Raw genomic sequence first — 57,443 nt, 5'->3', positions numbered from 1 at the left:
CAAGCGCACCGTCGGCTGGCAGCACCCGGGCCTGATCCTCTCGCTGCTCGCCAACCGCGGCGCCGGCCGTGACGCCTACGTCAGCTCCAGCGAGGCCCTGTGGAAGATGATCGGCTCCCCCGCCTACCCGCAGACCGACGAGCGTGTCACGGCGCGGGCCGAGGAGACCTTCGACCGCGGTGTGAGCGCCAGCGGGGTCATGCGCCAGATGCTCGCGGTCCTCACCCAGCCCAACCGCGGCCCACGCCTGCACAGCCTGCCGATGCCGGCCCTGGTCGTGCACGGGCTCGCCGACAAGATGGTCCACGTCTCCGGCGGTCGAGCCACCGCGGCGGCCATCCCCGGCGCCGAGCTGCTGCTGATCGACGGCATGGGCCACGACGTGCCGCCCGACCTGTTCGAGACCTTCGTCAGCGCGATCCGTCGTACGGCGGACCGCGCCCGCTGAGCCGGGGTCACTCGCTGAGGCGCGCCCCCGTGTCGGTGTCGAAGACGTGCACGTTCTGCGGGTCGGTCGTGACATAGATGGTCTCGCCCTTGTGCACCGTGTCACGACCCGCGACCCGCACGATGATGTGGTTGGGCGTGCCCTCGACGTCGGAGGTGCCGTAGACGAAGCCGTCGGAACCCAGCTCCTCGACGACCGTCACCTTGACCGGGAGGCCACCGTCCTCGGCGCTGACGATGCGCCAGGACTCGGGCCGGACACCGACAGTGATGTTGCCTTCCATCCGCTTCGCCGCGGTCGGGTCGACCGGCACCTGGTAGTGGCCGATCTGCGCCTGGCCGTTGTTGGCCGTCGCCTTGATGAGGTTCATCTGCGGAGAGCCGATGAAGCCGGCCACGAAGAGGTTGACGGGCTTGTCGTAGAGGTTGAGCGGGGTGTCGACCTGCTGGAGGTCGCCGTCCTTCATGACCGCGACGCGGTCGCCCATCGTCATCGCCTCGACCTGGTCGTGGGTGACGTAGACGGTCGTGACGCCGAGGTCCGCCTGGAGCTTGGCGATGTCCGTGCGGGTGTGCACGCGCATCTTGGCGTCGAGGTTGGACAGCGGCTCGTCCATGCAGAAGACCTGCGGGCTGCGCACGATGGCGCGACCCATGGCGACGCGTTGACGCTGCCCACCCGAGAGCGCCTTGGGCTTGCGGTCGAGGAACTCGGTCAGACCGAGGATCTCGGCCGCCTCGGCGACGCGCCTCTTGCGCTCCTCCGGGGAGACCTTCGCCATCTTGAGCGCGAAGCCCATGTTGTCGGCGACGCTCATGTGCGGGTAGAGCGCGTAGTTCTGGAACACCATCGCGATGTCGCGGTCCTTGGGCGGCAGGTCGGTGACGTCCTTGTCACCGATGAAGATCTTGCCCTCGTTGACCTCCTCGAGCCCGGCCAGCATCCGCAGCGTCGTGGACTTGCCACAGCCGGAGGGGCCGACGAGGACCATGAGCTCCCCGTCGCGGATCTCGAGGTCGATGCCGGGCACCGTGGGCTTGTCCGCTCCGGGGAACCAGCGTTGAGCCTTCTTGAACGTGACTGTTGCCATTTTCTGCTCCTTCACCGGCAGGTACGTGCCGGACGATCCGTTGTGAAGTGACGCAGGTCACTCTAGTGGAGACCGGCTGACGGGGCACTGGTGGTTACGTGCTCTACCCCCCTGGTAGGACTAGACCTGTGACTCAGGCCACTCTCAGACCTGGGTCGCGCCGATGCGGAAGGGACGTCATGACGCCACCCCCGACACGCTCTCCGAGGCGGGGCGCCAGATCCCGCCCAGCACGACGACGATCCCGTGGGGTCGCCGCGGTGGCCGTCGCGACGCTCACCTGCGGCCTCCTGGCCGCGTGCTCCAACGGCTCGGACAAGCCGACGCTCAACTGGTACATCAACCCCGACGGACAGGCCACGCTCACCGAGCTGGCCGCCGCGTGCAGCACCGACGACTACGACATCGAGATCCAGCTGCTGCCGACCGGTGCCACCGACCAGCGCACCCAGCTGGCCCGTCGGCTCGCCGCCTCGGACTCCGAGACCAACCTGATGAGCCTCGACCCGGTCTTCGTGCCGGAGTTCGCCAACGCCGGCTGGATCGCGCAATGGCCCGAGGACCTCGCTGCCGAGGTCCTCGACGACGACGTGCTCTCCGGGCCGGCCGAGACCGTCCGCTGGGACGACGGCGTCTACGCCGCACCGCAGTGGGCCAACACCCAGGTGCTCTGGTACCGCAAATCGCTGGCCGAGGCTGCCGGTCTCGACATGAGCCAGCCGGTCACGTGGTCGCAGGTCATCGATGCCGCTGCGAGCCAGGGCGGCACCGTGGGCGTGCAGGCCGACCGCTACGAGGCCTACATGGTCTGGATCAACTCGCTCGTCGCCGGCGCTGGAGGCGAGATCGTCTCCGCCACCGAGACCGGGAGCGACGCCGAGGTCGAGATCGACTCGGAGGCGGGCCGTGCGGCCGCCACCGTCGTCCAGGAGCTCGCCGACTCGGGCGCAGCGCAGCCCGACCTGTCGGTCTCGCGCGAGGGCACCAGCCTTCCCTTCATGTTCGAGGGACCGGGTGAGTTCATGACCAACTGGACCTTCGTCTACAAGAACTACGAGCCCACCGACGGCGGTGCGTTCACCCAGGAGCAGTTCGATGACCTGGGCTGGGCCCGCTACCCGCAGACCGTCGAGGGCGAGGAGTCGCGGCCGCCCGTGGGCGGCATCGACATCGCGGTCGGCGAGTTCACCGACAACAAAGATTTCGCCTTCGAGGCCGCACGGTGCGTGTCGTCGCCGGAGGCCCAGAAGCAGCTCGCCGTCAACGACGGCCTGATGCCCTCGCGCCAGTCCGTCTACGACGACCAGGAGCTCATCGACGCCTTCGACCCCAGCCTGCTGACGCTCTTCCAGGAGAGCCTCGAGTCGGGCGCCCCGCGACCCAAGAGCGCCTACTACAACCTGATCTCGGGAGCGATCCAGGCCTCGTGGCACTCCCCGACCGAGGTCGACCCCGACTCGACGCCCGCTGACTCGGCCGACTACCTGCGTGCGGTCCTGCGCTCCGAGGCCCTCCTGTGAGCGCCGTGGCGCCCCCCGTGCGCGACGACCAGCAGCGGGAGAAGCCCTCCCCGGGCAAGGCCGACCGGCCGGAGGTCTCCGACCGGGCCCGTCAGGAGCAGCGGCTGGCGCAGCGGCTGGTCGCGCCCGCCGTGGTGATCATGCTGCTGGTCACGGCGTTCCCCATCCTGCGCGCGCTCTACCTGTCGTTCTACACCTACTCGCTGACCTCCCCCGAGGACCGCGCGTTCATCGGCATCGACAACTACGTCACGGCACTGACCGACGGCCTCTTCTGGCGCGACATCGGCGTCACCGTGCTCTACATGGTCGTCACGGTCGGCATCGAGCTGGTCATCGGCTTCGCTTTCGCGATGGTGATGCACCGCGTGGTCTTCGCCCGGGGCCTCATCCGGACCTCGATCCTGATCCCCTACGGCATCATCACCGTGGTCTCCGGCTTCGCCTGGCAGTTCGCGTTCACCTACCAGAACGGCTTCATCAACGGCTGGTTGCCGGGCATCGGCGACTCGTTCAACTGGTTCGGCGAGACCACGCCGGCCGTCATCGCCATCATGGTCTCGGAGATCTGGAAGACCACGCCGTTCATGTCGTTGCTGCTGCTCGCGGGCCTGGCCCAGGTGAGCGACGACATGATCGAGGCCGCCAAGGTCGACGGCGCCACGTGGTGGCAGCGGCTGTGGCGGGTGATCCTGCCCAACATGCGCGCGGCGATCATGGTCGCGGTGCTCTTCCGCGCCCTCGACGCCTACCGGATCTTCGACAACATCTTCGTGATGACCAGCGGGGCCGTGGGCACCGAGTCGATCTCGTTCCTCGTCTACCGCCAGACCATCGAGCAGTTCCAGCTGGGCATGGGCTCGGCCCTCTCGGTCCTGCTGTTCCTCTCGGTGCTGCTGGTGGCGTTCCTGATCGTCAAGCTGTTCCGGGTCGACCTGGCCAAGGCACGAGGAGAGGAGTGAACGCCATGAAGCAGAGGGTCGGACTCGTGGTCGGCGTCGGCCTGATCCTCGTGTGGTGCCTGCTGCCGGTGGTGTGGATCGTCTCGCTGTCCTTGAAGGACGCGGTCGCGGTCACCAACGGCAGCCCGGGCTTCTTCCCCGCAGACGGGGCCTTCGCCGGCTTCGACAACTACCGCGACGCCTGGGGCAACGACCAGTTCCGTCGGGCGATCATCAACTCGCTGGGCATCAGCCTGATCTCGACCACGCTGTCGGTGATCCTCGCGACCCTGGCGGCGTACGCCATCGCCCGCCTGGAGTTCCGTGGCAAGAAGCTCGTGCTGACGACGGCGCTGGCGATCGCGATGTTCCCGGTGGTCGCGCTGGTCAGCCCGCTGTTCGACATGTGGCGCGCCGTCGGCCTCTACGACACCTGGCCGGGTCTCATCATCCCCTACATGTCCTTCACGTTGCCGCTGGCGATCTGGACCCTGGCCGCCTTCTTCCGCGAGATCCCCTGGGAGCTCGAGCAGGCGGCCCAGGTCGACGGCGCCACGTCGTGGCAGGCCTTCCGCAAGGTGATCGTGCCGCTCGCGGCACCCGGGGTCTTTACCGCGGCGATCCTCACGTTCTTCTTCGCGTGGAACGACTTCGTCTTCGGCATCACCCTGACCTCGACCGAGGCGGCCAGGCCCATCCCGGCGTCGTTGTCGTTCTTCGTCGGCGCGGACCCGTTCAACCGGCCGGCCTCGCTGCTGGCCGCGGGAGCCGTCATCGCGACGATCCCGATCGTCATCATCGTCCTGATTTTCCAGCGCAAGATCGTGGCCGGGCTGACGTCCGGCGCGGTGAAGGGGTGACCTCGTGGCTTCCATCCAGATGAAGAACATCGTCAAGAAGTACGGCGACGGCTTTCCCGCCGTCAACGACATCAGCATCGACGTGGCCGACGGGGAGTTCGTGATCCTCGTCGGGCCGTCGGGGTGCGGGAAGTCGACGCTGCTGCGGATGATCGTGGGGCTCGAGGACATCACCTCGGGCGACATGATGATCGGAGACAGGCGGGTCAACGACCTCGCGCCCCGGGAGCGCAACCTGGCGATGGTCTTCCAGAACTATGCGCTCTACCCCCACCTCACCGTCTACGAGAACATCGCGTTCCCGCTGCGACTGGCCAAGGCCGACGACGCCACTGTCGATGAGAAGGTGCGTGCGGCCTCGAAGACCCTCGAGCTCGACGAGCACCTCGACCGCAAGCCGGCCAACCTCTCCGGAGGCCAGCGCCAGCGGGTCGCGATGGGCCGCGCGATCGTGCGCGACGCCGACGCGTTCCTCTTCGACGAGCCGCTGTCCAACCTGGACGCCAAGCTGCGCGGCCAGATGCGCAGCGAGATCTCGCGGCTGCAGAAGAAGCTCGGCATCACCACCGTCTACGTCACGCACGACCAGACCGAGGCGATGACGCTGGGCGACCGCGTGGCGGTGCTCAAGCGCGGCATCCTGCAGCAGCTGGCGACGCCACGCGAGCTCTACTCCAACCCGGGCAACCTCTTCGTCGCCGGCTTCATCGGCTCCCCGCCGATGAACTTCCTGCCGGCCACCGTCGAGGGCACGTCGGTGGAGCTGCCCTTCGGCAGCGTCGAGATCCCGGCGGACAAGGCCGAGAAGGCTGCCGGTCGCGGACTGCTCATCGCCGGCATCCGCCCCGAGGCGTTCGAGGACGCCTCGGTCGTCGAGGAGTCCAAGAGGGCGTCCGGGTCCACGTTCAAGGCCACGGTCGAGGTGGTGGAGTGGCTGGGCAGCGAGGCCTTCGGCTACATCCCCTTCGAGGCACCGCCCGAGGTCCAGGAGCAGCTCCAGCAGCTCGAGCGAGACCTCGACGGCGAGACGCTGCGCACGCAGCTGGTGATCTCGCTGGACGCCGCGAGCAAGGTGAGCGAGGGCGACGAGGCCGAGATCTGGGTCGACACCGCCACCATGCACCTCTTCGACCCCAGCACCGGGGAGAACCTCACGATCGACCGCGAGAACGCGGGTCGCGTGCTCACCCTGCAGGAAGAGGCTGCGGCGCAACCCGCCTGAGCGGCCCGCTCACAGCATCGAGCACGGCTGGTCCGGTCTCCGGGTCAGCCGTGCTTGCGCTCCACCGAGACTCCGCCCCAGATCGCGACCCCGCGGACCCGCACGGTCGGTGAGGTGTCGTCGAGCTCGGCGGCCACCAGCCCTGACGGGCCGGAGTAGTCGCCCATGATGCCGGTGCCCTCGAGAATCACCCGCGTGTGCGGGCCGACCACGATCGAGGCGCCGCCCATGATCGCGTTGACGGTGATGACCACCTCGTCGGCGGCGTACGTCGCCTGGCGCAGGTCCAGGTCGGCCCCGCCCATCACGCACAGCACGGTCAGGTGCTCGGGCACCGTCCAGGTGCCCGAGCGTTTGAAGCCGCTCATGATCGCCACCCGGCGCTCGGTGGAGCGGGCCGGTTGCGGCGACCTGATGGCCGGCGCGGACGGAGCGGGAGCGACGACCGGCGTGAGGTCGCTGGTGATCGGCGCCAGCTCGGCGTAGGTCTTGGCGGCGAAGGTCGCCTCGAGTCGTTCGTCGAGCTCGCCGAGGTCGATGCGCCCGTCGCCGGCGGCCTCCCGCAGGATCTCCGCCACCTCGTGCCGCTGGGCGTCGGAGACACGCATCCGTGCCGGGTCGGGCTCGAGCTCGCCACTCATGCCGGGCAGCCTACGTCGGCCCCGCAGCCCGGCTCTGCGTGGCTCAGGCGCCGACGACCAGCACCGGCGACGGGGTGATCCGCAGGCGCACCCGACCGCCGACGACCAGGCCGCCTGCCGCCGCGCTGGCGAGCTGGGCCATGACCAGGGTGCCGTCGTCCAGCGTGAGGGTCGCGCGCGAGACCGGCCCGAGGAACGCGACAGACACGACCGTCGCGTGGCCGTGCTCGTCGGGCTCGACCGACACCGACTCGGGCCGCACCAGGGCCAGACCGGCGCCGGCGGCCGACCCCGGCAGGACCGGGAGCCGGGCGTCGAGCACGACAGCCGTCTCGCCGTCGACCTGCGCGGGGATCCGGTTGCTCAGCCCGACGAACTCACCGACGAACCTCGTGGCGGGGCTGGAGTAGAGCTCGGCGGGCGGCGCGATCTGGTCGAGGCGTCCGGAGTTCATCACACCGACGCGGTCGGCGATCGCGAGCGCCTCTTCCTGGTCGTGGGTCACGAAGAGCGTGGTGGTGCCCACGTCGCTCTGGACCCGACGGATCTCGTCGCGCAGCTGAACGCGCACCTTGGCGTCGAGGGCCGAGAGCGGCTCGTCGAGCAGCAGCACCGCGGGCTCGATCGCCAGGGCACGGGCGAGCGCCACGCGCTGCTGCTGCCCGCCGGAGAGCTGGTGGGCGTAGCGCGCCTTCTGCTCCCCCAGGCCGACGAGGTCGAGCATGTCGCCGGCGCGCTGACGACGGTCCTTGCGGGAGCGTCCGCGGAGCTTGAGTCCGAAGGCGACGTTGTCGAGCACGGTGAGGTGCGGGAAGAGGCTGTAGGCCTGAAAGACCATGCCCATGTCGCGCTTGTTGGCGGGCACGTGCGTCAGGTCGCGGCCACCGACGCTGATCGTGCCGGCGTCCTGACGCTCCAGGCCGGCGAGGATCCGCAGGGCAGTGGTCTTGCCGCAGCCTGAGGGACCGAGCAGGACCACCATCTCGCCCGGGTCGAGGTGCAGGTCGAGACCGTCGAGCGCGTTGACGGTGCCGTAGGTGCGCCGCAGCGCCGTCATCTCGACGGCGAGGCCGGGCGAGACGGTGCTGGGCGCGCTGTGGGACGAGCTCTGGGTCACGGACATCTACTTTCTGACCGTAGTGCGCCGACGGCGGTCGAGGAACGACAGCACCACCAGCAGGGCGGCGGCGAACAGAATCGAGGCGAGCGAGGCCGCCATCGACTGGGGCGCGTCGCTCTTGGAGAGCAGCACGATGACGACGGGCAGGGTCTCGTAGTTGAGCAGGGACGAGACGGTGTACTCACCCAGGACGAGCGCCACCGAGATGAACGCTCCACCCAGGACCCCCGGCCAGATGTTGGGCGTGATCACCCGGGTGATCACGGTGAACCAGCCGGCCCCGAGCGAGCGCGCGGCCTCCGAGAGGGTCCCGGCATCGATGGAGGAGAGGGCCGCGTCGATGGACCGGTAGGCGTAGGGCAGCACCAGGACGACGTAGATGAAGGTGAGCGTCAGCGCGGAGTCACCGATCAGGTAGGTGACCCAGGCATAGACGTTCTTGATGCCGACGACGACCACCAGGGCCGGGATCGTCAGGGGCAGCAGGCAGAGGAACTCCACCAGCCGCGAGGCGCGCGGCACCCGCAGCTTGACCCAGATCATCGTCGGGACGAGCAGCACGACCATGCCGATGACGGTGAACAGAGCCAGCAGCAGCGAGGTCTTGATCGCCTGGGTCATCTGTGGGTCCTCGAGCAGGCTCTGCCAGGCGGCGCCCGTGCGCTCGCCGGTGCGCGGGATCGTCGTGCTGAAGTCGAGCAGGGCCACCAGGGGCAGCAGGAAGAACGCCGCGAACGCCAGCAGCAGCAGCCACCGGCTCACGCGCCACACCCAGGCGCCGATCACCCGAGCCACCTCGACGTACGACGCAGCAGCCAGGCGTAGAGCCCCATCACGATCGCGACCACGACGATCATCTCGAGCGCGAGTGCGAAGCCGAAGTTGGCCTGGCCGAGCACGATCTCGCTGGTGAGCGCGGAGCGGATCAGCAGCGGGGTGATCGGCGCTCCCTGGCTGACCAGAGCGGCGGCCGTGGCGTAGGCGGCGAACGCGTTGGCGAAGAGCAGCAGCGCAGAGCCGAGGAAGGCCGGCCGGAGCAGGGGGAAGGCGACCTGCAGCCAGTACTGACGGGTCGTCGCGCCGAGGTTGACCGCCGCCTCGCGCCACTGGGGGCGCAGGCCCTCGAGGGCCGGGAGGAAGACGATCACCATCAGCGGGATCTGGAAGTAGGAGTAGACCAGGATCAGGCCCGGCAGCTCGTAGAGCCAGCTCGAGCCGTTGGGGTCGGTGCCGAACGTGTCGGCCATCAGGTCGGTCAGCAGGCCGGAGAAGCCCAGGGTGGCGATCCACGCGAAGGCGAGCGTGACCCCGCCGAACTGGGCGAGCACGCCGCAGATGGAGGTGACGGCCCGCCGCAGGATGCTGGTGGGGGGCGCGGTCACGACCAGGTAGGCCAGCAGCGCGCCGAGCACGGCGCCGACGAGGGCCGAGGTGAAGGAGAGCACGAGGCTCTCGCGCAGCGCTCTCAGCGGGGTCTCCTCGCCGAGTGCGCGGACCTTCTCGAGGGAGAACCCACCGGCCTCGCTCTGGAAGGCCCCGACGATGACGGTGACCGTCGGGATCACCAGGAAGATCCCGATGAAGACCAGGAACGGCAACAGCCCCAGGGAGGGGCCGACGCTCAGGCGCCGGCCCCTCCCGGGGTCGCTGTCCGGTGCCGCTGCTGCCAGCGGCGCGGTGATGGTCATGGGCTCGTCAGCACGTGGTCATGCTCAGGAGATGGCCTTCGCCCAGTTGTCGGCGAGGTAGGCCGCCATCGCCTCGGTCTGCTCGTTGCTCGGGATGATCGGCTCGCCCGCGACCTCCGGGAGGGCGTCGTAGAGCTCCTGGTCCAGCGTGCCGGCCTCGGCCATCGCGTCGGCACGCACGGGGCGCGCACCGCCGGCGAGCCACAGGTTCTGACCCTCGTCGCTGTAGAGGAACTCCTGCCACAGGCGCGCGGCGGCCGGGTGCGGCGCGTCAACGTTGATGGCCTGGAAGTAGTAGCCCGCGATCGGGGCCTCCTCCGGGACATAGCTCGTCCAGCCCTCGACCTTGCTGGCCTCGGCGGCGTTGAGGTAGTCCCAGTCGATGACGACCGGGGTCTGGCCGGACTCGATCGTCGCGGCGGTGGGGTCGACGGGCAGGAAGTTGCCCGCGGCCTTCAGCTTCTGGAAGAACTCCACGCCGGGGGCGATGTCGTCGGCGGAGCCGCCGTTGGCGACCGAGGCCATGACGACGCCGCTGAACGCGGCACCGGCCTGGGTCGGGTCGCCGTTGAGAGCGACCTTGCCCTTGAACTCCGGGCCCAGCAGGTCCTCGAGGGAGTCGATCTCGGGGACGACCGTCGAGTCGTAGCCGATCGACATGAAGCCGCCGTAGTCGTTGACGAAGGTGCCGTCGGCGTCCTTGAACTCCTCGGGGATGGAGTCGAAGGTCTCGACCTTGTAGGGCGCGAACAGGTCGGTGTTGGCGAGCGCCACCGACTGGCCGAGGTCGAAGACGTCCGGGGCGCGGTCGGTGCCCTTGAGCTGCTCGGCCGCGTTGATCTCGTCCTGGCTGGCCGCGTCGGGCTGGGCCGAGTTCACCTTGATGTCATATTTTTCCGCGAAGGTCGAGATGATCTCGGCGTAGTTGGCCCAGTCGGGCGGCAGGGCGATCACGTTGAGCTCGCCCTCCTCCTGCGCAGCGGAGATCAGGTCGTCCATGGTCCCGAAGTCGGCGACCGACGTGGCCGCGGCAGCGTCGGCGCTGGCGGCCGAGCCGGTGTCGTCGTCCTCCGGCGGGGCACACCCGGCGAGAGCTGCGGTCGAGATCAGTGCCACCAGGGTCACCAACGAGGTGATCGGCTTCATGAGTCCTCCTCAAGACGGGCGCGTGGTCGCGCCTGCGGACCCTCGCGGGACCGTATGTCCGGACGCTACTCCGTCCCGACCCTCCGCCGTCCGCAGGATGAATGCTGAGGGTCTCGTGCCGGGGCCGCGGCAGCACAGGAATACCCTTGATCCTCGTGAGCACTGGCCCTGAGTTCCGTTACTCCGACCTCCTCCCCATCGGCCCGGAGCCGGTGGGGGCAGAGACGCCCTACCGACTGATCACCACGGAGGGGGTGTCGACGTTCGAGGCGGACGGGCGGAGCTTCCTCAGGGTGGATCCCGCGGCGATCCAGCGCCTGACGTCGGAGGCCATGCACGACATCAGCCACTACCTGCGCCCGGCCCACCTCGCGCAGCTGCGCAAGATCATCGACGACCCCGAGTCGTCGGGCAACGACCGTTTCGTGGCGCTCGACCTGCTCAAGAACGTCAACATCTCCGCCGGCGGTGTGCTGCCGATGTGCCAGGACACCGGCACCGCGATCGTGATGGGCAAGAAGTCCGAGGGTGTGCTCACCGGCGTCGACGACGGCGAGGCGATCAGCCGGGGCGTCTTCGACGCCTACACCTTGCTGAACCTGCGCTACTCCCAGCTCGCGCCGCTCACGACGTGGGAGGAGCAGAACACCGGCACCAACCTGCCCGCGCAGATCGAGCTCTACTCGACGCCGGCCACGGCCGGCCCTGACGGCAAGCAGAGCCCGGAGTACAAGTTCCTCTTCATGGCCAAGGGCGGTGGCTCGGCCAACAAGTCCTTCCTGTTCCAGGAGACCAAGGCCGTCCTCAACCCGAAACGGATGCTGGAGTTCCTCGACGAGAAGATTCGCTCGCTCGGCACCGCCGCCTGCCCGCCGTACCACCTGGCGATCGTCATCGGCGGCACGTCGGCGGAGTTCGCGCTCAAGACCGCGAAGTACGCCTCGGCCCACTACCTCGACAACCTCCCGACGACCGGCTCGATGGACGCCCACGGATTCCGTGACCTGGAGCTGGAGGAGGAGGTCTTCAAGCTGACCCAGTCGTTCGGGATCGGCGCGCAGTTCGGCGGCAAGTACTTCTGCCACGACGTCCGCGTCGTCCGACTCCCCCGCCACGGCGCCTCGTGCCCCGTCGCGATCGCCGTCTCCTGCTCGGCCGACCGCCAGGCGCTGGGCAAGATCACCGCCGAGGGTGTCTTCCTCGAGCAGCTCGAGACCGACCCGGCGCACTACATGCCCGACGCCGGGGTGGCCGACGACATCGCCGGCGGCGAGGTCGTCCCGATCGACCTCAACCAGCCGATGGAATCGATCCTGGCCGAGCTGTCGCGGCACCCGGTCAAGACCCGCCTCTCGCTCACCGGCCCGCTGGTCGTGGCGCGCGACATCGCGCACGCCAAGATCAAGGAGCGCCTCGACGCCGGTGAGGAGATGCCGCAGTACCTCAAGGACCACCCGGTCTACTACGCCGGACCGGCCAAGACCCCCGACGGCATGGCCTCCGGCTCGTTCGGCCCGACGACGGCCGGCCGCATGGACTCCTACGTCGAGCAGCTCCAGGCGGCCGGTGGCTCCATGGTGATGCTGGCCAAGGGCAACCGGTCCAAGGTCGTCACCGACGCCTGCGCCACCCACGGCGGCTTCTACCTCGGCTCGATCGGCGGCCCCGCCGCCCGCCTGGCGCAGGACTGCATCCGGTCGGTGTCGGTGCTCGAGTACGAAGAGCTCGGCATGGAGGCGGTCTGGAAGATCGAGGTCGAGGACTTCCCGGCCTTCATCGTCGTCGACGACAAGGGCAACGACTTCTTCACCGACCCCTCCGGCACCGTCACCGTGCCGATCTCCGGCATCCGGGTGCGCTCCGCGGAGTAGCCCGCTCCCCGGGTCGGCTGGATCGGCGGCTGGCCCTGGCCGCGCTGCCAGGCGGGGTCAGCCGTGCGGCTCGCGGTCGTGATCAGGCGCGGAGCCGGGACCGGTGGGGCCTTCGTCGGGGCGTCCGCTCTCGTCGCTCGGCGAGCCGGCGACCGACTGGTCGTCGGAGATCGGCGTGTCTGCGTCGGCCGGATCCATCGCACCGACCTCGGAAACCTGCCCACCACCCTGCTCGGCCCCGTCGGCCTGCTCGTCGTTCCGGTCCTGTGGCTGCTCGGTCGAGGTCATGGGCGCTCCTGGGATCGGCGTCGTGTCGTGCGGTCCATCGTGACGGTACCCAGCGAGGGGGAACGACCACGGGTCGCGAGGCGTTCGTCCTGGTGACGACAGGAGAACCACCATGCAGTGCCCCACCGACCAGGCGACGCTCGTCATGAGCGAGCGCAGTGGCATCGAGATCGACTACTGCCCGACCTGCCGCGGAGTGTGGCTCGACCGCGGCGAGCTCGACAAGATCATCGACCGATCACTCAGCGTGCAGCCACCGCCTCCCGCGCCCGCCGCCGTGCCCCCGCAGCAGTCCTTCGACCGCGACGACCGCAGGAGTGACGACCGCAGCCGCGACCGCTACGACACCTACGAGCAGCCGCGTCAGGACCGCGATCAGGACCGGGACCGCAGCCAGGACCGGGGCTACGCCCAGCAGGGTCACTACAAGAAGAAGCGCAAGGAGAGCTGGCTCAGCGAGATCTTCGACTGAGCCCCCGCTCCACCCTCCTCGGCCCAAGGGTGAGACTGGCCCCATGGACACCAGGCCCCTGGACTACGTCGAGATCGCGCGGGCCGAGTCCGAGCGCGGCGTGCTGGTCCTGCGCGAGCGCCGAGCGGCGGGCGGACCGGCGGCGCTGGAGCTGCGGGCCAACGGCGCGTTCGTGATGGACACCGTCGAGGTGAGCACCGAGCGAGCGCTCGCGAGCGCTGCGCTGGCCCTCGTCGAGCACCCGCGGGCGGTCGTGGTCGGCGGGCTCGGCCTGGGCTTCACGATGCACGAGGTGCTCGCCGACCCGCGCGTGGAGCTCTGTGTCGTGGTCGAGGTCGAGGAGGCGCTGGTCGGCTGGATGCGCGACGGCACCATCCGGCACGGTCCGGGCCTGCTGGCCGACCAGCGGGTGCACGTCGTCATCGCCGACGTGGCGGTCGCGCTGGCCGAGGCCCGCCCGGCGACGTACGACCTGGTGCTCCTCGACGTCGACAACGGCCCGGGCTACCTGGTCCACGAGTCCAACGTCGCGCTCTACGAACCCTCGGCGCTCGGCGCCGCCCGAGCCGTGCTTCGACCCGGTGGGGCACTGGCGATCTGGTCGGCCGACGAGGCACCCGACCTCGCGGCCGCGCTGGACACCGTCTTCGGCGCCGGCTCCGCCGAGGCGCTCCCGCTGGAGGTGCTGCTGCAGGGCCGTGAGGAGCGCTACTGGCTCTACGTGGCGCGGGTCCGCGACTGAACTCCGCGAGGTGGAGCGGCGCCCGGCGACGAGGCGGTCGAGATAGGTGTCCCAACCGTGGCCGACGCTCCCCGCCATCGTCGAGAGCGCGACTGGGTAGCGTGACTCAGGTGAGCGACTCAACGGACGACGTCAGGATCGAGCACGACTCCATGGGTGAGGTGCGGGTGCCCCGGGACGCGCTGTGGCGGGCCCAGACCCAACGCGCCGTCGAGAACTTCCCGATCAGCGGCACCCGCCTCGAGCGGCGGATGATCGAGGCGCTGGCCCTGGTCAAGGCGGCGGCCGCGGCGACCAACGAGCGCCTGGACGTCCTCACGGCCGAGCAGGCCGGCGCGATCCGGGCGGCCGCTGCGGAGGTCGCCGACGGCGAGCACGACGAGCACTTCCCGATCGACGTCTTCCAGACCGGTTCGGGCACCAGCTCCAACATGAACGCCAACGAGGTCATCGCCTCACTGGCGGCCCGCGCCGGCGTCGAGGTCCATCCCAACGACCACGTCAACGCCAGCCAGTCCAGCAACGACACCTTCCCCACCGCCATCCACGTCGCAGTCACCCGGGCCGTGGTGGGCGACCTGCTGCCGGCACTCGGCGTGCTCGAAGGGAGCCTCGACGCCAAGGCCGAGGAGTTCGCCGGCCTGGTGAAGTCCGGGCGCACGCACCTGATGGATGCCACACCGGTGATGCTCGGCCAGGAGATGGGCGGCTACGCCGCGACCGTCCGCTACGGCACCGAGCGCCTCGAGTCGGTGCTGCCGCGCGTCCGTGAGCTGCCGCTCGGCGGCACCGCCGTCGGCACGGGGATCAACACCCCCGCCGGCTTCGCCGCGGGAGCGATCGGCGAGCTCAACGAGCTGACCGGCGAGACCTTCACCGAGGCCCGCGACCACTTCGAGGCGCAAGGCACCCGCGACTCGCTGGTCGAGCTCAGCGGCGTCCTGCGCACGATCGCGGTCGGCCTGACCAAGATCTGCAACGACCTGCGCTGGATGTCCTCGGGCCCGACCACCGGCCTCGCGGAGATCCACCTGCCCGACCTCCAGCCGGGATCGAGCATCATGCCCGGCAAGGTCAACCCGGTGCTGCCCGAGGCGACGCTGATGGTGTGCGCCCAGGTCATCGGCAACGACACGGTGCTGACCATCGCCGGCGCGAGCGGCAGCTTCGAGCTCAATGTCGCGATGCCGGTGATGGCCCGCAACCTGTTGGAGTCGATCCGGATCCTGTCGACCTCGATGACGCTGCTGGCCCAGCGCTGCGTCGACGGCATCACCGCCGACGCGGAGCGCATGCGCCGCTACGCCGCCTCGTCGCCGTCGGTGGTCACGCCGCTCAACAAGTACGTCGGCTACGAGGCCGCCGCCGCCATCGCCAAGGTGGCGCTGGCCGAGGGCGCGACGATCCGCGAGACCGTGATAGCCCTGGGACACGTCGAGCGCGGCGACCTCACCGAGGCCCAGCTCGATGCCGCACTCGACCTCGCGGGGATGACCCACCCGTGACGAGCCACGAGATCCACGACCCCACGACCGTCCGTCGCCAGTACGCCGACGAGGGCAACCTGCAGACCCGGCTGTCGGTCTGGCAGCCGGCCGCGGATGGTCGCGACCCGTCCACCGTCGCCCTCGAGGCGATCGTCGCGGCCGCGCCCTCGCGCGCCCTCGAGGTCGGCTGCGGGACCGGTGCGTTCGCCGAGCGCGTCGCAGCCCGGATCCCCGGCCTCGACCTGGTGGCCATCGACCAGTCGGAGCGTCTGGTGGAGCTGACCGCTGCACGAGGAGTCACCGCACACGTCGCCGACACCCAGTCGCTGCCCTTCCCCGATGACTCCTTCGACGTGGTCGCGGCGATGTGGATGCTCTACCACGTGCCCGACCTGCACCAGGGCCTCGCCGAGGTCCGCCGCGTCCTGCGACCGGGCGGCACGTTCGTGGCGGTCACCAACGGCGACGAGCACGTCGGTGAGCTCCGCCGGTCCGCCGGTGGGCCGCCGGCCATCACCCACTTCAGCAGCGAGAACGGTGCGGACGCGCTCTCCCGCCACTTCGGCGACCTGCGACGCGACGACCTGCGCACCCGGGCGGTCTTCCCCGACCACGCCGCCGCCGTGGCCTACCTGCACTCCTCGCAGGAACCGGTCGACTGGGACCTCCCACCGTTCGACGGCTCCCGCGAGTACGCCGGCCACGTCACCGTCTTCGTCGCCCGGTGAGCGCCGCAGAGGAGGCCCGCGCGTTCTGGGACGCCGAGGCTGCCTGCTTCGACCAGGAGCCCGACCACGGGCTGGCCGACCCCGTCACGCGAGAGGCCTGGCGAGACCTCATGCGCGAGCACCTCCCCGCGAGGCCGAGCGACGTCGTCGACCTCGGCTGCGGCACCGGCACGCTGTCGGCGCTGCTCGCGCAGGACCACCACCGGGTCCGCGGGCTCGACTACTCCCCCGCGATGGTCGAGGCCGCCCGCGCCAAGCACGCCGCGGCGGGGCTCGACGTGGAGGTCGTCGTCGCCGACGCCGGGGACCCGCCGTACGCCGACGCGTCGGCCGACGTGGTGCTCGTGCGCCACGTCCTGTGGGCGATGCCCGACCCGGCCGAGGCCCTACGCCGCTGGATCGCCCTGCTGCGACCGGGAGGCCGCTTGGTGCTCGTCGAAGGACGGTGGCACACCGGGGGCGGCATCAGCGCCGACGACTGTGCTGCGCTCGTGGGCGCCCAGCGCGATCATGTCGAGGTGCGGCTGCTGCCCGAGGCCGTCTTCTGGGGCAGGCCGATCACCGACGAGCGCTACCTGCTCGTGAGCCGCTGGGCGCCGGGCTGATCAGCGCAGGGTGCAGAACCGCTCGACCTTGTCGGTCGGGCCGGAGACGATGAGCTGGTCGTGGCGCTCCACCCGGGTCTCGGGGCGGGCGTAGGTGAAGTCCTCGCCGAGTCGCTTGGTGCCGACGATCGTGACGCCGTGACGGCTGCGGAGTGCCGACTCCGCGAGCGTCTTGTCCCACGTCTCCGCAGGCGCGTGCGCGCGAGCGATGGAGAACGCGTCGTCGAACTCGATGTAGTCGATCATCCCGCCGGTGAGCATGTGGGCCACCCGCTCTCCCATGGAGCGCTCGGGGTAGACGACGTGGTGTGCTCCGACGCGCTCGAGGATCTGGCCGTGCTTGCGGGTGATGGCCTTGGCCCAGATGTCCGGGACACCGGCCTCGGCGAGGGCCAGGACGGTCAGGACGCTGGCCTCGATGTCGGACCCGATCGCGACGACCGCGCGGTCGAAGTGCGCGACGCCGAGCTGACGCAGCGCCTCGTCGTCCGTGGTGTCGGCCTGGACCACGTGCGTGAGCTCGTCGGCCCATCGTTCGACGAGCTCGGCGTCCTCATCGATGGCCAGGACCTCCTGGCCCAGGTTGACCAACGACTCGGCAACCGCGGCACCGAACCGCCCGAGTCCGATGACGACCACCGACACGGTGTCGGACTTCCTTCTAGCCAACAATGGGGCGCTCCTCGGGTAGGTGGTAATGGCGGCGGCGGGACTTGAAGGCGAGCGCGGTGCCGACCGTGATGGTGCCGACGCGGCCGACGAACATCAAGGCCATGAGGGTGAGCTCTGCCGCCGGCGGCAGGTCGGGCGTGATGCCGGTCGAGAGACCGACGGTAGCGAAGGCCGAGATCGTCTCGAAGAGGACGATGTCGAGGGCGTAGTCGGTGGCGAGCAGGATGGTCATCGTGCCCATCCCGATGGCAGCGATGGCGAGCAGGACCACGGTCAGGGCCTGGCGCAGGGTGGAGCCGGCGATGCGGCGGTGGCTGATGTTGGTGTCGCGCTCGCCCCGGATCTCGGACCAGATCACGTAGGCGAGCAGGAAGAACGTGGTGACCTTGATGCCACCCGCGGTGCCGGCCGACCCGCCGCCGATGAACATGAGGACGTAGGTGATCGCCATGGTCTCGGGCGTGATCTGCCCGTAGTCGATGCTGTTGAACCCCGCGGTGCGGGGCACCACTCCGCCCGTGACACCCGACACGACCTTGCCCCACGTCCCGAGGGGGCCGATGGTCGCGTCGTTGGACCACTCCAGGGCGAGGAACCCGAGGATGCCGACCAGCAGCAGGAGCAGTGACCCATAGACGGTGAGGCGGGTGTGGACCGACCAGGTGCTGGGGGTGCGCCAGCGGCGCCGCACCTCGAAGAGGACCGGGAACCCGATGCCACCCGCGATGATCGCGACGCAGATCGGGAACATGATCCAGGCGTCATCGACGAAACCGATCAGGTTGTCGCTGTAGAGGGCGAACCCGGCGTTGTTGAAGGCCGAGACCGAGTGGAACGTGCCGTGCCACAGGGCCTGCCCCCACGACTCGTCATAGGCGATCCGGAAGCGGATCGTGAGGACGGCCGCGAACACGGTCTCGAACGCCAGGACGGTGATGGCCACGCGCCGGATGACGTGGCGCACGTCGCCGATGTTGAGGGTGTGTGTCTCCGCCTGGGCGATGAGCGAGGACTTGAGGCGCAGCTTGCCCCCCACCAGCATCCCGAGCAGCGTCGCGAGCGTCATGATGCCGAATCCGCCGACCTGGATCAGGCCCATGATGACGGCCTGCCCGAACGGCGACCAGTACGTCGCAGTGTCGACGTTGGTGAGTCCGGTGACGCAGACCGCGGAGACCGTCGTGAACGCCGCCGTCAGCACGGGTGGACGGGTCGGGCCGGGCGTCGAGTAGGGCAGTGAGAGCAGGACGGTGCCCACCACGACGGCCACGAAGAACGCAGCAGGGACGATGCGGGCAGGGTGCATGATCGCGTCCCAGATCCGCCCCACGTCCCAGGCTCCTCCCTGCTCGTCGCCCCTCGGGGCAGCGCCCACTGCAACCGTTGACGATGGCCGGCGCGGGAGACCCCCGCGGGGGGTCAGTACCAGCCGACGGACTCGCTGTGCGCCCAGGCGCCGCACGGGCTGCCGTAGCGATCGTCAATGTAGCCCAGGCCCCACTGGATCTGCGTGACCGGGTTGGTCGCCCAGTCGGCGCCCGCGGAAGCCATCTTGGAGCCCGGCAGCGACTGCGGGATGCCGTAGGCCGACGAGCTCGGGTTGTCGGCGTAGACGTTCCAGCCGGACTCGCGCGTCCACAGCGAGTCGAGGCAGCCGAACTGGTCGGAGGAGAAGCCGAACTCCGCGAGCAGGGCGCGACCGATGTCACGCGGGTCGTTGTCGGAGAGGTCCTCGGTGCGGGTGAGCGTGGTGCCCTCGGACTGGAGGAGCGCGGCTTGCTTGGCGGGGTCGAGCTCCCGACGCCGGTCGGAGCGCGAGACCTCGGCACTGCGCTGCTCGAGGCTCTCCTCGCTCAGCGAGCTCAGCGAGCTCTGCGTGGTGTCGCGCGTCGCCTCCTGGGTCGCGGAGGCTGCGGAGACCGCAGCGGCAGCGAGGTCGGCCGACAGGTCGTCAGCGCCGGCGGAGACGGCCGGCGACTGGGTCAGCAGGCCCGTCGAGACGGTCGCGCCGGTGGCCGCGACGGCCACCGAGGACAAGATCAGCGTGGTGCGCAGCGCCTTGCGAGGCGCTCGCGCGACGGCCGCGCCGGGTCGCTCGACGCGAGCGCGGTGCTGGGGGACGTGCTTGACGTGCTTCGGCACAGAGGATGAGTCCAGAGGTAGACGACACGGGCAGGTCATGCAGGAGTGCTGGCGGTGACACGGGCGATCGACGCGCCCAGAAGGTCACGGAAAGATCTCGCTCTACCCTGCATGAACACTGGGGGACGTGCAAACCAAACCACGGAACCAGGGGACAAATCTGTGGAGAGTCGGGCCACACCGTGCCCCACGGGTCACAACGGACCCACGGGGCACGGTGGACACCAGTCAGACCGTGACGTTCTCCAACATCTCGGTGACCAGCGCGGCGATCGGCGAGCGCTCGGAGCGGGTCAGGGTCACGTGGGCGAAGAGGGGGTGGCCCTTGAGCTTCTCGATCACCGCGACCACGCCGTCGTGACGGCCGACCCGCAGGTTGTCTCGCTGGGCGACGTCGTGGGTCAGGACCACCTTGGAGTTGGCCCCGATGCGCGAGAGCACGGTGAGCAGCACGTTGCGCTCCAGCGACTGGGCCTCATCGACGATCACGAACGCGTCGTGCAGCGAGCGACCGCGGATGTGGGTCAGCGGGAGCACCTCGAGCATGCCGCGGTCGAGGATCTCCTCGATCACGTCCTTGGAGGTCATGGCACCCAGGGTGTCGAAGACCGCCTGGCCCCACGGCGACATCTTCTCCGACTCCGAGCCGGGCAGGTAGCCGAGCTCCTGGCCGCCGACCGCGAAGAGCGGGCGGAACACCACGACCTTCTTGTGGTGGCCACGCTCGAGCACCGCCTCGAGGCCCGCGCACAGCGCCATGGCCGACTTGCCGGTGCCGGCGCGTCCGCCGAGGGACACGATGCCGACCTCGGGGTCGAGCAGCATCTCCAGCGCGATCCGCTGCTCGGCGCTGCGGCCGTGGATGCCGAAGACCTCACGGTCGCCACGCACGAGGTGCACCTGCTTGTCGGGACCGACCCGACCCAGCGCCGTGCCCCGGTCGGAGAGCAGCACCAACCCCTGGTGGCACGGCAGGCTGCGGGCGGCCTCGATGTCGAGGACCCCGTCGTCGTAGAGCTCGTCGAGCTCGGCGGCCGCGACCTCGAGCTCGGCCATCCCGGAGTAGCCGGTGTCGGAGTCGTTGATCGCCTCCCCGCGGTACTCCTGGGCGTCGAGGCCCACGGCGGAGGCCTTGATCCGCATCGGCAGGTCCTTGGAGACCAGCGTGACGTCGTGGCCCTCATTGGCCAGGTTGCGGGCCACGGCCAGGATGCGGGTGTCGTTGTCGCCGAGGCGGAAGCCCGAGGGGAGTGCGTTGGGGTCGGTGTGGTTGAGCTCGACCCGCAGGGTCCCACCCATCTCCCCCACCGGCACCGGCTCGTCGAGGCGGCCGTGCTTGACCCGCATGTCGTCGAGCGCCCGCAGCGCCGCCCGGGCGAAGAATCCGAGCTCGGGGTGGTGACGCTTCCCCTCCAGCTCGGTGATCACCACGACGGGGAGCACGACCTCGTGCTCCTCGAACCTGCGCAGCGCCGCCGGGTCGGCCAGCAGCACGCTGGTGTCCAGGACGTAGGTGCGGTTGAGCGGAGCAGCCACCTTGCCCTTGCGGGCCTTCTGCTCGGAACTCTTGGGCGTTGATGCCACGGGACACCCCTCAGGGGACCGCACGCGCACTCGACGCCCGGCCCTAGTCGACGCAGATGGACCGGAGAGTCGCCCGAACACCGGAGTGCCGGCATCCGTCCGGCCGGGACGACATGCAGGCTCGCACCTGCAGTCTCATCCCAGCGAGCTGGTCGTGAGCGATCACGAACGGGCCTCCGATGTGGCGAGCTTCCCCACTCGCCATTGAGCCGAAAGTACGCCCGCCAGGAGCCGATCTGCGACGACACGCCCGAACGCAGGGTGAAGGCTGGGTGACGTCGTGTTGCGTGCCGCGTCCAGGGTCGGGCCGGCTACGACCCGTGACGTCGTTCGCGGTTGGCGTAGGCCCGGATCGCGCGCAGGAAGTCGACGCGCCGGAAGTCGGGCCAGTAGGCCTCGCAGAAGTAGAACTCCGACTTGGCGCTCTGCCACAGCAGGAACCCGCCCAGCCGCTGCTCGCCCGACGTACGGATCACGAGATCGGGGTCGGGCTGGCCCTTGGTGTAGAGGTGGTCGGAGATGTCCTCGACGTCCAAGATGGCGGCCAGCTCCTCCAGGGAGGTGCCTTTGGCGGCGTGTTCGTGGAGCAGGGAGCGGACGGCGTCGGCGATCTCGCGTCGCCCGCCGTAGCCGACCGCGATGTTGACGAGCATCCCGTCGACGTCGCGCGTGGCCTCGGCGGCGGCCTTGAGCCGCGCGGAGGTCGCGGCGGGCAGCAGGTCGAGCGCCCCCACGGGGTGCAGCCGCCACTTGCGCTGGTCGGCCAGCGAGTCGACGGCCTCCTCGATGATCTCCAGCAGCGGCGTGAGCTCGGCCTCGGGGCGGTTGAGGTTGTCGGTCGAGAGCAGCCACAGCGTGACGACCTCGATGCCGACCTCGTCGCACCAGCCGAGGAGCGGCTCGATGTTGGCGGCTCCGGCGCGGTGCCCGTGAGCGGTGTCGCGACCCACCTCCTTGGCCCAGCGGCGGTTGCCGTCGAGCATCACCCCGACGTGCTGGGGCAGGTTGTCCGGCATCCGGCGCAGGATCCGGGACTCGTAGGCGGGGTAGAGCACGCTCCTGAGCCCACGCTTCCAGTCCGCCATGTCCTGATCGTAGGGGCTCGGGACATCGCGGGGATCGTGACCTGTTCGGCGCCGATCCGTGGCAGCTCACGCGTAGTGGGTACCTTGGAGTCATGGACTCGACCCGACGCCACGCCAACGAAGCGGTTCGCGCCGGGCTCGACCATCTCGGCGACGTCGTCAGCGAGACCCTCGCCGAGGTCAAGCCCCGGCTGCGTGGGTGGCTGCACCTCGCCCTGACCCCGTTGGCCCTCGCCGGCGGGATCGTGCTGATCGTGCTCTCCCCCGACACCACCACCCGCTGGGGCTCCGCTGTCTTCGCCGCCAGCGCCCTGCTGCTCTTCGGTGTGTCGGCGATCTATCACACGGGGTCCTGGTCGCCACGGACCTGGCAGACGCTGCGACGCTTCGACCACGCCAACATCTTCGTGCTCATCGCCGGCTCCTACACCCCCCTCACGCTGATGCTGCTCGAGGGCACGCAGCGGGTCGTGCTGCTGACCACCGTCTGGGCCTGCGCCATCCTCGGGGTCCTCTTCCGGGTGTTCTGGACCGATGCCCCGCGCTGGCTCTACACCCCGATCTACATCGGCATGGGCTGGGCCGCGGTCTTCTTCATCCCCGGTTTCATCGACGGGGCCTCCTCACGCCTCGGCAACGGCCCCGGCACGGCGGTGCTCATCCTGATCGCCGTCGGTGGGCTCTTCTACACCGCCGGCGGCATCGTCTACGGCTTCAAGAAGCCCAATCCGTGGCCGCAGTGGTTCGGCTTCCACGAGGTCTTCCACACCTTCACGATCCTGGCGTTCGTGAGCCACTACGTCGGCGTCTCGCTGGCCACCTACACCCTGCGCTGAGCCACCGCCCAACCGCCGCCGACGTGACGGGCCTGGGGTGTCGTCGTACGGTGGAGACATGGCCACCATCGAGCTGACCAACGACAACTTCACGTCTCACGTCGAGAGCGACGACATCCTGCTCGTCGACTTCTGGGCAAGCTGGTGCGGTCCGTGCCAGCAGTTCGCCCCGACCTACGAGGCCGCCTCCGAGGTGCACACCGACGTGACGTTCGGGTCGATCAACACCGAGGAACAGCACGAGCTCTCCGCCGCAGCCGGGATCCAGTCGATCCCCACGCTGATGGCCTTCCGCGAGGGGATCCTGGTCTTCGCCCAGCCCGGCGCGCTCCCACCCGCCGGCCTCGAGCAGGTCATCGCCGGGATCAAGGGGCTCGACATGATCGACGTACGACGCCAGATCGCTGCCGCCGAGGGCGAGGAGCAGGACGGCGCGACGGGCTGAGCCTGCGCTCAGTCCTTCGGGATCGTCGTGCCGCGACCGTGCAGCATCGTCATGATCGTGGCGAGCTGCTGGTCGGCCTTCGCCGTGCGCCCGAACGACGTGAGCGCCATGGCCGGCTTGAAGCGCTGACGCGCGATCGCCTTGGCGTAGGTGAACTCACGCAGGCCGTCGGGGCCGTGGATGCGCCCGAAGCCGGAGTCGCCCACCCCACCGAAGGGCAGCGACGGGATCGCGGCGAAGCTGATGATGCCGTTGATCGCGGTCATGCCCGACCGGATCCGCTCGGCGATCTCCATGCCGCGGGACTTGGAGAACACCGTCGAGCCGAGGCCGTACCGGGTCGCGTTGGTGCGCGCGATCGCCTCCTCCATGTCGCGCACGCGCGCCACCGTGACGGTGGGGCCGAAGGTCTCCTCCTGCACGGCGAGCGAGTCCTCCGGCACGTCGACGAGGATCGTCGGCTGCACGAACCGCTCCCCCACGGCGTCGAGGCCGCCGACGACCGCACGGCCACCCCGGTCGAGCGCGTCCTGGATGTGGCTGCGGATCACGTCCATCTGCCGGGGCATCGTGATCGGGCCCATCTGCGAGCCGGGGCTCGCGTCGGCGTGCAGGTCGCGCGCCTTCTCGGTGAGCACGGACATGAACTGGTCGTAGACCCGGTCGTGGACGTAGACCCGCTCCACCCCCGCGCAGGTCTGGCCGGCGTTGGAGCAGGCGCCCCACAGCGTCGCGTCCGCCGCGGCCTCGAGGTCGGCGTCGGCGTCGACGATCACGGCGTCCTTGCCGCCCGCCTCGATGATCACCGGCACGAGGTTCTCCGCGCAGGCCGCCATGACCCGCTTGCCGGTCGCGGTGGAGCCGGTGAAGGCCACCTTGTCGACACCGGCGCGACACAGCGCGGCGCCTGTGTCGCCGAAACCGGTGACGACCTGGAGGACCGGCCGGCCGACGGTCTCCTGGAACGTGCGGGCCAGCCACTCGCCGACGCCGGGGGTGTACTCGCTGGGCTTGAAGACGACCGCGTTGCCGGCGGCCAGGGCGTAGCCGATCGAGCCCATCGGCGTGAAGACCGGGTAGTTCCACGGGCCGATGACCCCGACGACCCCGAGCGGGCGGTACTCCACGGACGCGGCCTGGTTGGCCATCAGCAGCCCGGACGGCACGCGCCGCCGCTTGAGGACCTTCTCGGCGTGCCCGCCGGCCCAGGCCAGGTGGTCGATCGCCAGCGCGGCCTCGAGCATCGCGTCGCCGTGGGGCTTGCCGGTCTCCTGGTGCATCAGGTCGGCCAGCTGCGCGAGACGTCGCGTGATGACCCCCTTCCACGTGCTCAGGTGCGTCGCCCGTGCGTCGTAGGACAGACCCGCCCACCAGGTCGCGGCGTCGCGGGCGCGAGCCACCGCGGCCTCGACCTCCTCGGCGGTGTGGACCGGGTGGATGCCGACCACGTCGCCGGTGATCGGGCTGAGCGACTCGAACGTCGCCGTGGCGAGGGGGGCTGCGGGACGGTCCTGGATCTCGGTCATCGGTTCTTCCTGATCTCGTCGGCGGCCTTCTCGGCCACCATCACGGTGGGGGCGTTGGTGTTGCCTCGCGGCACGGCGGGCATGACGGAGGCGTCCACGACGCGCAGTCCCTCGACGCCGCGGACCTTGAGCCGGGCGTCGACGACGGCGTCCTCGCCGTTGCCCATCGCGCAGGTGGCGACCGGGTGGTAGAGCGTCTGCGTCCAGGTGCGAATGTGCTCGAGGAGGTCCTCGTCGGTCGGGTGGTGGGGCAGGTTCCACGGTCGGTCGATGTAGTTGCTCAGGGCACCCTGCGTCACGATCTCGAAGGTGCGACGGGCTCCCGCGAGGAGGGCGTCGAGGTCCGTCTGGTCCTCGAGGTAGGCCGCGTCGATGGCGGGGTGCCACGACGGGTCCGCCGAACGCAGCCGGATCGATCCACGGCTCTGCACGGAGACCAACGTCGGGGCGGCGGTGAACATGCGGCTCGTGGGCTCGCGCAGGCCGTTGTCGTAGAAGCCGGCCGGAGCCGCGTGGATCTGGATGTCCGGTGCGCTGAGCCCCTCGCGACTGGCGAAGAACGCACCGGCCTCGCCGACGTTGGAGGCCAACGGGCCGGTGCCGCGCGCCTTCCAGCGGATGAAGTTGGTGAGGTTGTTGAGCTGGCCCAGGTCGGTCGTTCCGCGGGTGTACCAGAGCAGCGGGGTCACCGGGTGGTCCTGCAGGTTGGCGCCCACTCCGCTGAGCTCGACCTTGGTCTCGATGCCGACCTCGGCGAGGTGGGTCGCCGGGCCGATGCCGGAGAGCATCAGCAGCTGCGGGCTGTTGACGGCGCCGCCGCAGAGCAGCACCTCGCGGGAGGCGTGGACGGTGTGCTCGGCGCCGGACTGGCGGAAGGTCACGCCGGTGGCGCGCTCGCCGGAGATCTCCAGCCGCGAGGCGAGGGCGCCCGTCGTGACCGTCAGGTTGGGACGCGTGCGGGCAGGACGGAGGTAGCCCTCGTTGGTCGACCAGCGCCGACCCTGCTTGCAGGTGACCTGGAAGAGCCCGGCACCCTCCTGCTCGGCGCCGTTGAAGTCGTCGGTCGGCTTGTGCCCGGCGCTCACCGCGCTCTGCACGAAGAGGTGGCTCAGCTCGTGGCTGTAGGTGCGGTCCTCCACGTGCAGCGGGCCGTCCTGCCCGTGCAGCGGCCCGCCGAGGCGGGTGTTGCCCTCCGAGCGCACGAAGTAGGGCAGGACGTCGTCGAAGCCCCACCCCTCGGCGCCGTACTGGTCACGCCAGGAGTCGTAGTCGGCGCGGTTGCCGCGGATGTAGATCATCGCGTTCATCGACGAGCAGCCACCGAGGGCCTTCATCCGCGGCCAGTAGGCACGACGTCCGTGGAGCTGCTTCTGCTCGGTCGTGGAGTAGTTCCAGTCCCACTTGGTCTTGAACATCGTGGGGAACGCGGCGGGGATCATCACCTCGTCGGCGTCGGCCTCACCTCCCGCCTCGAGGAGGAGCACGGTGGTGCCCGGGTCCTCCGTGAGTCGCGCGGCGAGCACGGCGCCCGCGCTCCCGGCTCCGACGATGACGTAGTCGTACGTGTCCTGCGGCATGTGTGACGCCCTTCACCTTGAGGTCCTGGGGCAGAACCTACCCGCGCGTAGGTTGCGCCGACAGACCGATCTCAGCGGTCGTCCCGCGCACCACCAGCTCGGTGGGGAGCACGACGTGCTCGGGCTCCTCGACCGTCGCCACGCCGAGGCAGCGCAGGATGTGCCGGCCGGCCACCGCCCCCTGCTCGCTGACCGGCTGGCGGACCGTGGTGAGGTCGAAGTAAGGAGCCATCTCGTGGTCGTCGATCCCGATGACCGACCAGTCCTCGGGCACCCTCACCCCGCGCTCGCGGCTGGCGCGCAGCACCCCGATCGCCATCTCGTCGGAGGCGCAGAAGACCGCGGTCGGGCGCTGCGGGAGGTCCAGCAGCGCGTTGCCTGCCTGGCGACCCCCGACGAGGGTGAAGTGCCCCTCGGTCTCCAGCGCGGGGTCGTGCTCGATCGCGTGCTCGGCCAGCATCTCCCGGTAGGCGCGTCGCCGCGCCCTCGGTGTCGCGAAGTCGAGGCCCTCGTCGACCAGGCTGCCGACGTAGGCGATGCGACGGTGCCCCAGCTCGATCAGGTGCCCCACGGCGGTGCGGGACACCGCCACGTCGTCGATCCGCACGCTGGGCCACTGCGGCACCTCGGCGCCGAGGATCACCACCGGGCAGGCCTGCTGGGTGAGCCACGCGACCTCCTCCGCGGTGGGGCCCAGGCCGAGGACGAGGATCGCGTCGACCCGCTTGGTCAGGACATGGGTCTGGAGAACCCGGTGGCGCGTGCCGACGTCGCCGGCGAGGTTGTAGAGCAGCACGTCGAAACCCTGGGCGCGCAGCACCTGCTCGGCGCCGTCGACCACCATCGCGAAGAACCACCGGGTCACGAACGGCACCACGATCGCGATGGTGCCGGTGCGCCCGCTGGCCAGGCTGGCCGCGTGCGGGGACGGGACGTAGCCCAACCGCCGCGCGGTCTCGATCACCCGGTCGCGGGTCTCCTGCGAGACCCGGGGCAGGCCGCGCAGCGCGCGGGAGACCGTCGCGGTGCTCATGCCGACCTCGCGGGCGACGTCGTCGATGCTGGTCATCGTCGCGGGCCTCCTCTCTGGTCCGGCGAGGAGAATACGGTGGCCTCATGACCCACGTCGCACCCTCGCGCCTCCCGGACGGATCGACCCTCGAGCTCGGGACGGCGACCGCGTCCTACCAGATCGAGGGCGCGACGACGGAGGACGGCCGGGGGGCGTCGATCTGGGACACCTTCACCCAGCGGCCGGGAGCGGTCCGCGACGGCAGCGACGGAGCGGTGGCCTGCGACTCCTACCACCGCTCCGAGGAGGACGCCGACCTGGTGGCCGGCCTCGGCGTGGACTGGTATCGATTCTCGGTCGCCTGGCCGCGCATCGTGCCCCGCGGCACCGGACAGGTGGAGAGCCGCGGGCTGGACTACTACGACCGCCTGGTCGACAGCCTGCTCGCGCGGGGCGTGAAGCCGACCGCGACGCTCTACCACTGGGACCTCCCCCAGCCCCTCGAGGACGCCGGCGGCTGGCTGGTGCGCGAGACGGCGGAGGCCTTCGCCGACTACGCGATGGTCGTGCACGAGCGGCTGGCCGACCGGGTCGGGCTGTGGGCGACGCACAACGAGCCGTGGTGCGCGGCCTACCTGGGCTACGCCGCAGGCGTGCACGCACCGGGTCGGCGCGAGGGCGGCCTGGCCCACCGGGCCGCCCACCACCTGATGCTCGGCCACGCGATGGCAGCGGAGCGGATGCGCGCCGCAAGCCCGTGCGACGTCGGGATCGTGCTCAACCTGGCCCCGATCTGGCCCGAACGTCCCGAGCGTCCCGAGGTGGCCGAGGTCGCCGACGGCGTCGACGCCGTGCGCAACCGGGTCTGGCTGAACCCGCTGGTCGACGGGGCCTACGACGAGGGCTTGCTCCGTGTGGCTCCCGAGCTGGCTGACCCCGAGCTCGTCCGCGACGGCGACCTGGAGCTCGTCCACGGCTCGGCCGACTGGGTCGGCATCAACTACTACACGCCGGTGCGTCCCGACCTGCCCGGAGCCGACGCCGCGACCCACGACCACCCCGAGGGGCAGGCCTACCCCGGGGTGCCGTCGTTCGACCTGGTCGTGCGCGAGCCCGTGACCGACATCGGCTGGGAGGTCGAGGCGGCCGGGCTCGAGGAGCTGCTGGTCGAGACCGCCCGGCGCACCGCACTGCCCGTGCTCGTCATGGAGAACGGTGCGGCCTACGCCGACCGCGCTGTCGTCGACGGCCGGGTCCAGGACGACGACCGGATCGCCTACCTGCGCGACCACCTCGCCGCCACCGAGCGCGCCCGCGCGGCCGGGGCGGACGTGCGCGCCTACGTCGTGTGGACGCTGCTCGACAACTTCGAGTGGGCAGAGGGCTACACCAAGACCTTCGGCCTCGTCCACATCGACCCCTCCGACCAGACCCGCACGCCGAAGGCGTCGTACGACTGGCTCGCCGCGGAGGCCCGCTCGCGAGCCTGAGGCTCCGGCAGGCTCCATCGCGACGACCTCAGCCTTTGACGCTGCCGGCGAGGAGACCCCGCACGAAGTAGCGCTGGAGCGACAGGAAGACGATCAACGGGACCGCCAGCGACACGAACGCACCTGCCGAGAGCAGGTGCCAGTCCTGGCCACGCTGACCGGAGAGCTCCGCGAGCCGCACCGTGAGTGGCGAGATGTCGAGGCTGCCGCCACCGAAGACCAGCGCGACGAGCAGGTCGTTCCACACCCAGAGGAACTGGAAGATCCCGAAGGCCGCGATCGCGGGCATCATCAGCGGCAACATGATCCGACGGAAGATCTGCACGTGGCCGGCGCCGTCGACGCGGGCCGACTCGATCAGCTCGGCCGGGATCTCGCGCATGAAGTTGTGCAACAGGAAGATCGCCAGCGGGAGCGCGAAGATCGAGTGCGAGAGCCAGATCGTGTAGAGCCCGCCACCGGGGGCGTCGGCGCCGGCGAGCGGCATCAGGTTGAACGGCGGCTGCACGTAGGCCGAGAGCAGCGGGATCATCGTGACCTGGATCGGGACGATCTGGAGCGCGAAGACGGCCACGAACAGGAAGTTGCGTCCCGGGAAGCGCATCCACGCGAACGCGTAGGCGGCCAGGGTCGCCAGGCTGATCGGGATCAGCACCGAGGGGATCGTGATGACGACCGAGTTGATCAGGTAGGTCCCGAGGTCGGTGTCGGAGCCCGAGATCACGGCGCGGTAGTTGTCGAGCGTGACGTCGGGGCTGGCGAAGAACTCCCACCAGCCCGAGGTCTTGACGTCGGTCTCGGGCCGGAAGGACGAGACGAACAGGCCGAAGGTCGGCACGGTCCACAGCAGCGCGATGACGATCGCGGCGACCGAGGCCCAGCGGCTCGTCAGCCCGGTGTGCGCCGCCTCCGACGTCGTACGACGGGGGGCGTCGCGGCCGGGATCGGCCTCGGGCACGATCGGAGCGATGGCGGTCATCGGGCCTCAATCCTTCGCATCTGACGGATGTTGTAGATGACGATCGGGGTCACCAGGACGAAGATCAGGACCGCGAGAGCGGCACCGAGCCCCTGGTTGAAGGAGCGGAAGCTCTGCACGTAGAACTCGTAGGCGAGCACGCTGGTCCCGAAGTTGCCGCCGGTGCTGGTGCGCACGATGTCGAAGACCTTGAGCGTCGAGATGCTGATGGTCGTGAGCACCACGATCAGCGACGGACGGATGCTCGGGACGGTGATGTAGCGGAACATCTTGAGCGCCGAGGCGCCGTCGAGGCGGGCCGCCTCCATGACGTCCTCGGGGATCGCCTTGATCGACGCCGACAGGATCGTCATCGCGAAGCCCGCCTGGACCCAGATCATGATGACGATCAGGAAGAGGGTGTTCCACGGCTCGGTGAGCAGGAAGCGGTAGGTGTCGAAGCCCACGCTCTTGAGGATCTGGTTGACGACGCCGATCTGGTTCTCGTCGGTGCCGCGGTAGTCGTAGACGAACTTCCAGATGATCGAGGCGCCGACCAGCGAGATCGCCATCGGCAGGAAGATCAGGGCCTTGGCGAACTTCTCGAACTTCGCGCGGTCGACGAGGACGGCATAGACGAGCCCGACCAGCGTGGCGGCCAGCGGCGTGAGGACCACCCAGATCGCGGTGTTGCGCAGCACTTGGAGCTGGTCACCGTCGGTCACGATGGTCTGGTAGTTGTCCAACCCGACGAACGTCGTGCCGGCCGCGTCGTAGAACGACTGGTAGATCGTCTTGATCGCGGGGTAGAGCAACCCGGCCGCGATCAGCAGCAGGGACGGTGCGAGGAACGCCGCGGTCTGGAGCCGCTCCCCGGCCCGGGATCGGAGCCGGGAGGTCAGCACGAGGATCACGCCCATGACGCCGAAGAACAGCGCCACCGCGATGCCCATCTGCAGGAGCTTGTCGGTGGTGGTCACGCCTCACCCGTCCTTGTCGTCTTCAAGGGGTCTGGTCTTGCCGATCCGTGGTGCCTGGTGAGCCGGACCGGGCCGCGGTGGTGACACCGCGGCCCGGTCCGATCAGGGGCCGACCCCTAGGAGGTGGGCCAGGACGACTCGACGTTGGCCAGGGAGTCCGCGGTGCTGGCACCGGTGATCCAGGACGTCATCTCGCTCCAGAAGGAGCCGGCGCCGACGGCACCAGGCATCTGGTCGGAACCATCGAAGCGGAAGACCGCGTCGGGGTCCTGCAGGGTCGAGGCCGACAGCTGGTCGATCGGGCTGACCAGGTTGTTGATGTCGAGACCCTTGTTGGAGCTGACCCAACCACCGGCGGTGGTGGCGATGGCCTTCTCGTTGGCCCACACGTCGCTGGAGAGGTAGGTCTGGAAGGCCTGGACCTCAGGTGCGTCGGAGAACGCGGCGACGAACTCGCCACCGCCGAGGACGGGCTTGCCGAAGTCCTCGTTGGTCGTGGGCAGGTAGAACGCGAAGACGTCGCCGTCCTCGGCGACGGTGGTCGTCTCGGGGTCCCAGTTGGCGGCGTAGAAGCTCGCCTGGCGGTGCATGGCGCAGTCACCCTCGACGATGGGCAGACCACCCTCCTGGAAGGGGGTGGTGGCGATCGACTTCACGTCGCCGATGCCACCGTTGACCATGTTCTCGTCCTTGAGGACCGAGCCCACACGGTCGAGGGCCTCCGCGATGGCCGGGTCGTCGAAGGCGATCTCGTGGTTGACCCACTGGTCGTAGACGTCGGGGCCGGCGTCACGCAGGACGGCGTCCTCGAGCCAGTCGGTGACGACCCAGCCGGTGGCCTCGCCGGACTCGATGCCGGCACACCAGGGCTTGACGCCCGACGCGGCGATGTCCTCGGAGAGGGCCATCATGTCGTCCCAGGTCTCCGGGACGGTCCAGCCGTTCTCCTCGAACATGCCCGGGGAGTACCACACGAACGACTTGACGTTGGCGCCGAGCGGGGCGGCGTAGAAGGTGTCGGCGACGGTGCCGTAGGACTTCCAGTCCTCACCGAAGAACTCATCGACGTTGGCCGAGACGGAGTCAGGCGCAGGGACAACCTTGTCGGTCTGCTCCACGAGCGTCTTGAGCAGGCCGGGCTGTGGGATGTAGGCGATGTCGGGGGCGTTGCCGCTGCGCACGCGCACGACGAGCTGCGCCTCGAACTCCTTGGAGCCCTCGTAGTTGACGGTGGCCCCGGTGCACTCCTCGAAGAGCTTGTAGGAGTCCTTGTGAGCCTGGTCCTCGGGGGCGATGATCGAGGTGTAGACGTTGACCTCGCGATCGCTCAGGTCGCCGAACTCGGTCAGCTGCTCGCAGCCGGCCTTGCCCTCGCCGGGCGACGTGCCGCCGGCGGTCTGGGACTCTCCGTCGGTGCTGTCCTCGGCACAGCCGGCCAGCGCGATCCCGGCCAGGAGCAGCGCGGAGGCTGCTGCGGCGCGGCGCTTGTTGCGTGATGACATCAGTGTTCCCTCTCTGGGTCTTCGTCGACGACCGTCGGACACCTCTGGGGATCGATCGTTGCGACGCTAGGTATGCAAGCGCTTACACACCGGGCAGGTCAAGGGATAGGAGTCACGATTCTGTAACGCACGTCACATCCGAGGTTCCACCGTCCGAGATCGCCGAAGCGGCGCGATGGTGCAGATCTGCGTGCAACATCGCGCCGACTCGGCCGGCGGTGTGGTGCGAGCCCGAGGGTCAGGCGTCGATGACGATCGGGATGATCAGCGGGCTGCGCCGGAACGTCTTGTGCGCCCAGCGGCCCACGTCGCGCGCCAGCATCTGCTCGAGCTGGCGGGCGTCGCCGATGCCCTCGGAGGCGGCCCGCGCCAGGGTGCGCTCGATGACCGCGGTGGCGGGGTCGAAGGCTCCCTTCTCGTGCACGAAGCCACGCACCAGGAAGTCCGGCGGATCGGCCAGCGCGCCGGAGTCGGCGTCGACGATCGCGAGGACCGTGACGACGCCCTCCTCGGCGAGCGTGCGTCGGTCCTTGAGCGTCGCCTCGGTCACGCCGCCCACGGTCTGTGCGTCGACGTAGATGTTGCCGGCGGCCACCTTGCCGGTGACCGACACCTTGCCGTCGACGAGGTCGACGACCACGCCGTCCTCGGCGAGCACGACGGTCTTGGGGTCCATGCCGGTGCTGATGGCAAGGTCGGCGTTGGCGCGCAGGTGGCGGTACTCGCCGTGGATCGGCATCACGTTGCGCGGCTTCACGATGTTGTAGCAGTAGACCAGCTCACCGGCGCTGGCGTGCCCCGACACGTGCACCTTGGCGTTGCCCTTGTGGACGACGTTGGCGCCCCAGCGGGTCAGGCCGTTGATGACGTTGGAGATCGCGTTCTCGTTGCCGGGGATCACCGAGCTGGCCATCAGGATCGTGTCGCCCTCCCCGACGCGGATCTTGTGGTCGCGGCTGGCCATGCGCGACAGCGCGGCGAGCGGCTCACCCTGCGAGCCGGTGCAGATCAGCGTGGCCTTGTTGGGGGCCATCCGCTCGAGCTGGTCGAGCGGCACGATCAGGTTCTCGGGGACCTTGAGGTAGCCGAGGTCCTTGGCCACGCCCATGTTGCGCACCATGGAGCGGCCGACGAAGGAGACCTTGCGGCCGTGGGCGTGCGCGGTGTCGAGCACCTGCTGGATGCGGTGCACGTGGCTGGCGAAGCTGGAGACGATCACCCGGCGCGGCGCGGTGCGGAAGACCTGCTCGATGGCCGGCGCCAGGTCGCGCTCGGAGGTCGTGAAGCCGGGCACCTCGGCGTTGGTGGAGTCGGTCATGAACAGGTCGACCCCCTCCTCGCCGAGCCGCGCGAACCCGCGCAGGTCGGTGATGCGCTTGTCGAGGGGGAACTGGTCCATCTTGAAGTCACCCGTGGCCAGCACGAGGCCGGCCGGGGTGCGGATCGCGACCGCGAGACCGTCAGGGATGGAGTGGTTGACCGCGAGGAACTCCAGGTCGAACGGCCCGTACGTCGAACGGTCACCCTCGGCGACCTCGTTGCGCACCGGCCGGATCTGGTGCTCCTTGAGCTTCTCGGTGATCAGCGCCAGCGTGAGCTTGGAGCCGATGAGCGGGATGTCCTTGCGCTCACGGAGCAGGTAGGGGACGCCGCCGATGTGGTCCTCGTGGCCGTGCGTGAGCACGATGCCGACGATGGAGTCGAGGCGGTCCCGGATCCAGCTGAAGTCGGGCAGGATCACGTCGACGCCGGGCTGGTGCTCCTCGGGGAAGAGCACCCCGCAGTCGACGATCAGCAGCTTGCCGTCGTACTCGAAGACGGTCATGTTGCGACCGATCTCGCCGAGGCCGCCGAGCGCGACGACGCGCAGGCCGCCCTTCGGGAGTGCGGGTGGCTTGTGCAGCTCTGGGTGGGGATGGCTCATGTCGAGCTCCGATCTGGTTCTGATGTGGTGCGAATGAGTCTGGGCCGCGGTCGCGGCAGAGCTGGTGGGTCCTGAGGTCTCAGCCGCCGCTGGCGGGCAGGGCCTCGAGGAAGATGTCGGGATTGTCGCGGGCCGCGGTGTGGGCCCGCCACTTGTCGGGGAAGAGCGCCAGCCACGCACCGTCCGAGCGGCGCATGACCTCGACGCCGCGCACGCCGCTGAGGACCTGGGAGCCCGGGAGATCGGTGAGCATGGCCAGCTGGAAGTCCAGCCGCTCGAGCTTGATGACAGCCTTGTACTCGCTCTCCATCCGGGCGGTCACGACCTCGAACTGCATCGGCCCCACCGCCGCCAGGACCGGCGACTGGTCGCCGCGGAGGTCGGAGCGCAGGACCTGCACCACGCCCTCCTGGTCCATCTGCTCGATGCCGCGACGGAACTGCTTGTAGCGCCCGGTGTCGGCGGCGCGCACCGACATGAAGTGCTCGGGGGCGAAGCTGGCGATGGGCGGGTACTGCACGGCGCGGCCCTCATAGATCGTGTCGCCCACCCGCAGGGCCGAGGCGTTGACCAGCCCGACGATGTCGCCGGGCAGCGCGGTCTCCACGACCGTGCGCTCGCGGCCGAACACCGCCTGGGCGTATTTCGTCGCGAAGGGCTTGCCGGTCTCGCCGTGCTGGACGACCATGCCGCGCTGGAAGACGCCCGAGCAGACCCGCGCGTAGGCGAGCCGGTCGCGGTGCGCGGCATCCATGCCCGACTGGACCTTGAAGACGAACGCGCTGAACTCGTCGTCGACCGCACGCAGCGAGCCGTCGACGGCCGGCGTGGCCGAGGGTGGGGGCGCCAGCTCCAGGAGGATCTCGAGCAGCTGGGCGACCCCGAAGTTCTGCAGGGCCGAGGCGAAGAGGACCGGGGTCGTGCGACCGGCCAGGAACTGCTCCTGGTCGTGGTCGGCACCGTCCATCGCGAGCAGCTCGTGGCCCTCGAGCGCGGCGGCCCAGGCCTCGCCGGCCACCGCCTCGGCCTCGTCGGCCGACAGCTGCCTCTCCGGCGCCCGCTTCGCGCCACCCGCGGTGCGGGTGAAGTGGATGAACTGGCCGCTGCGGCGGTCGAGGACGCCGTGGAAGTCCCCGGACTGCCCGACCGGCCACGTGAGGGGCGTCGGCTTGAGGCCGATCTCCTTCTCGATCTCGTCCATCAGCTCGAGGGCGTCCAGGCCCGGGCGGTCCCACTTGTTGATGACCGTGATGACCGGGATCCCGCGGTGCGCGCAGACCTGGAAGAGCTTGAGGGTCTGCGGCTCGAGGCCCTTGGCGGCGTCGACCAGCATCACGGCCGAGTCGACGGCCGAGAGCACCCGGTAGGTGTCCTCGGAGAAGTCGGAGTGACCAGGGGTGTCGACCAGGTTGACCACGTGGTCGCGGTAGTCGAACTGCAGCGCGGCCGACGTGATCGAGATCCCGCGCGCCCGCTCCATCTCCATCCAGTCCGAGACCGTGCCGCGACGCCCGGCCTTGCCGTGCACCGCGCCCGCCTCGGAGATGACGTGCGCGTGCAGCGCGAGCGCCTCGGTCAGCGTCGACTTGCCGGCATCGGGGTGGCTGATGACCGCGAAGGTGCGGCGGGGGCGGGGGTCGGAAGCGGTGGTCATCACCCCCCAACCTATCGATACCGGGGTGCCGTCACCGAAACGCCGCCCCCTCAGCGTCGCCCCTTGCCCTTCGACGCGCCCGACTTGCCGCCCTTGCCGTGGCCCTTGGCCTTGCTGTTCCCGTGGCCCTTCGCCTGTCGCCTGGCCTTCGCGGGTGCCTCGGCCCTCGGCTTCGCGGTCGTGTGACTGCCCTTGCGCGGCGAGGGCTGCTCCGTGGCCGCGGCCACCCCCCGCGCCGCCGCGGGCCGGGCGGCCGCGCTCGGCGCTCCCCCAACGGACGGCCCAACGGACGGCCCGGCGGACGGCCCGGCGGACGGCCCACCGGATGCCCCATCGGACGGCCCGCCGACAAGGCCGCTGCCGGCCGCGAGCGCCAGCACGACCAGCGCGGCGGCGGCCACGAGCACGGGACGCGAGGTCCAGCGTCGCCCGGCCAGCGACGTGGTGGGCAGTGGCAGCGCCGCGCCGGACTCCTCCCGGGCCACGTGCGCGAGCTCGTCGGCCACGTGCCCGGCGGTGGGGCGCCGACGGGGGTCGGTCGCGGTCATGGCGCGCACCAGGTCGCGGACCCGCGCCGGGAGCTCGTCGGGCACGTGGGGTGGTCGGGTCAGGCGTGCCAGGGCCGCCTCGACCACGGGCCCGGCGTAGGCCTTGGCCCCGGTCACCGACTCGAGGAGGACCAGCCCCAGCGCGTAGACGTCGACGGCCTGGGTCAGCTCGTCGCCGGTTACCTGCTCCGGAGCGAGGTAGGCCACCGTGCCGATCAGCGTGCCCGGAAGCGTGTGCCGCACGTTGTCGCCGACCAGGCGGGCGATGCCGAAGTCGGCGAGCTTGACGCGACCGTCGTCCCCGAGCAGCACGTTGCCGGGCTTGACGTCGCGGTGGACCACGCCGCGGCCGTGGGCGTAGGCGAGCGCCTCGGCCACGCGGGACAGGATGCGCGCCACCTCCGCGACCGGGAGCGGACCGTCTGCCAGCGCCCCGGACAGGGTGCTGCCCTCGACCAGCTCCATCACCAGGTACGGCCGCCCCTCCGTGTCGCCGACGTCGAGGACCGTCACCAGGCCGGGGTGCATCAGCCCGGCGAGCGTGCGGGCCTCGGACCCGAAGCGCACCCGGTCACACTCCGAGGCCGTGCGCTGGCGCAGCACCTTCACCGCGACCGAGCGGTGCAGCAGCGTGTCGGTGGCCCGGTGAACGTCCCCCACACCCCCTCGGCCGACCACGGCGTCGAGCACGTAGCGCTCCCCCAGCCAGCCCTGGTCGGGAGAGGAGGCCGGCAGCGCGCCAGCGGTGTCGTTCAGCAGCGCGGCCACGTCCGGGACTGCCCGGGTGCGATCGGGATCGACGTGGAGGTCGTCGTCGCGGGTTGTCATCAGGACCTCGGTCATCGTCGTCGCAGGCCCCCAGCGGCTCGCCACCCTCCAGTGCCCACGGGGCGCGACGACAAACCCAGGTCCAGACCACGACGTCGTACGACGACCGGCGGGGTTGCTCCCGGAGGGTCAGTCCTGCGCGATCATCGGGGTGACCCGCACGTCGGCGTGCACGAAGGCGTGGTCGGTGGCGTAGCGGATCGGGTCGCCGTAGTCGACGACGTGGCCGGAGAAGTCGACCTCGCCGCCGGAGCCCAGGATCCAGTCGATCTTGATCGGTCCGGCGCCGGTGCTGCAGCCGCCGGAGTAGTAGGCGCCGTTGGAGCCGACCATCCCGGTCGAGGCGGCGACGCGGCAGAAGAACTCGGTGTGCTCGTTCATGTCGCCCACGATGAAGACGGTCTTACCGCTGCTGCGCAGCTCGTTGATGAGCGCGATCTCCTCGCCGGTGGCGGCGTCGCGGTCACCCTCCTGGTCGCGCGGGGAGTTGTGCACGTCGATGACGTAGAACTGTCCCTCGGTCCCGCGGTTCTCCAGGAGCACCCACGGGATCGGACGCTGCTGGTAGTCGAAGGTCGTGGTGATCGAGCCGGTGTCGACCAGGGAGAAGAGCGCGTCGCGCCAGGCGACCTGGAGGCGGACGCCCTGGTTGCCGAGGCCCTGGCCGGGCCAGATGGTGTAGCCGGAGAGCTGGTTCTGCAGGACCGCGAGCTGGTCGTCCTGGACCTCCTGCAGGCCCACGACGTCGACGCCGCGGCCCAGGATGGCGCCGGCGAGCGCGGAGGCGCGGCTGGTGCCGCCGCCCTTGTGCTGGCTGCCGAGGATGTTGAGGGTGCCGATCCGGAAGGAGAACGGGTCACCGGGCTCGGGCGGCGGCGGGCCGGGCGGGAGCTTCTCGATCGGTGCGGTCGTCCTGGCCACCTTGTAGGGCGGGACCCGCACGAGCGATCCCTGGCTCGACGACTCCTGATTGGTCTTCTTCGTCGTCGGCTCCGAGGTATGGGCGGCCGGGGCGAGGTTGCCGGCGCTCTCGCCGCCCCGCGACACGGTGGCCGGTCGGGCGTTGACGTCAGCACCGCTCACGACGGACCGCGAGCCGGGCTCCACGACCATCAGGTCGACGGCGCCGGGGGCCTTCTGGACCCCGACTCCGACCGCTGCGCCGGTGATCAGGGTGGCCGCGAGCAGGAAGGCTCGGGTGGCGGCAGGTCGGCGAGGCATCACGGAAGGGTAACGGTGATCAGCACGACCTGTCGCATCGAGGTCGGATCACCATGGCAGCTCCGCTCAGCGCCGCTCAGCGCCGCTCAGCCCCGCTCAGCTCCGGGGCTTGCGGCGCAGCGTGACGGTCGCGCGGATCATCCGGTGGTCGCTCACCTTGCGCACCAGAGGGCCGTCGTCGGCGACGTAGTCGGAGAACTCCAGGAGCCCCCTGCCGAAGATCCAGTCCACACGGAGCCCGCGCTCGGGTGGCTCGCAGCGGCGGCGGGAGACATAGCCGCCGTTGGCGGCGACCAGGTCCGTGCGGCCGACGACCTTGCAGAACGCCTCCGCGCGCTCGTTGAGGTCACCGAGCACGAGCACCGTCCGACCCGTGGCGCGGAAGCGCTGGAGCAGCTTGATCTGCCGCCCCAGCGCACGGTCCCGCTCGAGCTCACGCCCGCGCGGGGAGTTGTGGATGTCCACGACGTAGATCGAGCGCCCCGACGCCCGGTGGCGAAGCAGGACCCACGGGACCGGCCGGTTCTGCCCGACGAACTTCGTCACGAGGGTGCCGCGGTCGAGCAGGTCGAAGGCCCGCTCGCGCCAGGCGATCTGGAGGCGCAGGGTGCCGTGACCGAGCTGGTAGGCCGGCCAGATGCGGTAGTCGTCCAACCGGCGCTTGAGCACCAGCAGCTGGTCGGCCTGCACCTCCTGGAGCCCCACCAGGTCGAGCCGCTTCGCGGTCACGAGGTCGCTGGTGATGCGGGCCCGCGCCTTGCCCGGGCCGCGACCACCGGGGCCACGGGTGTGCTGGCTGCCCAGGACGTTGAACGTCGCGACCTTGATCGAGGCGTGTCGGGCCGCCGCCGGCGCAGCAGCTCCGCCGGAGCTCGGGCCCGCGGCAACGAGCGAGCCGAGGGCCAGCGCCAGCAGGCCCACGACCGCTCCGCACGTCGTACGGCAAGGGGCTCGGGCCGTCGGGGAGGTCACCCGTCGACGGTAGGGAAGATCGCGCCGGGACCGAAGCCGGCGCGCCCGGGGGCGATCAGCCGGTGTGCTCGGTGGAGCTGGGCTCGGGCTTCTCCGCAGGAGCACCGAAGAGGCCGTCCTCCTGGTTGCTCGCCGCCTTCTTCAGGTGCTTGGTGAGGCTGAAGCCGAGGATGACCATGGCGAGGATCAGCAGCCCGAAGATGCCGAAGGCGGTCCAGCCCGCGACCACGTCCTCGGGCTCGGGGCCCTTCTCCACCAGGGGCAAGATCAGCGACATCACAGCGTCCATGTCGCCAGTCTCTCAGGCGGGGTCGAGGATGCCCGCGAAGAGGTCGTCCTCGGGCACCTGGGAGGGGACGTGGCTCACCACGAGCTCGAAGTCCTCGGTGGGCCAGACCTTCTCCTGGATCTCGCGCGGCAGCGCGAACCAGAACCCGTCGGGGTCGATCTGGGTGGCGTGGGCCAGCAGCGCCTGGTCGCGCACGCCGAAGTAGTCGCCGCACGGGACCTTGGTGGTCACGCGGGCATCCCACTCGGGCTCGGGCTTCCACTCCTTGAGCCGCTCCTCCCACGGCGACTCCAGTCCGTGGGCGATCATCGCGTCGTGCAGCCGCTGCATCCGCTCGCGGTTGAACGAGTGGTGGTAGTAGAGCTTGAGCGGCTGCCAGGGCGCACCGGACTCGGGGAACCGCTCCGGATCGCCCGCGGCCTCGAACGCCGCGACGGAGACCTCGTGGCACTTGATGTGGTCGGGGTGCGGGTAGCCACCGCGCTCGTCGTACGTCGTGACCACGTGGGGCCGGAACGAGCGCATCAACCGGACCAGGGCCTCGGTCGCCTCCTCGAGCGGGACCAGCCCGAAGCAGCCCTCGGGCAACGGCGGCTTGGGGTCGCCCTCGGGCCAGCCGGAGTCGACGAAGCCGAGCCAGTCCTGACGCACGCCGAGGATGTCGCGGGCACGCTCCATCTCCTGGCGCCGGACCTCGGTGATGTTCTCGAGGATGTCGGGGCGGTCCATCTTGGGGTTGAGGATCGATCCACGCTCGCCACCGGTGCAGGTGACGACGTGGACGTCCACGCCCTCGGCGACGTACTTGGCGGTGGAGGCAGCGCCCTTGCTCGACTCGTCGTCGGGGTGGGCGTGCACGTGCATCAGCCGGAGGCCCGATCGGGCGCCGGCAGGAGGGTGCTGCGGCATGGTGACATCGTAGGTGTCACGCTGGAGAGGTGAGCCCGCAGACTCCCCCACCCGCGCTGGTCGACCGCTACGGGACGCCTGCGCCGTGGCGCCGCCGCGTCGTGCTGATCGCAGCGGTCACCGTCTCCGCACTCTTCCTGTCGTGGCTGGCCTGGGTCACCTGGCTGCAGGCGACCCCGCCGGTCGACTCCGAGCTGATCTCCTTCGACGTCATCGACGATCACACCGCGACCGCCGTGGTGCAGGTCGAGCTCGCCGACGACTCCGTCGAGGCCACCTGCCTGCTGCGCGCCTTCGCCGAGGACCACACGGTCGTCGGGGAGCTGTCCTTCGTCCCCGACGCGGCGGCCGGCAACCGGGTCGAGCAGACGGTGCGCACGGAGCGGCTGGCCACGTCGGTCGAGTCCATCGGCTGCACCGCCGAGGGGCAGTCCCGACCCCGCTGATCACGCGCGAACCTGCGATCTGAGCAGGCCGTTGTTAGACTCCACCTTCTGACCGTCCCACCGGGCCGTCCAGGAGAGGGCCCGAGATCGTCCGCGCAGCGCCACGTCGTGGCCGCCGGACCGGGATTTTCTTCCTGAACACCCGGCGGGTCCGACCCTCCTACATCAAGCAGCACAGGAGTACCCCGATGACGCAGCAGTCCGTTCCCGGCACCGTCTGGCTCACCCAGGACGCCTTCGACAAGCTCACGGCCGAGCTCGCCAACCTCAAGGGTCCCGTGCGTGAAGAGGTCATCGCCCGCATCAGCGCGGCGCGCGACGAGGGTGACCTGAAGGAGAACGGCGGCTACCACGCCGCGCGCGAGGAGCAGGGCAAGCTCGAGGGCCGCATCCGCCAGCTCGAGGACATGCTGCGTCGCGCCGAGGTCGGCGAGACGCCCTCCGACGACGGCATCGTCGAGCCCGGCATGGTCGTCACCTACCGCTTCGTCGGCGACGCCGAAGACGAGACCGAGACGTTCCTCCTGGGCGCACGCGAGATCGATCCCGAGGGCCTGACCGCCTACTCGCCGCAGTCCCCTCTCGGCTCGGCCATCAACGGCCACCAGAAGGGCGAGACCGTCTCCTACGAGGCGCCCAACGGCAAGCAGCTCGAGGTCGTCATCGTCGACGCGACTCCCTACACCGGCTCCTGACTCACTCGAAGACGCGGTAGCCGCACGCCCGCAGCCGGGTGATGACCCGCGCGGCGTGCGGCTCGCCGCGTGTCTCGAGCTGGAGGTGGACCTCGACCTCGTCGAGGTGCAGCGCCGGAGAGATCCGCTCGTGCATCACCTCGAGCACGTTGGCGCCGGCCTCGCCGACCTCGCCGAGCAGCCGGGCGAGGCCGCCGGGAGTGTCGGGGATGTTGACGCGCAGGTTGAGGTAGCGGCCCGCGGCGGCCATCCCGTGCCGGATCACCTTGCCGAGCAGGAGCGGGTCGATGTTGCCGCCCGAGAGTACGGCGACGACCGGGGTCTCGAAGCCGGTCGGGTGGTCGAGCATGGCCGCGACGGCCGCGCCACCGGCAGGCTCGACGACCATCTTGGCCCGTTCGACCAGGGCGAGCAGCGCGCGTGACATGGACTCTTCCGACACCGTGATGATGTCGTCGACGTAGTCACGGACAGCGGCGAAGGTGACCTCGCCGGGCAGCCCGACCGCGATGCCGTCGGCCATGGTCTTCATGGAGGTCAGCGCCACCGGGTGACCCTGCGCGAGCGACTCGGGGTAGGCGGCAGCGCCGGAGGCCTGCACGCCGACGACGCGTACGTCGGGGCGCAGCGACTTGATCGCGATCGCCATGCCGGCGAGCAGTCCGCCCCCACCGGTCGGCACGAGCACGGTCCTGAGGTCGGGGACCTGCTCGACGACCTCGAGGCCGCACGTGCCCTGGCCGGCGACGATGTCGACGTGGTCGAAAGGGTGGATCAGCACCGCGCCGGTCTCGGCCTCGAACGCGCGAGCCGCCACGAGGGAGTCCTCCAGGTAGCGGCCCTCGAAGACCACGTCGGCGCCGTAGGCCCGGGTGGCCTTCTCCTTGGGGATCGGCGCTCCCTCGGGCATGAAGACCGTGGAGCGGATGCCGAGCAGGCTCGCAGCCAGCGCGACGCCCTGGGCGTGGTTGCCGGCGGAGGCGGCCACGACCCCGCGGGAGCGCTCCTCGGGGGTCAGACGCGAGATGCGGAGGTAGGCGCCCCGGGCCTTGAAGGAGCCGGTGCGCTGAAGGTTCTCGCACTTGAGGTACGCCGGGCCGCCCACCAGCGCCGAGAGCCAGCGCGACTCCTCCATCGGGGTCTGGATCGCGACCCCCTGCAGGACGGTGCGCGCGGCCTCGATGTCGGCCAGTGTGACGCCTGCGCCGATGTCAGTCATCGGCGTCCTCCGGATCGACGGAGGCTCTCGCCCCGGTCTCCCCGTAGTCCTCCTCCAACTCCTCGACCGGGTCGTCCCCGGGAGAGGTGTTGGCCGCGAGGTGCTGGATGACGGCGTTGGCCGCAGCAGCGAGGGGCACGGCGACCAGGGCACCGGCGATGCCGGCCACGAGGATGCCCGCGCCGATGGCGAAGATGACGCCGAGCGGGTGGACCGAGACCCAACGGCCCATCAGGAACGGCTGGAGGACGTGGCCCTCGACCTGCTGGACCAGGACCACGACGCCGAGCATCAGCAGCGCCGTGATCGGCCCCTGGTCGACCAGGGCGACCAGCACCGCGACGACCCCGGCGACGGTCGCGCCGACCATCGGGACGAACGCGCCGAGGAAGACCAGGACCCCGATGGCGAGCACGAAGGGCACCTGGAGGATCGCGGCGCCGATCATGATGCCCACCGCGTCGACCAGGGCGACCAGGACCGTGGCCCGCACGAACTGGGTCAGCGAGATCCACGCGACGCGGCCGGAGCTGTCGACGTGCTGGCGGGCTGCCCGAGGCGAGAGCCGCACGAACCAGGCCCAGATGCGGTCGCCGTCGGCGAGGAAGAAGTAGCTGGAGAACAGCACGATGAAGAAGCCGGCCACCACGTGCCCGATGGTCGTGCCGACCTCGGTCACCTGGCTCAGGAGCTCGCCGTTCTCGGTGCGGCTGGTGATCGCTTCCTGCGCCTGGTTGATCCAGTCGTTGATCTGGGAGTCGCTCGCGTTGAGCGGGCCGTCCTTGAGCCAGGTCTTGATCTGGCCGAGGCCCTCGACGGTGGAGTCGGCCAGGTCGTTGGCGCCGTTGGCGACCTGCTGGCCGGCGAAGGTGAGCAACGCCCCGACGAAGCCGATGGCGCCGAGGACGACGACGATCGCGGCCAGGCCTCGCGGCACCCGGTGCCGGGTCATCCAGCTGACGGCGGGGCTCACCAGCGCGGCGATGAGCAGGGCGATGGCAGCGGGCAGCGCGATGACCGAGAAGAACGCGACCGCCTCCACCAGCACGAAGCCGGCGGCGATGATCACCAGGAAGCGCCACCCCCAGGCGGCGGCGAGGTCGAGGCCCCACGGCACCTGGGCCTGGCTTAAGTTGGACGGGCCCGCCGCGATCGCCGCGGGCTCCGGTCGACGCTCCTCGCGCATCGCCGCCCACTGCTGGGCCAGGCGCTGGGTGATGCGGTCCTCGCGGGCCAGCGCCTCGGGCGCCGCCGGCGTGGGGTCGTCGTTGCTCACGGCCTCACACTAGATCAGCAACGGGGTCGATCAGGCGTCGGGCGAGACGGTAGGCCGCCTCCGGGTGGGAGTCTGCGAGAAGCCCCACCGCCGCCAGGACGTACGCCGTGTCCACGACCACGCGGGCCCGTTCCGGGAGCTGCCACCCACCCTCGAGGTCGGCACCGACGCTGCCGGCGAGGACCCGCCCGCTGATGCCCTCGCGCCCGTGGCGCAGCACGCCACCCGACCCGACGAGCAGGTCGACCTCGCGCAGGTCCTTGCCGGAGCGCTCGACGACCCGACCGGTGGGACCGACGACGACCTTGGACCGGCCCGCGTGACGGCGCAGCGCCAGGCCGGCGGCGGCCCGGGCGATCGCCTCGTCCGCGTCGTGGTCGACGTCCGTGGTCGGCAGGAAGCCGGGGTTCTCGGTGCGAGTGCGGGCCGCGGCGAGGAGCTCCTCGTCGTTGCTGTCGGCGGCCTCGAGCGTCGTGAGCGCCGACCAGCGCATGCCCAGGTCACCCTCGACCGTCCGGGTCACCGGCGTGGTGGCGACGACCTCCCGGGAGAGGCCGGCGTCCTCGGGATCCACCTCCACGACCGAGTGCACGTCGGTCGTCGCGCCGCCGACGTCGACCACGACCACGTCGCCGGCGCCGGGGCGCTCGCTGTCGAGGCCGTTGGCCAGCAGCTCGACCCCGCTCAGCACGATGTCGGGGGTCGCGCCGCGGACCATCGCGGTGAAGCTCTCGCCGTTGGCGGTGGTGCGGCTGCTGAGGTGCTTGCCGCCGATCACGTGGGACAGGAACACCTCGCGGATGGCAGCCCGGGCGCCGGCGGGCTCGAGCACCCCGATCCGGGGGACGACGTTGTCGGTGACCACGTGCGGGAGGTCGGCGAGGACCACCGCCACCTCGCCGGCCGTGTCCACGTTGCCTGCGACGACGACCGGGCCGGTCCAGCCCCCCGCGACCACGTCACGGGCCGCCTGGAGCAGCACCTCGCTGTTGCCGCCGTCGGTGCCGCCGGTGAGGAGCACGACGTCGGGTCGGGTCGTGTGCCGGAGGTCGCGGTAGAGCGCTGCCTGAGGCCCACGACCGGCGCCCGCCGCGACCACCCCCACGACCTTGCCGCCGCTGGACAGCGCGACGCGTCGGCCGGCCTCCGCGGTGACGAGCTCCTCGTTGCCGACCACGGCGATGCGCAGCCCGCCGCCGGCGCTGGAGCAGGCGAGCACCGTCGCGCCGGCGGCCCGTGGGTCAGCGGCGACGAGGTCGGCCAGGCAGGCGTCGTACGCGTCGAGGACGTCGCCTGCGCCGGTCGCGTCGGGCAGCGTCGTGGGATGCTCGGAAGCGGCGACGATGCGCCCCCCGGTCAGGTCGACCAGCGATGCCTTGGTGAAGGTGGAGCCGAAGTCGACGCAGATCGTGACGTCGTCGGCCTGCGAGGGGACTCCGACCTCACGCACCGGCGGACAGGGCGCGTTCGAGGTCGGCGAGCAGGTCCTCGACGGTCTCGATGCCGACGCTGAGGCGCACCAGGTCGGCGGGCACCTCGAGCTCGGTGCCGGCGACGCTGGCGTGAGTCATCCGGCCGGGGTGCTCGATCAGCGACTCGACGCCGCCGAGCGACTCACCCAGCGTGAAGACCTCGGTGCGCTCGCAGACGGCCAGCGCCTGCGCCTCCCCGCCGGTGACGCGGAAGGAGATCATCCCGCCATAGCGCTTCATCTGCCGGCTCGCCACCGCGTGGCCGGGGTGCTCCTCGAGCCCGGGGTAGATCACCTGCGCGATCGACGGGTGACCCGTCAGGAACTCGACGATCCGCTCGGCGTTGTCGCAGTGGCGGTCCATGCGCACCCCGAGCGTCTTGACGCCACGGTGGGTGAGGAAGGCGTCGAAGGGACCGGGCACGGCGCCGATGGCGTTCTGGTGGAAGGTGACCTGCTCGGCGAGGTCGAGGTCGCGCACGACGAGCGCGCCGCCGACGACGTCGGAGTGGCCGCCGACGTACTTGGTCGTGGAGTGCACGACCGCGTCGGCGCCGAGGGTGAGGGGCTGCTGGAGGTAGGGCGAGGCGAAGGTGTTGTCGACGACGAGCAGTGCACCCGCGTCGTGGGCGACGGCGGCGAGCGCCTCGATGTCGCCGATGTTGAGCAGCGGGTTGGTCGGCGTCTCGATCCACACCAGCTTGGTCCGGCCCGGCTGGATCGCAGCACGCACGGCGTCGACGTCGGAGACGGCCGCCGGGCTGTGCTCGACGCCCCACGCCTGCTCGACCTTGTCGAAGAGGCGGTAGGTGCCGCCGTAGGCGTCGTCGGGGATGACCACGTGGTCGCCGGGGCGGCAGGTCGTGCGGACCAGGGTGTCCTCGGCGGCGAGCCCCGAGGCGAAGGCGAAGCCCTTCTCGCCCTCCTCCAGCGCGGCCAGGACGCCCTCGAGCGCGGTGCGGGTCGGGTTGGCGGAGCGGCTGTACTCATAGCCTCCGCGCAGTCCGCCCACGCCGTCCTGCTTGTAGGTCGACGTGGCGTAGATCGGCGGGATGACCGCGCCGGTCGTCGGGTCGGGTTCGTAACCGGCGTGGATCGCACGCGTCTCGAAGCCGGACTTGGTGATGTGCTGCTGCTGCTCGCTCATCCCCCGAGGCTATCGGGGCTCAGAACGGCTCGGTGTGCGCCTCCAGGACCGCCGCGATCGCGGCGATCTCCTGCAGCTCGCCGGAGGCCATCGCGATGATGAAGTCGTAGGCGCCGTCGTCGCCGAAGACCGTCGTGCGGGGACGAGCCACGGCTGACTCCAGGAGCCCCATGTCCCTCACGTCGACAGAGCCGAGCGTGCGCCGAGCGACGTGGAGCAGGTCCTCCAACGTCAGGTAGATCATTGTCCGAGCCGCTCCAGCGCCTGCGCGTAGCGCGGCAGCTCCCGGTCGAGCACGCGGTCCAGGAGGTCCTGCCGGCTCTCGCGCTCGACGTAGTCGCGCACCGCTTGGCGAGCCACCTCCTGCATCGAGCGACCTTCGAGGTCTGCCCTCGCGCGCAGCGCGTCAGCCTCGTCGTCCGTCAGTCGCAGGGTCATTGCCATGAACTGACGGTATCAACCGTGACACCGCGATGCACGTGCCTTATCTGTGCCGGGCTGGAGGAAGGATCGGGCCCTTGGCGGTGTTGCACACTGGACAGACCGACCGAAGGAGTGACCGTGTTCTTCTCGCGCCACAAGACCGAGCTCATCGCCCCCGACCAGGCCCTGCCCGGTCGCAGCGAGCGCAACTTCCACCTCACCGACAAGCACGTGGTGCTGGGCACGCCGGTGGTCACCGACGAGGCCCCGGCCGGCCACGAGGTCGCGGTGTTCGGGCTCGGCTGCTTCTGGGGCGCCGAGGAGATCTACTGGAAGCTCCCCGGTGTCTGGTCGACGTCGGTCGGCTACGCCGGAGGACACACCCCGCACCCGTCGTACGAGGAGGTGTGCTCGGGCCGCACCGCGCACACCGAGGCTGTGCGGGTGGTCTACGACCCGGCGCAGGTCTCGTTCGCCGACCTGGTGAAGCGATTCTTCGAGGTCCACGACCCCACGCAGGGGATGCAGCAGGGCAACGACGTCGGCACCCAGTACCGCTCGGCGATCTACTTCACCACCCCCGAGCAGGAGCAGGTCGCCCGCGAGCTGACCGACGTCTACGGCGCCGAGCTGGCCCGCCGCGGTCTCGGCGAGATCACCACCGAGGTGCGCGAGGTCCCGACCTACTACTACGCCGAGGAGCAGCACCAGCAGTACCTGGCAAAGCACGTAGATGGTTACCGGTGCCACGCGAACACCGGGGTGAAGTTTCCCGCGACCGCCTGACCCGTCCGCGATGGAGGCGGTCAGCTGGTGAGGCGGTCGACTTCGGCCAGTAGATGGGAGACCTGGCCGGACACGCTGAAACGGTTGCGCGCATAGCGGGCGGCGACCGGCCCGCGAGTGCTCTTCCAGTTGGCGGTGAGAGCTTGGTCGATCGCTTCGGCCAAGGACTCGGCCAGAGCGGTTGAGTTGGTGGTTTCAGGAACGAGGGTGCCGACTTCGGGGGTGACGAAGTCACGTGGGCCACCGGAGTCGGCTCCGATGACGGGAGTTCCGCAGGCCATGCACTCGACGAACACAAGGCCGAATGGTTCACGGTAGGACGGGAAGCAGCCGATGTCAGCACAGCTGAAGAGCAACGCGAGCTCGTCTTGTGGCCGGGGCCCGAGGAAGTAGGTGCGGCGCAGCCCGAGATCGGTGGTCAGCATGTGCAGTTCGCGCTGGGCCTCGGCCGGTCCGGAACCGATCACCAACGTGATGATTCGGCGGGCATCCTGCTCGTAGAGCGCCGCCGCACGCAGCAGCACGTCCAACCGCTTCCAGTCGGCGAACTTGCCGCAGAAGACGACGACTGCGTCAAATCCTTCAGGCGGCGTCACCTGTTCGGAGGCGCGGTCGCTGCCCTCAAGAGGCTGTGTGAAGAACTGGGCCAGAACCGCAGCCCGGTCGGTGCCCTCAGGCGCCGGCAGGAAGACATCCTGGTTGTAGCCATTGGGGGAAAGTACGACTCGCTCGCGCGGGAACTCGGGGAACACGTCGAGCAGCGCGTCCACCTGCTCGTTCGAGATCGCCGCGACCACGTCGACCCCGTGTTCTGGATCGGCGTAGTCGAAGATCTTCTCGCGCTGCATGAAGGGCAAGAACCGCAGCGGGAACTCCTCCGGCTCATCTCCCCTCCGCTCGTTGTTGAACATCTTGAGCTCGGTGCCGTGTGCGAAGCACAGCACCGTCATCCGTGGCCGACCGGCCGCAACGCGTCGCTGGTTGACGTCACGTATCACCACCGTGTTCATGAATGCGTGGTGGGCGATCGCGAGGCTGAAGCAGTCGCCGGTCCGCGACTCGATCTCCTCCATCCAGTCGACGACGTCATTCGTCAGCCGCACCCGGTAGCTGTCCACCTCGGCCTCGTCCATCGAGTGCCAGCGATAGCTGCTGGTCGGAGACACCGACTCGCAGATGGGGATGTCGTGATCAAGGGGGAAGACGTGCACGTCCTCGTCCTGGAACCGCTGACGTCGCGAGGGGTACATCGAGTAGGCGCGCACCCCCGGCAACGCGTTGTACGCGAAATGGTGCGACTCGTGCAAGATGCCGGAGCCAGGGGCGAACTCGCCGCCTCGCTGCCAATTATTGGTACCAAGCTGGAAGATCAATCGGTCAGACATCGTCCCATGCTAGGGATCAAGCCCCCAGGCTCACGGCTCTGGGTCGCCCCCCTTGCCCGCTCAACACCGTCCGAGTGGTGCGTCTTTCTGGGCTACTAGGACGTCCGTCCGCACATCGGCTAGATCCGGACGGTGAAGCACGTCACTGGCCACCGGTGCCACGCGAGCACGGGGGTGAAGTTCCCCGAGACCGCTTGACCCGCTAGCGGCCGGAGCTGCCTGAAGGACCACGGCCTGCCGCCACTCCTGTGATGGGCAGGCTTCTTTCGTCAAGGCATTCACCAGAGGTGGGCGTGGGACGGAACGGGCCGCCTGTGATCGCCCGCGCGGCGGCTGCCTTACTCTGCACGACGTGATCGAAGAAGTGCAGGAGCGGAGCCGCTTCAACGCCTGGCTGCTCGAGACAGACCAGCAGCCCGACCCCAGTGGCTTCTACGAGGGTGAGCGGGAGGCCACGGCCCATCAGCACGTGAAGCCTTGGTGGAAGGTGATGTGCCTGACCGGCGTGGACTACTTCTCCACGCTCGGCTATCAGCCCGGCATTGCCGCACTCGCCGCTGGTGCCCTGGCCCCGATCGCCACCCTCGTCCTGGTGCTGGTCACCCTCTTCGGGGCGCTGCCCATGTATCGACGGGTAGCCAAGGAGAGCCCCCACGGCGACGGCAGTCTCTCGATGCTGGAACGACTCTTGTCGTACTGGCCCAGCAAGGTCCTGGTGCTGACCCTGATCGGGTTCGTCGCCACCGGGTTCATCATCACCATCACCCTCTCGGCGGCCGACGCCTCTGCTCACCTGGTCGAGAACCCGTTCCTCACCGACGCCCTGCACGGTCGCGAGGTGTGGATCACCCTCGTCCTCCTGGCCATGCTGGCGGCGGTCTTCCTCAAGGGCTTCGGCGAGGCCATCGGCATCGCCGTCGTGCTGGTCGTCGCCTACATCGGGTTGAGCGCCATCGTGGTTGCCAACGGGTTCTGGCGCATCTTCCAGAACCCCGGCACGTTCACCGACTGGACCAACGCCGTCACCGAAGCCCACGCCTCCCCGCTAGCCGTTCTCGGCGCGTCACTGCTCGTGTTCCCCGCCTTGGCGTTGGGACTGTCCGGGTTCGAGACCGGCGTCGTCGTCATGCCGCTGGTCAAGGGCGACCCCGACGACACCGCGGCGGCGCCGGCGGGCCGCATCCGCAACGCGAAGAAGCTGCTCACCACTGCCGCACTGATCATGAGCGTGATGTTGATGGGGTCAGCGATCGTCACCACGTTCCTCATTCCTGCTGCCGCGTTCGAGCCAGGCGGCGAAGCGAACGGACGGGCGCTGGCCTACCTGGCACACGAGAGCCTCGGCGATGCATTCGGCACCGTCTACGACATCGCCACCATCGGCATCTTGTGGTTCGCCGGCGCCTCTGCAATGGCGGGTCTGCTCAACATCGTGCCGCGCTACCTGCCGCGCTACGGAATGGCCCCGGACTGGGCTCGCGCCACCCGACCACTCGTGCTGGTCTTCACCCTCATCTCGATCGTCGTCACCATCGCGTTCAAGGCCGACGTGGACGCCCAAGCCGGCGCCTACGCCACCGGTGTGCTCGCGTTGATGACGTCGGCGGCCGTTGCGGTCACCCTGACCGAGTGGCGGCGCGGCCACCGGCGCGCTGGCGTGTTCTTCGGGGTCGTCGCGGCTGTGTTCACCTACACGATCACCGTCACGATCATCGACCGCCCCGAGGGCCTTGTCATCGCGCTCATCTTCATCGCGATGATCGTGATCATCTCGCTGGTCTCCCGTATCACCCGCTCCACCGAGCTGCGGGTCCAGAAGGTCACCTTCGACGAGCCAGCGCAAGCTCTGCTCGATGAGGTCCTGCTGAAGAACGCACCAGTGCGGTTCATCGCCAACAAGATCCAGGCCGGTGACAACGAGGAATATCACGAGAAGTCCCTCGACGTGCGACTGGACAACCACCTCGACATCAGCGAGACGGCAGTATTCCTGGAGGTCAAGGTGAACGACGCCAGCGACTTCGCCACCACCGTCGACGTCGCCGGAATCCGCGTCGGAGACCACCGGGTCCTGCGAGCGACCGGCCCGTCGGTGCCGAACGTGCTGGCAGCGGTCCTGTTGGCAGTCACCGACATGGACGACATGCCCTCCCACATCTACTTCGAGTGGTCAGAGAGGGGGCCCGGACAGAACGCGCTTCGTTTTCTGTTCGCCGGCGAAGGTGACGTTCCACCGTTGACCCACGAGATCCTCCGCAGGGCCGTCCCGGACGCCGAGCAACGGCCCCAAGTTCACGTCGGGGGCTGACCGCCCGTGCAGCACCTGCGGATCACGTCTCCCGCCCGTCTGAGTGACGAGGTCGTGGCTGTGTTTACCGACGACTCGGCCATCAGTCATCAGGCGGTCCTGCGCGGAGCCTCTCTGGAACCAGTCGGTGACATCGTGATGGCCGACGTGGCCCGCGAGGCCACCAACGAACTCATCGACCACGTCGACGCCCTCGGCATTCCCGAGCACGGCACCGTCCACATCGCACCGGTCACCACCTAGGTATCGCGTTCCGGGTTCAACGTCGAACGCCACACCCGACACAACGTCACCGATGAGCGACCTCGCTGGCCCCTCCCAATGTTCGTTCGTTCCAAGGTGGAGTCGTGCGAACACGAGGGCCACTTCGCCGTGTCGCACTGAGATCCGCGTCAGTAGGTCCCACTCGCCCAACTGAAAGGTTCGGTTGCTACGACGTGGAGGACTATCAGCAGTACCTCGCGAAGAACCCGCACGGCTACCGCTGCCACGCGAACACCGGCGTGACGTTCCCAGCGACCGCCTGACCTGCACGGATAGGCACCTTCGACGTCTTCGCTGTCCGAGCTCGCGCCGCCGCAGGGGCGACGCATTCGCAGCGGAAGCACGCGCCCAGCGCGCGGTCTATGCGATCAGAGTCCAGAATCTTGATGCCGGCGAAGAGGCTGCGGATCTTGGTGGCCGAGGAGTCGTGGCTCGGGACCCGGGAGGGTCGTCTGACGTCAGCCGACGTGCCAGTAGCGGCGTACGAGCTCCTCGCGCGCGTCGTCGTCCTTTTTCACCTTCTTCATCTGCGCGGCGGCGTCGGCCTCGCGGAGCCGGTCGAGCACGGCGTCGATGAGCTCGCTGGGGAAGATGCCGTCAGCCTCGAACGACGTCCGTTCGTTCTCGAGTGCATCGGCTGACTCGGCACACGAGGTCGGCAGCTGCTCGAAGTCGTCATGGTCGGCGGTGTTGAGTCGCTCGGCCTGATCCAGGCTGTCGGGGTCGCTCAGCCCGCGTCTGGCTGCGACGGCCATGCCGGCCAGGAGCAGGTGGACGTCGGCCGAGCCGTCGCCGAGCCGGAGCTCGATCGTCTGGGGGTGGATGGCCGGCTCGGGGATCGACTCGGAGCTGTCGGGGTTGGCGTGGGCGACCATTCCGGGAAGCACGTGGCCGCCCCAGGCGAGCGGCACTCGAACCAGCCCGGTGCGGTCGGTATCGCCCCAACAGATGCCTTCGGGCGCCTCCTCGCCGTCGGAGAAGCGCAGGTACGACGTCGGCACGGTGTTGCCGAAGGCAGTCAGTGCCTTGGCTGCCGACAGGTATCCGGCGATCAGCCGCCGTCCGGTGTCGTTGATGCCGTCCTCGCCAACGATCTCGCTGGCGCCGTCGCGCACCAGCCGGGTGTGGACGTGCAACCCGCTGCCCGCTCCGTCGCTGCTGACCGAGGGTGCGAAGGTCACCTCCAGGCCGTGTGCGTAGGCGACCTGACGCACGACCCACTTCGCCAGGACCAGAGCGTCCGCTGCCTGCTCCACCGGCACGGGCCAGAACTCGATCTCGTGCTGCACCAGCTGGCGCTCTTCCTCGAGGATGTTCCCGACCTCGCCGTGGGCGTACTTCAGCTTGATGCCCATCTCGGCGAGGTGGCCCAACACCTCCTCGCGCACCTGCTGGCCCTTGGAGAAGGGCGCCGACTCCTGGTAGCCGCGCTCCGCCTGCACCGGGAAGATCCGCTCGACCTCGCCGACGAGGTAGTACTCCAGCTCACCGAACGCCTCGAGGACCAGTCCCGTCTCCTGAGTGAGTACCTCGGCGGCTCGGCGGACGATCTGTTCGTACGCGTAGGGCAGGGGATCGCCGTCCTGGCTGTAGAAGGAGCAGAGCACGTCGAGAGAGGTGCGCTCCCCGAACGGGTTCAGGAAGGCCGTGCGATGGCGCGGCACGATGTAGACATCACTGGCCTCGGTCTCGGTGCCCTCGAAAATGCTGGACCCGTCCACGCGCTCACCCCTGGTCAGCACCTCGACGAGGTGCTCGCGCGAACCGATCGGAAACGCGATCGTCTTCAGACGCCCGTCGCCCCCGACGTATCGCAGGTTTACCTGGCGTAGCTCGAGCTGCTCCACGGCTCGGACGAGATCGCTGCACGTGAAGTCCGCTGCCGGCTTCCCGAGCAGGCGCACCAGCGGGTGGGGTTCGAAGACATCGATGGGCATGCCCCGGTTCTACCAGTGGGGGCATCGCGAGACCACCGACGAGGGCCGTTACCCCCCGCACAGGGGCTTGCCGAGGGCGAAGCTGGAGGGCCAGCTGGCGCCTCAGGGACTCGAATCGCGGCAAGATCCGGACGCTCAGGGCGACGCATACGCAGCGGCAAGGGGCACCTTTTCGGGTGCGCAGATCACGGCGTGCAGATCACGGCGTGTGGGTGCGCTTGCAAGGTCAGCAACCTGGAGGGCGTGCCTCGGCGCCTACGTGCGTAGCGTCCGAATGCCCAACGCGACTGCCACCAACAGAGCGCCGACGAACAGTGTTCCAAGCCCTACCGAACGCGGGATCGAGTCGACGGGGCCCCAGGCCATCAGTGCCCCCAGGACCATGAGGGAGAGTCCGCCTCGCAACGCGCCGATGGGTGCAAACTTTGCCTCCGGAGATGCCATGCCGCCGACCATAACGGACAGCTGGAAGCGCCTGTCGCAGCGTGACGGAAGCATGTGTCTTCGAGCGCCCGCTTGGCGGCAGCACCGCGCCATCAGCGCAGGTCCCCGAGTGGCTCTCGTGAGCATCGCCGTCGGCCAGACCTCGAGGCGCGCGCGCACTACGCGTGCGCAACCACTAGCAATACCTGGCAAAGCACGTCACTGGTTACCGGTGCCATGCGAACACTGGCGTGAAGTTCCCCGAGACCGCCTGACCTGCACGGATGGGCCCCGTCGACGTCTTCGCCATCCGAGCTCGCAACGCCTCAGGGGCGACGCATTCGCGGCGGAAAGACGCGGTTCGAAATGCTTGACGGCTACGTGGACGCACACTGTCGAGTCTGCGTCACTGTCGACGATCGTCATGCCTTCGGCGAGAAGCTTCAGTGATCCACTTGCCTGCGCCGTGAGCTTGGGCGTTACACCCCATCGCCGCGCTCGACCAGGACCGCACAGATGCGGGCACCAACCAGGCCGTCGGACCCGGTGACCACGACGTTGGCAGGGGCCGCGGGGCAATCGGTCACGACGCCACGACGCCACGACGCTCCAGGGAAGAGAGGATGGTGCCATGACTAGCGATGCATCCACCTTCCTCCACCAAGGCCGAGCAGTTCTCGTCACCGGAGGTTCGCGCGGCATAGGCGCCGCCATTGCCCGCGCGTTCGCCGAGCAGGGCGACCGGGTCGCGGTGCACTACGGCGCGTCAGCCGAGAAGGCCGAGGCGGTGCGCGCCTCCCTGGCAGGCGAGGGTCATGTCACCGTGCAGGCCGACATGGCCCGACCCGACGACGTCAGCGCCGCCGTGGGCTCGGCCGCCGACCGGCTCGGGCGCCTCGACGTGCTGGTCAACAACGCCGGGGTGTTCCTCGCCCACCCGCCGCTGTCGACGTCGTACGACGACTGGCAGGCCACCTGGTCGCAGACCCTGGCCACCAACCTCACCGGCGCTGCCAACGCCACCTTCTGCGCCATCCCCCACCTGCGCGCTGCAGGAGGTGGCGCGGTAGTGAACGTGTCGAGCAGAGGGGCGTTCCGCGGCGAGCCGAACTGCCCGGCGTACGCCGCGTCCAAGGCCGGGATGAACGCCTTCGGGCAGTCGATGGCGCTCGTCCTGGCGCCGTACGACATCTCTGTCGGCACCGTGGCGCCCGGCTTCGTGGAGACCGAGATGGCTCGCGAGGTGCTCGACGGCGAGGGTGGGGACGACGTGCGCGCCCAGTCGCCATTCGGCCGGGTGGCCCACCCCGAGGAGGTCGCCGCCGCGGTGGTGTGGCTCGCCTCGCCCGGGGCCCGCTTCTCGTCAGGCACGATCATCGACGTTAACGGTGCGTCCTACTTGCGGAGCTGAGTGAGGTTCCGCGACCCCCGTCTCGAAGTCTGTCGGCTTTCCCGACGCTCACCACAGACTTGCGCAGTTCCAGACTGCGCGTTGACGCCGGAGAGTCCGATCCAGGAGTTTCCTCTAGGCGGACCCTGAGCGGCGACTGTGTGCAAAGGCGACGTGGCTGCTCAGTATCCACAACGCCCGTCCGGTGATGTTCCGGGGCGGGGGCCCGATCCGGGCGCGTCAATGAGGCGGGCGCGGGGCACTTGTGCCGTCCGACTACGCCGACGATCGGAGCGGCGCGGCCAGCAGCCGCAGGCATTCGGCCGTTCCGAGTTCTTCGAGTGTGGGGCGATCCCCCAGCAGAGCCTCAGGCTCTCCGTCCCGACCTGGGGTCGGCGGTTGCAGTCGGGAGAGCATCGCTGACGGGCCGGCCCGCCGGCGCCGGTAGGTCCAGCAGCTCAGCCCTGGCCCCCATGTCGGCCCGCCGGATCAGTCCGGAGACCAGTTCGTGAGCTTGCGTGAGGGTCTGCTCGAGGACCTTCTTGCCGGCCTCCACCTGGCCGGCGTCGAATGACCACATCGCTGCCGCCATACCTTGCACCAGTGAGTCGTTGATCTCGATCGCCTGGCGGTGAAGCAGAGCGGCCGCCTCCAGACGGCGGTGCTCGATCTCGGCCCGTCGTGCCCGGTCAGTCGCCTGGCCCAGGAGGGCGCCCAGCAGCAGCAGCGGCAACACACGCGATGCCCAACCTGTGACAGTCAGATCGACGCCGTTCGCGATCGCCCACACGACCGTGAGCCCCACGGCAACCAGGCCCGCGACCATGCCTGCGCGCAGGCCGGACGTCATAGCCACCAGCGCCACGGGCAACGCGTACAGCATCGAGTAGGCGTCGACTGGGTCGCCGACGAGCAGTCGGAGGGACAACACTGCGACGAACAGGACGCCGGCGACCGACAGTGCCAGGTTCGGGTGCCTCCGGAACCATGGCTCGCGAGTGATCGGCGCTGGGCGCGACCTAGCGACTGTGAACATGCACCCAAGGATCCGACAACGCGACCCGTTTGACATGGGTCGAAAGTCCCTCCCGGTGCGCCAACGTGCCCAGCTCCTTGGCACCCGCTGAGGCGGTGGTGCCGTCCGCGGCGGATCGCCAGCGACATCGTCAAGATGACGCACGACGGTCCCGGTCGAGCACCTGATGCGCGACGGCTCAGCGGGTGACCTCGATGACGCCGTGCGCCCCCCC

General features: G+C 69.8%; 54 protein-coding genes (1 of these 54 running past the window's edge). 20 read left to right on the top strand and 34 right to left on the bottom strand.

Annotated features, from left to right (window positions below):
- A protein-coding gene (locus BM204_RS12295; protein WP_170259133.1) for an alpha/beta fold hydrolase crosses the window boundary here: on the top strand, positions 1-448 show its 3' portion. The gene continues 497 nt to the left of window position 1, outside the view; the window shows 448 of its 945 coding nt (coding positions 498-945); the start codon falls outside the window, past its left edge; the stop codon is at positions 446-448.
- 7 nt (positions 449-455) lie between these two features.
- Here BM204_RS12295 and BM204_RS12290 read toward each other — a convergent pair whose 3' ends face one another.
- Positions 456-1,538, bottom strand: coding sequence for an ABC transporter ATP-binding protein (locus BM204_RS12290; protein ID WP_091113703.1), 1,083 nt, complete (start codon positions 1,536-1,538; stop codon positions 456-458).
- 260 nt (positions 1,539-1,798) lie between these two features.
- Here BM204_RS12290 and BM204_RS12285 point away from each other — a divergent pair, with 260 nt between their 5' ends.
- Genes BM204_RS12285 through BM204_RS12270 form a run of 4 tightly spaced genes read left to right on the top strand, consistent with a single transcriptional unit; the run spans position 1,799 to position 6,081 of the window.
- Positions 1,799-3,058: an extracellular solute-binding protein gene (locus tag BM204_RS12285; protein WP_170259132.1), complete on the top strand. Its 1,260-nt coding sequence runs from the start codon at positions 1,799-1,801 to the stop codon at positions 3,056-3,058.
- Positions 3,059-3,063: 5 nt separating this feature from the next.
- Complete coding sequence (locus BM204_RS12280; RefSeq protein ID WP_246166219.1) at positions 3,064-4,020, top strand: carbohydrate ABC transporter permease; 957 nt, start codon at positions 3,064-3,066, stop codon at positions 4,018-4,020.
- Between the two features lie 5 nt (positions 4,021-4,025).
- Positions 4,026-4,859, top strand: a complete 834-nt coding sequence (locus tag BM204_RS12275; RefSeq protein ID WP_091113949.1) for a carbohydrate ABC transporter permease — start codon at positions 4,026-4,028, stop codon at positions 4,857-4,859.
- Positions 4,860-4,863: 4 nt separating this feature from the next.
- Positions 4,864-6,081: an ABC transporter ATP-binding protein gene (locus tag BM204_RS12270; RefSeq protein WP_091113697.1), complete on the top strand. Its 1,218-nt coding sequence runs from the start codon at positions 4,864-4,866 to the stop codon at positions 6,079-6,081.
- Positions 6,082-6,125: 44 nt separating this feature from the next.
- On the opposite strand, the gene BM204_RS12265 is transcribed toward BM204_RS12270, so the two are convergent.
- From BM204_RS12265 to BM204_RS12245, 5 genes are read right to left on the bottom strand one after another with little or no spacing between them, the layout of a single operon-like run.
- Positions 6,126-6,722, bottom strand: coding sequence for a DUF1707 SHOCT-like domain-containing protein (locus BM204_RS12265; RefSeq protein ID WP_091113695.1), 597 nt, complete (start codon positions 6,720-6,722; stop codon positions 6,126-6,128).
- 43 nt (positions 6,723-6,765) lie between these two features.
- Complete coding sequence (locus BM204_RS12260; protein WP_246166218.1) at positions 6,766-7,839, bottom strand: ABC transporter ATP-binding protein; 1,074 nt, start codon at positions 7,837-7,839, stop codon at positions 6,766-6,768.
- 6 nt (positions 7,840-7,845) lie between these two features.
- The gene (locus tag BM204_RS12255) at positions 7,846-8,628 is read right to left on the bottom strand and encodes an ABC transporter permease (RefSeq protein ID WP_218031191.1); all 783 of its coding nucleotides are present in this window, start codon (positions 8,626-8,628) and stop codon (positions 7,846-7,848) included.
- Positions 8,625-9,530, bottom strand: coding sequence for an ABC transporter permease (locus tag BM204_RS12250; RefSeq protein WP_091113690.1), 906 nt, complete (start codon positions 9,528-9,530; stop codon positions 8,625-8,627). Before BM204_RS12250 ends, BM204_RS12255 begins: the two co-directional genes overlap by 4 nt.
- 24 nt (positions 9,531-9,554) lie before the next feature.
- Entirely contained in the window at positions 9,555-10,676 is a 1,122-nt protein-coding gene (locus BM204_RS12245; protein ID WP_091113688.1) for an ABC transporter substrate-binding protein, read from the bottom strand.
- Between the two features lie 155 nt (positions 10,677-10,831).
- Here BM204_RS12245 and BM204_RS12240 point away from each other — a divergent pair, with 155 nt between their 5' ends.
- Complete coding sequence (locus tag BM204_RS12240) at positions 10,832-12,547, top strand: fumarate hydratase (RefSeq protein ID WP_246166217.1); 1,716 nt, start codon at positions 10,832-10,834, stop codon at positions 12,545-12,547.
- Positions 12,548-12,604: 57 nt separating this feature from the next.
- Here BM204_RS12240 and BM204_RS12235 read toward each other — a convergent pair whose 3' ends face one another.
- Positions 12,605-12,835 carry a hypothetical protein gene (locus BM204_RS12235; RefSeq protein ID WP_091113684.1) on the bottom strand — a complete coding sequence of 77 codons (231 nt, stop codon included), beginning with the start codon at positions 12,833-12,835 and terminating at the stop codon, positions 12,605-12,607.
- Positions 12,836-12,947: 112 nt separating this feature from the next.
- Here BM204_RS12235 and BM204_RS12230 point away from each other — a divergent pair, with 112 nt between their 5' ends.
- The 5 genes from BM204_RS12230 (at position 12,948) to BM204_RS12210 (ending at position 16,869) form a co-directional block, all read left to right on the top strand.
- Positions 12,948-13,307 (top strand): TFIIB-type zinc ribbon-containing protein, encoded by a 360-nt coding sequence (locus tag BM204_RS12230; protein ID WP_091113682.1) that lies wholly within the window; start codon positions 12,948-12,950, stop codon positions 13,305-13,307.
- Positions 13,308-13,350: 43 nt separating this feature from the next.
- Positions 13,351-14,049 carry a spermine/spermidine synthase domain-containing protein gene (locus BM204_RS12225; RefSeq protein ID WP_170259131.1) on the top strand — a complete coding sequence of 233 codons (699 nt, stop codon included), beginning with the start codon at positions 13,351-13,353 and terminating at the stop codon, positions 14,047-14,049.
- 152 nt (positions 14,050-14,201) lie between these two features.
- On the top strand, positions 14,202-15,554 hold the full coding sequence (locus BM204_RS12220; protein WP_246166227.1) for a class II fumarate hydratase: 1,353 nt from the start codon (positions 14,202-14,204) through the stop codon (positions 15,552-15,554).
- Positions 15,551-16,264: a class I SAM-dependent methyltransferase gene (locus BM204_RS12215; RefSeq protein WP_091113677.1), complete on the top strand. Its 714-nt coding sequence runs from the start codon at positions 15,551-15,553 to the stop codon at positions 16,262-16,264. The genes BM204_RS12220 and BM204_RS12215 overlap by 4 nt, the downstream gene beginning before the upstream one ends.
- A complete protein-coding gene (locus tag BM204_RS12210; protein ID WP_091113675.1) occupies positions 16,261-16,869 on the top strand; it encodes a class I SAM-dependent methyltransferase in 609 nt (202 codons plus the stop codon). Before BM204_RS12215 ends, BM204_RS12210 begins: the two co-directional genes overlap by 4 nt.
- Here the strand turns inward: BM204_RS12210 and BM204_RS12205 are convergent, their stop codons facing one another.
- From BM204_RS12205 to BM204_RS12185, 5 genes are all read right to left on the bottom strand, one after another.
- Positions 16,870-17,508, bottom strand: a complete 639-nt coding sequence (locus BM204_RS12205; protein ID WP_246166216.1) for a potassium channel family protein — start codon at positions 17,506-17,508, stop codon at positions 16,870-16,872.
- A gap of 22 nt (positions 17,509-17,530) precedes the next feature.
- The gene (locus BM204_RS12200) at positions 17,531-18,871 is read right to left on the bottom strand and encodes a TrkH family potassium uptake protein (protein ID WP_246166215.1); all 1,341 of its coding nucleotides are present in this window, start codon (positions 18,869-18,871) and stop codon (positions 17,531-17,533) included.
- Positions 18,872-18,960: 89 nt separating this feature from the next.
- Entirely contained in the window at positions 18,961-19,683 is a 723-nt protein-coding gene (locus BM204_RS12195) for an aggregation-promoting factor C-terminal-like domain-containing protein (RefSeq protein WP_091113671.1), read from the bottom strand.
- 228 nt (positions 19,684-19,911) lie between these two features.
- A complete protein-coding gene (phoH2, locus tag BM204_RS12190; RefSeq protein WP_371863252.1) occupies positions 19,912-21,267 on the bottom strand; it encodes an RNA 5'-3' helicase PhoH2 in 1,356 nt (451 codons plus the stop codon).
- Between the two features lie 311 nt (positions 21,268-21,578).
- Entirely contained in the window at positions 21,579-22,352 is a 774-nt protein-coding gene (locus BM204_RS12185; RefSeq protein WP_091113669.1) for an isoprenyl transferase, read from the bottom strand.
- Positions 22,353-22,444: 92 nt separating this feature from the next.
- On the opposite strand from BM204_RS12185, the gene trhA reads away from it, so the two are divergent.
- Positions 22,445-23,188 (top strand): PAQR family membrane homeostasis protein TrhA, encoded by a 744-nt coding sequence (gene trhA / locus BM204_RS12180; RefSeq protein WP_091113667.1) that lies wholly within the window; start codon positions 22,445-22,447, stop codon positions 23,186-23,188.
- Between the two features lie 58 nt (positions 23,189-23,246).
- On the top strand, positions 23,247-23,633 hold the full coding sequence (locus BM204_RS12175) for a thioredoxin family protein (protein ID WP_091113665.1): 387 nt from the start codon (positions 23,247-23,249) through the stop codon (positions 23,631-23,633).
- Between the two features lie 8 nt (positions 23,634-23,641).
- Here the strand turns inward: BM204_RS12175 and BM204_RS12170 are convergent, their stop codons facing one another.
- From BM204_RS12170 to BM204_RS12160, 3 genes are read right to left on the bottom strand one after another with little or no spacing between them, the layout of a single operon-like run.
- Entirely contained in the window at positions 23,642-25,159 is a 1,518-nt protein-coding gene (locus tag BM204_RS12170; protein WP_091113663.1) for an aldehyde dehydrogenase family protein, read from the bottom strand.
- Complete coding sequence (locus tag BM204_RS12165) at positions 25,156-26,736, bottom strand: GMC family oxidoreductase (RefSeq protein ID WP_091113658.1); 1,581 nt, start codon at positions 26,734-26,736, stop codon at positions 25,156-25,158. Before BM204_RS12165 ends, BM204_RS12170 begins: the two co-directional genes overlap by 4 nt.
- A 37-nt stretch (positions 26,737-26,773) precedes the next feature.
- Entirely contained in the window at positions 26,774-27,805 is a 1,032-nt protein-coding gene (locus BM204_RS12160) for a LacI family DNA-binding transcriptional regulator (RefSeq protein WP_091113657.1), read from the bottom strand.
- Positions 27,806-27,852: 47 nt separating this feature from the next.
- Here BM204_RS12160 and BM204_RS12155 point away from each other — a divergent pair, with 47 nt between their 5' ends.
- Entirely contained in the window at positions 27,853-29,238 is a 1,386-nt protein-coding gene (locus tag BM204_RS12155) for a GH1 family beta-glucosidase (protein WP_091113655.1), read from the top strand.
- 28 nt (positions 29,239-29,266) lie between these two features.
- Here the strand turns inward: BM204_RS12155 and BM204_RS12150 are convergent, their stop codons facing one another.
- The 10 genes from BM204_RS12150 to mca all read right to left on the bottom strand — a co-directional run bounded on the left by BM204_RS12150 (position 29,267) and on the right by mca (position 41,023).
- Positions 29,267-30,217, bottom strand: a complete 951-nt coding sequence (locus BM204_RS12150) for a carbohydrate ABC transporter permease (RefSeq protein ID WP_091113653.1) — start codon at positions 30,215-30,217, stop codon at positions 29,267-29,269.
- Positions 30,214-31,176: a carbohydrate ABC transporter permease gene (locus tag BM204_RS12145; RefSeq protein ID WP_218031189.1), complete on the bottom strand. Its 963-nt coding sequence runs from the start codon at positions 31,174-31,176 to the stop codon at positions 30,214-30,216. Before BM204_RS12145 ends, BM204_RS12150 begins: the two co-directional genes overlap by 4 nt.
- Before the next feature lie 116 nt (positions 31,177-31,292).
- The gene (locus BM204_RS12140) at positions 31,293-32,678 is read right to left on the bottom strand and encodes an ABC transporter substrate-binding protein (RefSeq protein WP_091113651.1); all 1,386 of its coding nucleotides are present in this window, start codon (positions 32,676-32,678) and stop codon (positions 31,293-31,295) included.
- Between the two features lie 238 nt (positions 32,679-32,916).
- Positions 32,917-34,602 carry a ribonuclease J gene (locus BM204_RS12135; RefSeq protein ID WP_091113649.1) on the bottom strand — a complete coding sequence of 562 codons (1,686 nt, stop codon included), beginning with the start codon at positions 34,600-34,602 and terminating at the stop codon, positions 32,917-32,919.
- Between the two features lie 79 nt (positions 34,603-34,681).
- A complete protein-coding gene (locus BM204_RS12130) occupies positions 34,682-36,256 on the bottom strand; it encodes a peptide chain release factor 3 (protein WP_091113647.1) in 1,575 nt (524 codons plus the stop codon).
- A 50-nt stretch (positions 36,257-36,306) separates the two neighbouring features.
- Positions 36,307-37,632: a serine/threonine-protein kinase gene (locus tag BM204_RS12125; RefSeq protein ID WP_170259130.1), complete on the bottom strand. Its 1,326-nt coding sequence runs from the start codon at positions 37,630-37,632 to the stop codon at positions 36,307-36,309.
- A gap of 129 nt (positions 37,633-37,761) precedes the next feature.
- Positions 37,762-38,853, bottom strand: coding sequence for an endonuclease/exonuclease/phosphatase family protein (locus BM204_RS12120; RefSeq protein WP_091113640.1), 1,092 nt, complete (start codon positions 38,851-38,853; stop codon positions 37,762-37,764).
- A gap of 96 nt (positions 38,854-38,949) precedes the next feature.
- On the bottom strand, positions 38,950-39,825 hold the full coding sequence (locus BM204_RS12115; protein ID WP_170259129.1) for an endonuclease/exonuclease/phosphatase family protein: 876 nt from the start codon (positions 39,823-39,825) through the stop codon (positions 38,950-38,952).
- Between the two features lie 55 nt (positions 39,826-39,880).
- Positions 39,881-40,114, bottom strand: a complete 234-nt coding sequence (locus BM204_RS12110) for a hypothetical protein (RefSeq protein ID WP_143099753.1) — start codon at positions 40,112-40,114, stop codon at positions 39,881-39,883.
- 12 nt (positions 40,115-40,126) lie between these two features.
- Positions 40,127-41,023 (bottom strand): mycothiol conjugate amidase Mca, encoded by an 897-nt coding sequence (gene mca, locus BM204_RS12105; protein WP_091113633.1) that lies wholly within the window; start codon positions 41,021-41,023, stop codon positions 40,127-40,129.
- A 29-nt stretch (positions 41,024-41,052) separates the two neighbouring features.
- On the opposite strand from mca, the gene BM204_RS12100 reads away from it, so the two are divergent.
- Entirely contained in the window at positions 41,053-41,469 is a 417-nt protein-coding gene (locus BM204_RS12100) for a DUF4307 domain-containing protein (protein ID WP_091113631.1), read from the top strand.
- Between the two features lie 188 nt (positions 41,470-41,657).
- On the top strand, positions 41,658-42,164 hold the full coding sequence (gene greA / locus BM204_RS12095; RefSeq protein WP_091113628.1) for a transcription elongation factor GreA: 507 nt from the start codon (positions 41,658-41,660) through the stop codon (positions 42,162-42,164).
- 1 nt (position 42,165) lies between these two features.
- Here the strand turns inward: greA and ilvA are convergent, their stop codons facing one another.
- From ilvA to BM204_RS12065, 6 genes are read right to left on the bottom strand one after another with little or no spacing between them, the layout of a single operon-like run.
- Positions 42,166-43,383, bottom strand: a complete 1,218-nt coding sequence (gene ilvA / locus BM204_RS12090) for a threonine ammonia-lyase (RefSeq protein ID WP_091113627.1) — start codon at positions 43,381-43,383, stop codon at positions 42,166-42,168.
- Complete coding sequence (locus BM204_RS12085) at positions 43,376-44,659, bottom strand: AI-2E family transporter (RefSeq protein ID WP_246166214.1); 1,284 nt, start codon at positions 44,657-44,659, stop codon at positions 43,376-43,378. Before BM204_RS12085 ends, ilvA begins: the two co-directional genes overlap by 8 nt.
- Before the next feature lie 4 nt (positions 44,660-44,663).
- Positions 44,664-46,109, bottom strand: a complete 1,446-nt coding sequence (locus BM204_RS12080) for a glutamate mutase L (RefSeq protein ID WP_091113625.1) — start codon at positions 46,107-46,109, stop codon at positions 44,664-44,666.
- Complete coding sequence (locus BM204_RS12075) at positions 46,102-47,277, bottom strand: cystathionine gamma-synthase (RefSeq protein ID WP_091113623.1); 1,176 nt, start codon at positions 47,275-47,277, stop codon at positions 46,102-46,104. Before BM204_RS12075 ends, BM204_RS12080 begins: the two co-directional genes overlap by 8 nt.
- Before the next feature lie 19 nt (positions 47,278-47,296).
- Entirely contained in the window at positions 47,297-47,521 is a 225-nt protein-coding gene (locus BM204_RS12070; protein WP_091113621.1) for a hypothetical protein, read from the bottom strand.
- A complete protein-coding gene (locus BM204_RS12065) occupies positions 47,518-47,721 on the bottom strand; it encodes a ribbon-helix-helix protein, CopG family (protein ID WP_174813008.1) in 204 nt (67 codons plus the stop codon). The genes BM204_RS12070 and BM204_RS12065 overlap by 4 nt, the downstream gene beginning before the upstream one ends.
- Before the next feature lie 117 nt (positions 47,722-47,838).
- Here BM204_RS12065 and msrA point away from each other — a divergent pair, with 117 nt between their 5' ends.
- On the top strand, positions 47,839-48,486 hold the full coding sequence (gene msrA / locus BM204_RS12060; protein ID WP_091113617.1) for a peptide-methionine (S)-S-oxide reductase MsrA: 648 nt from the start codon (positions 47,839-47,841) through the stop codon (positions 48,484-48,486).
- Between the two features lie 20 nt (positions 48,487-48,506).
- Here msrA and BM204_RS12055 read toward each other — a convergent pair whose 3' ends face one another.
- Complete coding sequence (locus BM204_RS12055) at positions 48,507-49,871, bottom strand: glycosyltransferase (protein ID WP_091113614.1); 1,365 nt, start codon at positions 49,869-49,871, stop codon at positions 48,507-48,509.
- Between the two features lie 352 nt (positions 49,872-50,223).
- Between BM204_RS12055 and BM204_RS12050 the strand changes: the two genes are divergently transcribed.
- Both BM204_RS12050 and BM204_RS12045 read left to right on the top strand, forming a co-directional pair.
- A complete protein-coding gene (locus tag BM204_RS12050; protein ID WP_246166213.1) occupies positions 50,224-52,179 on the top strand; it encodes an APC family permease in 1,956 nt (651 codons plus the stop codon).
- 60 nt (positions 52,180-52,239) lie between these two features.
- Complete coding sequence (locus BM204_RS12045) at positions 52,240-52,422, top strand: hypothetical protein (protein ID WP_143099752.1); 183 nt, start codon at positions 52,240-52,242, stop codon at positions 52,420-52,422.
- Positions 52,423-52,901: 479 nt separating this feature from the next.
- On the opposite strand, the gene BM204_RS12040 is transcribed toward BM204_RS12045, so the two are convergent.
- Positions 52,902-54,380, bottom strand: coding sequence for a glutamine synthetase beta-grasp domain-containing protein (locus BM204_RS12040; RefSeq protein WP_091113610.1), 1,479 nt, complete (start codon positions 54,378-54,380; stop codon positions 52,902-52,904).
- A gap of 1,054 nt (positions 54,381-55,434) precedes the next feature.
- Between BM204_RS12040 and BM204_RS12035 the strand changes: the two genes are divergently transcribed.
- Positions 55,435-56,214 carry an SDR family NAD(P)-dependent oxidoreductase gene (locus tag BM204_RS12035; protein ID WP_091113608.1) on the top strand — a complete coding sequence of 260 codons (780 nt, stop codon included), beginning with the start codon at positions 55,435-55,437 and terminating at the stop codon, positions 56,212-56,214.
- 346 nt (positions 56,215-56,560) lie between these two features.
- On the opposite strand, the gene BM204_RS12030 is transcribed toward BM204_RS12035, so the two are convergent.
- Entirely contained in the window at positions 56,561-57,229 is a 669-nt protein-coding gene (locus tag BM204_RS12030) for a DUF4118 domain-containing protein (protein WP_091113605.1), read from the bottom strand.
- Positions 57,230-57,443 lie beyond the last annotated feature (214 nt).

The sequence above is a fragment of the Nocardioides psychrotolerans genome (genome assembly GCF_900113685.1).
GTDB classification, from domain to species: Bacteria; Actinomycetota; Actinomycetes; order Propionibacteriales; family Nocardioidaceae; genus Nocardioides; species Nocardioides psychrotolerans.
The sequence above is the reverse complement of the archived record's forward strand: the minus strand, read 5'-3'. Positions and strand labels throughout refer to the sequence as shown.

Coding starts and splice junctions, on each gene's coding strand:
- BM204_RS12290 (WP_091113703.1), bottom strand. CDS start 1,538: ATGGCAACAGTCACGTTCAAGAAGGCTCAACGCTGGTTCCCCGGAGCG.
- BM204_RS12165 (WP_091113658.1), bottom strand. CDS start 26,736: ATGCCGCAGGACACGTACGACTACGTCATCGTCGGAGCCGGGAGCGCG.
- BM204_RS12160 (WP_091113657.1), bottom strand. CDS start 27,805: ATGACCAGCATCGACGACGTCGCCCGCGAGGTCGGCATGAGCACCGCG.
- BM204_RS12110 (WP_143099753.1), bottom strand. CDS start 40,114: ATGGACGCTGTGATGTCGCTGATCTTGCCCCTGGTGGAGAAGGGCCCC.
- BM204_RS12140 (WP_091113651.1), bottom strand. CDS start 32,678: ATGTCATCACGCAACAAGCGCCGCGCCGCAGCAGCCTCCGCGCTGCTC.
- BM204_RS12230 (WP_091113682.1), top strand. CDS start 12,948: ATGCAGTGCCCCACCGACCAGGCGACGCTCGTCATGAGCGAGCGCAGT.
- BM204_RS12250 (WP_091113690.1), bottom strand. CDS start 9,530: ATGACCATCACCGCGCCGCTGGCAGCAGCGGCACCGGACAGCGACCCC.
- greA (WP_091113628.1), top strand. CDS start 41,658: ATGACGCAGCAGTCCGTTCCCGGCACCGTCTGGCTCACCCAGGACGCC.
- BM204_RS12065 (WP_174813008.1), bottom strand. CDS start 47,721: ATGGCAATGACCCTGCGACTGACGGACGACGAGGCTGACGCGCTGCGC.
- BM204_RS12245 (WP_091113688.1), bottom strand. CDS start 10,676: ATGAAGCCGATCACCTCGTTGGTGACCCTGGTGGCACTGATCTCGACC.
- BM204_RS12130 (WP_091113647.1), bottom strand. CDS start 36,256: ATGACCACCGCTTCCGACCCCCGCCCCCGCCGCACCTTCGCGGTCATC.
- BM204_RS12120 (WP_091113640.1), bottom strand. CDS start 38,853: ATGCCTCGCCGACCTGCCGCCACCCGAGCCTTCCTGCTCGCGGCCACC.
- trhA (WP_091113667.1), top strand. CDS start 22,445: ATGGACTCGACCCGACGCCACGCCAACGAAGCGGTTCGCGCCGGGCTC.
- BM204_RS12170 (WP_091113663.1), bottom strand. CDS start 25,159: ATGACCGAGATCCAGGACCGTCCCGCAGCCCCCCTCGCCACGGCGACG.
- BM204_RS12155 (WP_091113655.1), top strand. CDS start 27,853: ATGACCCACGTCGCACCCTCGCGCCTCCCGGACGGATCGACCCTCGAG.
- mca (WP_091113633.1), bottom strand. CDS start 41,023: ATGCCGCAGCACCCTCCTGCCGGCGCCCGATCGGGCCTCCGGCTGATG.
- BM204_RS12125 (WP_170259130.1), bottom strand. CDS start 37,632: ATGACAACCCGCGACGACGACCTCCACGTCGATCCCGATCGCACCCGG.
- ilvA (WP_091113627.1), bottom strand. CDS start 43,383: ATGACTGACATCGGCGCAGGCGTCACACTGGCCGACATCGAGGCCGCG.
- BM204_RS12055 (WP_091113614.1), bottom strand. CDS start 49,871: ATGTCTGACCGATTGATCTTCCAGCTTGGTACCAATAATTGGCAGCGA.
- BM204_RS12275 (WP_091113949.1), top strand. CDS start 4,026: ATGAAGCAGAGGGTCGGACTCGTGGTCGGCGTCGGCCTGATCCTCGTG.
- BM204_RS12030 (WP_091113605.1), bottom strand. CDS start 57,229: ATGTTCACAGTCGCTAGGTCGCGCCCAGCGCCGATCACTCGCGAGCCA.
- BM204_RS12135 (WP_091113649.1), bottom strand. CDS start 34,602: ATGAGCCATCCCCACCCAGAGCTGCACAAGCCACCCGCACTCCCGAAG.
- BM204_RS12220 (WP_246166227.1), top strand. CDS start 14,202: ATGGGTGAGGTGCGGGTGCCCCGGGACGCGCTGTGGCGGGCCCAGACC.
- BM204_RS12075 (WP_091113623.1), bottom strand. CDS start 47,277: ATGAGCGAGCAGCAGCAGCACATCACCAAGTCCGGCTTCGAGACGCGT.
- BM204_RS12185 (WP_091113669.1), bottom strand. CDS start 22,352: ATGGCGGACTGGAAGCGTGGGCTCAGGAGCGTGCTCTACCCCGCCTAC.
- BM204_RS12175 (WP_091113665.1), top strand. CDS start 23,247: ATGGCCACCATCGAGCTGACCAACGACAACTTCACGTCTCACGTCGAG.
- BM204_RS12070 (WP_091113621.1), bottom strand. CDS start 47,521: ATGATCTACCTGACGTTGGAGGACCTGCTCCACGTCGCTCGGCGCACG.
- BM204_RS12235 (WP_091113684.1), bottom strand. CDS start 12,835: ATGACCTCGACCGAGCAGCCACAGGACCGGAACGACGAGCAGGCCGAC.
- BM204_RS12265 (WP_091113695.1), bottom strand. CDS start 6,722: ATGAGTGGCGAGCTCGAGCCCGACCCGGCACGGATGCGTGTCTCCGAC.
- BM204_RS12035 (WP_091113608.1), top strand. CDS start 55,435: ATGACTAGCGATGCATCCACCTTCCTCCACCAAGGCCGAGCAGTTCTC.
- BM204_RS12040 (WP_091113610.1), bottom strand. CDS start 54,380: ATGCCCATCGATGTCTTCGAACCCCACCCGCTGGTGCGCCTGCTCGGG.
- BM204_RS12150 (WP_091113653.1), bottom strand. CDS start 30,217: ATGACCGCCATCGCTCCGATCGTGCCCGAGGCCGATCCCGGCCGCGAC.
- BM204_RS12225 (WP_170259131.1), top strand. CDS start 13,351: ATGGACACCAGGCCCCTGGACTACGTCGAGATCGCGCGGGCCGAGTCC.